At 52.7% G+C, this 56,638-nt stretch carries 57 protein-coding genes and 3 tRNA genes (2 of these 60 running past the window's edge); 30 read left to right on the top strand and 30 right to left on the bottom strand.

Annotated elements, in window-relative coordinates; translation table 11 throughout:
* Nucleotides 1–365, bottom strand: partial view of a TfuA-related McrA-glycine thioamidation protein gene (locus tag McpCs1_RS08255; RefSeq protein ID WP_338096781.1) — the 5' portion only. Its footprint begins 274 nt before the window's first position; only the first 365 of its 639 coding nucleotides appear in the window; its start codon is at nt 363–365; its stop codon lies off the left edge, out of view.
* Complete coding sequence (locus McpCs1_RS08260; RefSeq protein WP_338096782.1) at nt 322–1,539, bottom strand: YcaO-related McrA-glycine thioamidation protein; 1,218 nt, start codon at nt 1,537–1,539, stop codon at nt 322–324. Before McpCs1_RS08260 ends, McpCs1_RS08255 begins: the two co-directional genes overlap by 44 nt.
* A gap of 120 nt (nt 1,540–1,659) precedes the next feature.
* On the opposite strand from McpCs1_RS08260, the gene fdhD reads away from it, so the two are divergent.
* Nucleotides 1,660–3,129: a formate dehydrogenase accessory sulfurtransferase FdhD gene (fdhD, locus tag McpCs1_RS08265; protein WP_338096783.1), complete on the top strand. Its 1,470-nt coding sequence runs from the start codon at nt 1,660–1,662 to the stop codon at nt 3,127–3,129.
* Between the two features lie 10 nt (nt 3,130–3,139).
* Here the strand turns inward: fdhD and McpCs1_RS08270 are convergent, their stop codons facing one another.
* The gene (locus tag McpCs1_RS08270) at nt 3,140–3,484 is read right to left on the bottom strand and encodes a DUF5611 family protein (protein ID WP_338096784.1); all 345 of its coding nucleotides are present in this window, start codon (nt 3,482–3,484) and stop codon (nt 3,140–3,142) included.
* 99 nt (nt 3,485–3,583) lie between these two features.
* On the opposite strand from McpCs1_RS08270, the gene McpCs1_RS08275 reads away from it, so the two are divergent.
* From McpCs1_RS08275 to McpCs1_RS08290, 4 genes are all read left to right on the top strand, one after another.
* Entirely contained in the window at nt 3,584–4,321 is a 738-nt protein-coding gene (locus McpCs1_RS08275; RefSeq protein ID WP_338096785.1) for a proteasome assembly chaperone family protein, read from the top strand.
* Nucleotides 4,322–4,326: 5 nt separating this feature from the next.
* Nucleotides 4,327–4,719, top strand: coding sequence for a DUF473 family protein (locus McpCs1_RS08280; protein WP_338096786.1), 393 nt, complete (start codon nt 4,327–4,329; stop codon nt 4,717–4,719).
* Nucleotides 4,720–4,799: 80 nt separating this feature from the next.
* Nucleotides 4,800–4,874, top strand: a tRNA-Arg gene (locus McpCs1_RS08285).
* Nucleotides 4,875–5,099: 225 nt separating this feature from the next.
* Nucleotides 5,100–5,990 carry a hypothetical protein gene (locus tag McpCs1_RS08290; RefSeq protein WP_338096787.1) on the top strand — a complete coding sequence of 297 codons (891 nt, stop codon included), beginning with the start codon at nt 5,100–5,102 and terminating at the stop codon, nt 5,988–5,990.
* Nucleotides 5,991–6,008: 18 nt separating this feature from the next.
* Here McpCs1_RS08290 and McpCs1_RS08295 read toward each other — a convergent pair whose 3' ends face one another.
* On the bottom strand, nt 6,009–7,121 hold the full coding sequence (locus McpCs1_RS08295; RefSeq protein ID WP_338096788.1) for an OBG GTPase family GTP-binding protein: 1,113 nt from the start codon (nt 7,119–7,121) through the stop codon (nt 6,009–6,011).
* A gap of 109 nt (nt 7,122–7,230) precedes the next feature.
* Here McpCs1_RS08295 and McpCs1_RS08300 point away from each other — a divergent pair.
* The 5 genes from McpCs1_RS08300 (at nt 7,231) to cbiQ (ending at nt 11,288) form a co-directional block, all read left to right on the top strand.
* Nucleotides 7,231–7,303: transfer RNA gene (locus McpCs1_RS08300), tRNA-Glu, on the top strand.
* 34 nt (nt 7,304–7,337) lie between these two features.
* Nucleotides 7,338–8,504 (top strand): NAD(P)/FAD-dependent oxidoreductase, encoded by a 1,167-nt coding sequence (locus tag McpCs1_RS08305; RefSeq protein WP_338096789.1) that lies wholly within the window; start codon nt 7,338–7,340, stop codon nt 8,502–8,504.
* A gap of 55 nt (nt 8,505–8,559) precedes the next feature.
* Entirely contained in the window at nt 8,560–9,534 is a 975-nt protein-coding gene (cbiM, locus tag McpCs1_RS08310; protein ID WP_338096790.1) for a cobalt transporter CbiM, read from the top strand.
* 102 nt (nt 9,535–9,636) lie between these two features.
* On the top strand, nt 9,637–10,470 hold the full coding sequence (locus McpCs1_RS08315) for an ATP-binding cassette domain-containing protein (RefSeq protein WP_338096791.1): 834 nt from the start codon (nt 9,637–9,639) through the stop codon (nt 10,468–10,470).
* Nucleotides 10,467–11,288 carry a cobalt ECF transporter T component CbiQ gene (gene cbiQ, locus McpCs1_RS08320; protein WP_338096792.1) on the top strand — a complete coding sequence of 274 codons (822 nt, stop codon included), beginning with the start codon at nt 10,467–10,469 and terminating at the stop codon, nt 11,286–11,288. The genes McpCs1_RS08315 and cbiQ overlap by 4 nt, the downstream gene beginning before the upstream one ends.
* A 170-nt stretch (nt 11,289–11,458) precedes the next feature.
* On the opposite strand, the gene McpCs1_RS08325 is transcribed toward cbiQ, so the two are convergent.
* Nucleotides 11,459–11,848: a HEAT repeat domain-containing protein gene (locus McpCs1_RS08325; protein WP_338096793.1), complete on the bottom strand. Its 390-nt coding sequence runs from the start codon at nt 11,846–11,848 to the stop codon at nt 11,459–11,461.
* A gap of 115 nt (nt 11,849–11,963) precedes the next feature.
* Here McpCs1_RS08325 and McpCs1_RS08330 point away from each other — a divergent pair, with 115 nt between their 5' ends.
* From McpCs1_RS08330 to cobA, 6 genes are read left to right on the top strand one after another with little or no spacing between them, the layout of a single operon-like run.
* Complete coding sequence (locus McpCs1_RS08330; RefSeq protein WP_338096794.1) at nt 11,964–12,566, top strand: precorrin-2 dehydrogenase/sirohydrochlorin ferrochelatase family protein; 603 nt, start codon at nt 11,964–11,966, stop codon at nt 12,564–12,566.
* Nucleotides 12,563–13,843 (top strand): glutamyl-tRNA reductase, encoded by a 1,281-nt coding sequence (gene hemA, locus McpCs1_RS08335; RefSeq protein ID WP_338096795.1) that lies wholly within the window; start codon nt 12,563–12,565, stop codon nt 13,841–13,843. Before McpCs1_RS08330 ends, hemA begins: the two co-directional genes overlap by 4 nt.
* Nucleotides 13,822–14,805 (top strand): porphobilinogen synthase, encoded by a 984-nt coding sequence (hemB, locus tag McpCs1_RS08340; RefSeq protein ID WP_338096796.1) that lies wholly within the window; start codon nt 13,822–13,824, stop codon nt 14,803–14,805. The genes hemA and hemB overlap by 22 nt, the downstream gene beginning before the upstream one ends.
* A complete protein-coding gene (hemL, locus tag McpCs1_RS08345; protein WP_338096797.1) occupies nt 14,792–16,027 on the top strand; it encodes a glutamate-1-semialdehyde 2,1-aminomutase in 1,236 nt (411 codons plus the stop codon). The genes hemB and hemL overlap by 14 nt, the downstream gene beginning before the upstream one ends.
* Entirely contained in the window at nt 16,027–16,923 is an 897-nt protein-coding gene (gene hemC / locus McpCs1_RS08350) for a hydroxymethylbilane synthase (protein ID WP_338096798.1), read from the top strand. Before hemL ends, hemC begins: the two co-directional genes overlap by 1 nt.
* Entirely contained in the window at nt 16,920–17,675 is a 756-nt protein-coding gene (gene cobA, locus McpCs1_RS08355; protein WP_338096799.1) for a uroporphyrinogen-III C-methyltransferase, read from the top strand. The genes hemC and cobA overlap by 4 nt, the downstream gene beginning before the upstream one ends.
* Nucleotides 17,676–17,715: 40 nt before the next feature.
* Here the strand turns inward: cobA and McpCs1_RS08360 are convergent, their stop codons facing one another.
* The 3 genes from McpCs1_RS08360 to McpCs1_RS08370 form a co-directional block, all read right to left on the bottom strand.
* The gene (locus tag McpCs1_RS08360; protein ID WP_338096865.1) at nt 17,716–18,363 is read right to left on the bottom strand and encodes a CDP-alcohol phosphatidyltransferase family protein; all 648 of its coding nucleotides are present in this window, start codon (nt 18,361–18,363) and stop codon (nt 17,716–17,718) included.
* Between the two features lie 169 nt (nt 18,364–18,532).
* Entirely contained in the window at nt 18,533–18,826 is a 294-nt protein-coding gene (locus McpCs1_RS08365; RefSeq protein ID WP_338096800.1) for a hypothetical protein, read from the bottom strand.
* Between the two features lie 4 nt (nt 18,827–18,830).
* The gene (locus McpCs1_RS08370; RefSeq protein WP_338096801.1) at nt 18,831–19,310 is read right to left on the bottom strand and encodes a hypothetical protein; all 480 of its coding nucleotides are present in this window, start codon (nt 19,308–19,310) and stop codon (nt 18,831–18,833) included.
* A 169-nt stretch (nt 19,311–19,479) separates the two neighbouring features.
* Here McpCs1_RS08370 and McpCs1_RS08375 point away from each other — a divergent pair, with 169 nt between their 5' ends.
* Nucleotides 19,480–20,169, top strand: a complete 690-nt coding sequence (locus McpCs1_RS08375) for a RibD family protein (protein WP_338096802.1) — start codon at nt 19,480–19,482, stop codon at nt 20,167–20,169.
* 435 nt (nt 20,170–20,604) lie between these two features.
* Here McpCs1_RS08375 and leuS read toward each other — a convergent pair whose 3' ends face one another.
* Genes leuS through hisI form a run of 3 tightly spaced genes read right to left on the bottom strand, consistent with a single transcriptional unit; the run spans nt 20,605 to nt 25,888 of the window.
* On the bottom strand, nt 20,605–23,385 hold the full coding sequence (gene leuS / locus McpCs1_RS08380) for a leucine--tRNA ligase (RefSeq protein WP_338096803.1): 2,781 nt from the start codon (nt 23,383–23,385) through the stop codon (nt 20,605–20,607).
* Between the two features lie 44 nt (nt 23,386–23,429).
* Nucleotides 23,430–25,466, bottom strand: a complete 2,037-nt coding sequence (locus McpCs1_RS08385) for a PINc/VapC family ATPase (protein ID WP_338096804.1) — start codon at nt 25,464–25,466, stop codon at nt 23,430–23,432.
* Nucleotides 25,467–25,513: 47 nt separating this feature from the next.
* Nucleotides 25,514–25,888 carry a phosphoribosyl-AMP cyclohydrolase gene (hisI, locus tag McpCs1_RS08390; RefSeq protein WP_338096805.1) on the bottom strand — a complete coding sequence of 125 codons (375 nt, stop codon included), beginning with the start codon at nt 25,886–25,888 and terminating at the stop codon, nt 25,514–25,516.
* A 182-nt stretch (nt 25,889–26,070) separates the two neighbouring features.
* On the opposite strand from hisI, the gene cfbA reads away from it, so the two are divergent.
* Genes cfbA through cfbB form a run of 4 tightly spaced genes read left to right on the top strand, consistent with a single transcriptional unit; the run spans nt 26,071 to nt 30,088 of the window.
* Nucleotides 26,071–26,478, top strand: coding sequence for a sirohydrochlorin nickelochelatase (cfbA, locus tag McpCs1_RS08395; RefSeq protein WP_338096806.1), 408 nt, complete (start codon nt 26,071–26,073; stop codon nt 26,476–26,478).
* 6 nt (nt 26,479–26,484) lie between these two features.
* Nucleotides 26,485–27,660, top strand: a complete 1,176-nt coding sequence (gene cfbE, locus McpCs1_RS08400; protein ID WP_338096807.1) for a coenzyme F430 synthase — start codon at nt 26,485–26,487, stop codon at nt 27,658–27,660.
* A 5-nt stretch (nt 27,661–27,665) separates the two neighbouring features.
* Nucleotides 27,666–28,730, top strand: a complete 1,065-nt coding sequence (gene cfbD, locus McpCs1_RS08405) for a Ni-sirohydrochlorin a,c-diamide reductive cyclase catalytic subunit (RefSeq protein ID WP_338096808.1) — start codon at nt 27,666–27,668, stop codon at nt 28,728–28,730.
* Nucleotides 28,727–30,088 (top strand): Ni-sirohydrochlorin a,c-diamide synthase, encoded by a 1,362-nt coding sequence (gene cfbB / locus McpCs1_RS08410; RefSeq protein ID WP_338096809.1) that lies wholly within the window; start codon nt 28,727–28,729, stop codon nt 30,086–30,088. Before cfbD ends, cfbB begins: the two co-directional genes overlap by 4 nt.
* 77 nt (nt 30,089–30,165) lie before the next feature.
* On the opposite strand, the gene McpCs1_RS08415 is transcribed toward cfbB, so the two are convergent.
* From McpCs1_RS08415 to McpCs1_RS08430, 4 genes are all read right to left on the bottom strand, one after another.
* Entirely contained in the window at nt 30,166–30,363 is a 198-nt protein-coding gene (locus tag McpCs1_RS08415; RefSeq protein WP_338096810.1) for a hypothetical protein, read from the bottom strand.
* Nucleotides 30,350–30,835: a hypothetical protein gene (locus McpCs1_RS08420; protein WP_338096811.1), complete on the bottom strand. Its 486-nt coding sequence runs from the start codon at nt 30,833–30,835 to the stop codon at nt 30,350–30,352. Before McpCs1_RS08420 ends, McpCs1_RS08415 begins: the two co-directional genes overlap by 14 nt.
* An 82-nt stretch (nt 30,836–30,917) precedes the next feature.
* The gene (locus tag McpCs1_RS08425) at nt 30,918–31,193 is read right to left on the bottom strand and encodes an FmdB family zinc ribbon protein (RefSeq protein ID WP_338096812.1); all 276 of its coding nucleotides are present in this window, start codon (nt 31,191–31,193) and stop codon (nt 30,918–30,920) included.
* Entirely contained in the window at nt 31,186–31,701 is a 516-nt protein-coding gene (locus McpCs1_RS08430) for a hypothetical protein (protein ID WP_338096813.1), read from the bottom strand. Before McpCs1_RS08430 ends, McpCs1_RS08425 begins: the two co-directional genes overlap by 8 nt.
* Nucleotides 31,702–32,689: 988 nt before the next feature.
* Here McpCs1_RS08430 and McpCs1_RS08435 point away from each other — a divergent pair.
* From McpCs1_RS08435 to McpCs1_RS08445, 3 genes are all read left to right on the top strand, one after another.
* Nucleotides 32,690–37,336, top strand: a complete 4,647-nt coding sequence (locus McpCs1_RS08435) for a PGF-pre-PGF domain-containing protein (protein WP_338096814.1) — start codon at nt 32,690–32,692, stop codon at nt 37,334–37,336.
* Between the two features lie 991 nt (nt 37,337–38,327).
* Entirely contained in the window at nt 38,328–38,843 is a 516-nt protein-coding gene (locus McpCs1_RS08440; protein WP_338096815.1) for a hypothetical protein, read from the top strand.
* Between the two features lie 185 nt (nt 38,844–39,028).
* The gene (locus McpCs1_RS08445) at nt 39,029–39,178 is read left to right on the top strand and encodes a hypothetical protein (RefSeq protein ID WP_338096816.1); all 150 of its coding nucleotides are present in this window, start codon (nt 39,029–39,031) and stop codon (nt 39,176–39,178) included.
* Between the two features lie 157 nt (nt 39,179–39,335).
* Here McpCs1_RS08445 and metG read toward each other — a convergent pair whose 3' ends face one another.
* Nucleotides 39,336–41,375 carry a methionine--tRNA ligase gene (gene metG, locus McpCs1_RS08450; protein ID WP_338096817.1) on the bottom strand — a complete coding sequence of 680 codons (2,040 nt, stop codon included), beginning with the start codon at nt 41,373–41,375 and terminating at the stop codon, nt 39,336–39,338.
* Nucleotides 41,376–41,509: 134 nt separating this feature from the next.
* On the opposite strand from metG, the gene McpCs1_RS08455 reads away from it, so the two are divergent.
* Nucleotides 41,510–42,301, top strand: a complete 792-nt coding sequence (locus tag McpCs1_RS08455; protein ID WP_338096818.1) for a hypothetical protein — start codon at nt 41,510–41,512, stop codon at nt 42,299–42,301.
* Between the two features lie 197 nt (nt 42,302–42,498).
* On the opposite strand, the gene McpCs1_RS08460 is transcribed toward McpCs1_RS08455, so the two are convergent.
* From McpCs1_RS08460 to McpCs1_RS08520, 13 genes are all read right to left on the bottom strand, one after another.
* Nucleotides 42,499–43,050 (bottom strand): FumA C-terminus/TtdB family hydratase beta subunit, encoded by a 552-nt coding sequence (locus McpCs1_RS08460; protein ID WP_338096866.1) that lies wholly within the window; start codon nt 43,048–43,050, stop codon nt 42,499–42,501.
* A complete protein-coding gene (locus McpCs1_RS08465) occupies nt 43,047–43,871 on the bottom strand; it encodes a fumarate hydratase (protein WP_338096819.1) in 825 nt (274 codons plus the stop codon). The genes McpCs1_RS08460 and McpCs1_RS08465 overlap by 4 nt, the downstream gene beginning before the upstream one ends.
* A 129-nt stretch (nt 43,872–44,000) precedes the next feature.
* Entirely contained in the window at nt 44,001–44,501 is a 501-nt protein-coding gene (locus McpCs1_RS08470) for a 50S ribosomal protein L16 (protein WP_338096820.1), read from the bottom strand.
* A 54-nt stretch (nt 44,502–44,555) separates the two neighbouring features.
* Nucleotides 44,556–45,338, bottom strand: coding sequence for an ABC transporter ATP-binding protein (locus McpCs1_RS08475; RefSeq protein WP_338096821.1), 783 nt, complete (start codon nt 45,336–45,338; stop codon nt 44,556–44,558).
* Nucleotides 45,335–46,096: an ABC transporter permease gene (locus McpCs1_RS08480; RefSeq protein WP_338096822.1), complete on the bottom strand. Its 762-nt coding sequence runs from the start codon at nt 46,094–46,096 to the stop codon at nt 45,335–45,337. Before McpCs1_RS08480 ends, McpCs1_RS08475 begins: the two co-directional genes overlap by 4 nt.
* Before the next feature lie 85 nt (nt 46,097–46,181).
* The gene (locus McpCs1_RS08485) at nt 46,182–46,931 is read right to left on the bottom strand and encodes an MIP/aquaporin family protein (RefSeq protein WP_338096823.1); all 750 of its coding nucleotides are present in this window, start codon (nt 46,929–46,931) and stop codon (nt 46,182–46,184) included.
* Nucleotides 46,932–46,938: 7 nt separating this feature from the next.
* On the bottom strand, nt 46,939–47,145 hold the full coding sequence (locus tag McpCs1_RS08490; RefSeq protein WP_338094690.1) for a DUF2180 family protein: 207 nt from the start codon (nt 47,143–47,145) through the stop codon (nt 46,939–46,941).
* 4 nt (nt 47,146–47,149) lie between these two features.
* The gene (locus McpCs1_RS08495; RefSeq protein ID WP_338096824.1) at nt 47,150–48,649 is read right to left on the bottom strand and encodes a DUF2193 domain-containing protein; all 1,500 of its coding nucleotides are present in this window, start codon (nt 48,647–48,649) and stop codon (nt 47,150–47,152) included.
* Nucleotides 48,650–48,781: 132 nt separating this feature from the next.
* Nucleotides 48,782–49,351, bottom strand: a complete 570-nt coding sequence (locus McpCs1_RS08500; protein WP_338096825.1) for a DUF357 domain-containing protein — start codon at nt 49,349–49,351, stop codon at nt 48,782–48,784.
* Nucleotides 49,345–50,103 (bottom strand): diphthine synthase, encoded by a 759-nt coding sequence (dph5, locus tag McpCs1_RS08505; RefSeq protein ID WP_338096826.1) that lies wholly within the window; start codon nt 50,101–50,103, stop codon nt 49,345–49,347. Before dph5 ends, McpCs1_RS08500 begins: the two co-directional genes overlap by 7 nt.
* A gap of 166 nt (nt 50,104–50,269) precedes the next feature.
* On the bottom strand, nt 50,270–52,141 hold the full coding sequence (gene feoB / locus McpCs1_RS08510; RefSeq protein WP_338096827.1) for a ferrous iron transport protein B: 1,872 nt from the start codon (nt 52,139–52,141) through the stop codon (nt 50,270–50,272).
* Nucleotides 52,138–52,791, bottom strand: a complete 654-nt coding sequence (locus McpCs1_RS08515) for a metal-dependent transcriptional regulator (RefSeq protein ID WP_338096828.1) — start codon at nt 52,789–52,791, stop codon at nt 52,138–52,140. The genes feoB and McpCs1_RS08515 overlap by 4 nt, the downstream gene beginning before the upstream one ends.
* Nucleotides 52,792–52,853: 62 nt before the next feature.
* Nucleotides 52,854–53,540: a CRISPR-associated protein Cas4 gene (locus McpCs1_RS08520; protein ID WP_338096829.1), complete on the bottom strand. Its 687-nt coding sequence runs from the start codon at nt 53,538–53,540 to the stop codon at nt 52,854–52,856.
* 46 nt (nt 53,541–53,586) lie between these two features.
* On the opposite strand from McpCs1_RS08520, the gene McpCs1_RS08525 reads away from it, so the two are divergent.
* From McpCs1_RS08525 to McpCs1_RS08535, 3 genes are all read left to right on the top strand, one after another.
* A complete protein-coding gene (locus tag McpCs1_RS08525) occupies nt 53,587–53,883 on the top strand; it encodes a DUF3467 domain-containing protein (RefSeq protein WP_338096830.1) in 297 nt (98 codons plus the stop codon).
* 86 nt (nt 53,884–53,969) lie between these two features.
* Nucleotides 53,970–54,041 (top strand) — tRNA-Thr (locus McpCs1_RS08530).
* A 77-nt stretch (nt 54,042–54,118) separates the two neighbouring features.
* Nucleotides 54,119–54,583 carry a peroxiredoxin gene (locus McpCs1_RS08535; RefSeq protein WP_338096831.1) on the top strand — a complete coding sequence of 155 codons (465 nt, stop codon included), beginning with the start codon at nt 54,119–54,121 and terminating at the stop codon, nt 54,581–54,583.
* Between the two features lie 5 nt (nt 54,584–54,588).
* Here the strand turns inward: McpCs1_RS08535 and McpCs1_RS08540 are convergent, their stop codons facing one another.
* Nucleotides 54,589–55,080 carry a TspO/MBR family protein gene (locus tag McpCs1_RS08540; protein WP_338096832.1) on the bottom strand — a complete coding sequence of 164 codons (492 nt, stop codon included), beginning with the start codon at nt 55,078–55,080 and terminating at the stop codon, nt 54,589–54,591.
* A gap of 184 nt (nt 55,081–55,264) precedes the next feature.
* Between McpCs1_RS08540 and McpCs1_RS08545 the strand changes: the two genes are divergently transcribed.
* Nucleotides 55,265–56,437 (top strand): redox-regulated ATPase YchF, encoded by a 1,173-nt coding sequence (locus McpCs1_RS08545; protein WP_338096833.1) that lies wholly within the window; start codon nt 55,265–55,267, stop codon nt 56,435–56,437.
* Between the two features lie 41 nt (nt 56,438–56,478).
* Nucleotides 56,479–56,638: the 5' portion of a hypothetical protein gene (locus McpCs1_RS08550; RefSeq protein ID WP_338096834.1), read on the top strand. 158 nt of this gene lie beyond the right edge of the window; only the first 160 of its 318 coding nucleotides appear in the window; its start codon is at nt 56,479–56,481; its stop codon lies beyond the right edge, outside the window.

Raw genomic sequence — 56,638 nt, forward strand, 5'->3', positions numbered from 1 at the left:
GTTTCCGGATCATAGACGAGCCCCACTTCATCGTCGGCATTGATTTTTCCATCCTTATACCACCGATAAATCTCGCCGATGCCGATCATTCCAAGCGTGTCCATCTCCGACGCCCGCAGAGCTCCCATCGAGGACGAGCCGACCACTTTGATGCCGGAACGAATCGCCGAAAGAATTTCGCGGTGGCCTACCGCTCGGTCCTGAAAGAACACGCCGTCGATTAAGACGATTACTTTTGCACCTGACGCTGCGGCTGCGGTCAGGTCACCGCGCTTTGCCGGAGGCAGATACTCTGCGTCCGAAAGAATTGTCCGCGCCTCTTCAGGCGGTAGACTTGGGCCGATGAATACGACGGCGCTCGGCATCAATGCACCTCTTACCTCTGCGTTCATTATCAATCGTAAAGCACTCAAGCCCCGGAACAATCACGCGGACGACCGGAATTTCAAGGCCAGGGTCGGTGAGGTCGCACACAATCACCCGTTCGAGACCCGCGGCCTTCAGCCGTTCAATGATTGCGAGAATGTCGGTCTTGAAGTCCGGTGTCGCGCAACCCGCGATCTCAGAGAACGATTTTGTCGACTCGGTCTTGAACCAGTAGGCATTCATCCTCTTCACGCGATCATAGCCCATCATCTCGCGGAACGATGCGATGGTTGCATCCTCGCGTGCTCCGTGAATCTGCGTTGCCCGGCTTTGCGCTACTTCGGAGAGTGCCCGAATCACCGCAATCTCAGGATTTGTGTGGGTCCCCATTCCAATTGTCAGAAGCCTCGGGTCTTTGAGGGTGACGTCGTCAGCAACCGCTGCAATCGTCGGGACGCCGAGGTCAGAGGTGATGTCCTTCAGCGTGACTTCGACCCCTGCCTCCGTAAACTTTGCAAGCATCTCGGCGGCATGGCCGGTGAGGTCGGTGATTGCCGGTCCTGTCTCCCGCGTTGCTTCGACCAGCGACCATGAGTCACGCTCGATGACCTCGGTCAGGGCATAGAAGACTGCCTCTTCGATTGTGTTGCCGGATGCAATCCCGTTGGAGCTGGAGCGGAAGAGTCCGGGAAGGTAGTGGGGGTTTGGATGAATCACGGTGCAGAGGGGGACTTTTACCGGGCAGTTGTTCGTAAGGTCCCATGCATCCATCCAGGGAAGTTCCATGCGGGCATCGGTTGTTTTCGGAAGGATGAGATCTTCAGGGTGAATACAGTCCTCGGTGAGGGAGAGCATCTCATACGAAGTCGCCGCAAGATCGCGCGGCATGGCTTCTGCTGAGTAGCGTTCAATTCCTTCCATGATTCCTGCGACCCGTGCCTCGGCTTCGGTTCCTCCTTTTCCGTTATAGACGGAGATCGCACCGTCCGCTGCGGTCGGGCGGATACAGGAGTAGACCGGTATTCCGATCCGGTCAAGGTTTGTTATATCTGCAACACGGGTGATGCCGACAATCTGGACCAGCGGTTCGATGGATGCAAGCGTCTCCTCAGGAGTTTTGCTGCGTTCGGTCTGGCCGCAGTAGACTTTCGGAGACGGTTGAAGCTCTATCATTGTATTCATAATCGTTCGGGAACGCTATTGAGGATTTCGCTCAGAGCGTTCGCATGATTTTATATGTTGTCCCCGCGAACATATGAACATTCACACTGTGAAATTCTGTTGGAGATGGATATGAGTACAAGCCTCCTTACGTCCTGCAAAGGCTACCGGTACGAGAACGGAACTGTTGCCGAGATCGATGATGTCGTGGTCAGTGAAGAGGTCATCACCCTCCATCTCAATGGATCAGAGTATCTGAAAATTGTTGCGAGCAACGAGTATCTCACCGAGTTTGGCGCAGGTTTTTTCATCGCATCGGGAGTTGCGGAAAAAATTCTTTCAGTGTGTGTTGACGGGACTGATATTTTTGTGGACGCAGTAGTTCGGGATGCGCCTTCTGCGAAAACAGAGAGATGCGTGAGCAGTGACGGAACAATAACGCCGGATGAGATCTTTTCCCTTCGCGAATCTCTGAATGCCGAGGCATGGCAGCAGTCCGGCGGTCTGCACTGCGCAGCACTCTGGCACAATCACTCCTGTGCGTTTGTGGCGTCTGATATCGGCAGGCACAATGCGGTTGACAAGGTGATCGGATGGATGGTGCTTCAGGGGCTGGCCCCCTCCCTCTGCGCGATCGGCTGCACCGGCAGGCAACCGGCAGGCATGGTTGCAAAAGCGGTGAATGCTGGCATCCCAATTATCGTATCCCGTGCTGCGGCAACGCTTCAAGGAGCAGCGCTTGCAGAGTCGTCTGGCGTTACGCTGGTTGGGTTTGCCCGCGAAGGCAGGTTCACCGTCTACTCCCGTCCCAACCGTATAACTGATCTGAATCCAACATCCGGCGAGCCAAAACCTGCGCAGAACTGCGGAGCTCTTGCCTCCCCGCTTCGCGGTCTTCGCTACCGCGACGGTACTGTAGTGCCTGTTGAGGATGCCGCGGTTGCCGAGGATGTGGTAACTCTGTATCTGAACGGCAGTGAGTTCATCAAAACCGTCGCAAGCCTTGAGCATCTGTCTGAGTTTGCGGTAGGATTTTTTGTGGATGCAGGGCTTGTCTGCTCTGCATCAGATATCAGATCCGTGAAGGTCGAAGGGGCCTCTGTGTATGTGGACGCGGTCTGCACTGTCTGTGTTGCAGGCGAGATGGAGTCTTCCGGAGGATTTGCCCCGCACAAACCCCGCGGTCATGCCGAGGCCGGCGGCAGCATTACGCCTGATGAAATATTCATCATCCGTGAAGCAATCAACGCCGAGGTCTGGGACGCAACCGGCGGTCTGCACTGTGCGGTGCTGTTCCATAACCATCAGGTGGTGTTCCTTGCGTCAGACATCGGCAGGCACAACGCGGTCGACAAGGTGATCGGGTACATGATCCTGAACAATATTCCCCCAACCGAGTGTGCGATCGGCAGCACCGGCAGACAGCCTGCCGGAATGGTGACAAAAGCCGCGAATGCTGGCATTCCTATTATTGTATCCCGTGCCGCATCAACCGAGAAAGGGATCAAAACCGCGCAAACCTCGCACGTGACCCTCATCTGCTTTGCCCGCCCGCCGCGGTTTACGATCTATACGCATCCGGAACGTGTCGATATGAAATAAAAAAAGATATTTAGTTTTCAGCGTCAGCGGCCTTCTTCGCCCGCTTTACCCGCTCTTTTGTGGTAAAACCGGTGATGTGATCCAGATACTGGCGGAATCTTTTGTTGGTGTCAAGAATAATCTTGTCTGCCTGTTCGTCAGGCATTGCAAGGACTTCTTTATTGGTCTCGGTGTCAACGATGACGGTTTTGTTTTTCTCTCCGGCCCAGACCTCAAGACGCGACATGCTCCCGTACGAGATCTTGTAGTGTCCATCCTTTTCTGCTGGTGTTGCCTCAAAGATGTCAGTGAATCCTGCGGCAATGCGGTCAGGCAGATCCTTGGTCATTCCACGCTTAACTTCATATTCCTGCATTGTACTGTATCTCTATTTGACGCGGGAATTTAAGTATTTGTCAATTGGAAATATTTGCACGATGAGAACCTTTATTCAAATCCAGGAGTATGTATCCACATGGATGTAACCGAAGCCGTCCGCGTGGAGTCCCCTGCGCCGACAGCAAAAGAGATTATACTTCTGACCGGTTTCCCGGGTGCAGGTCTTGTGGGGAGTATTGCCCTGCAGTACCTTGTGGAAACCGCAGGTTTTGTTCACCTCGGCAATGTCACGAGCAGATTTCTGCCGCAGATCTCTCTTGCCACTAACGGCCTTGCCCAGGCACCGGTCAGGCTGTATGAAAAGGACAACTACGTCGCAATTCTTGCCGACGTACCAGTTCCACCGCAGGTATCCTACGAGTTCTCTGCTGCCATGATTGCATGGTTCTCCAAGAAAACCACCATAACTGATATTGTGGTTGTTGGAGGAGTCAGTTCCAGCGGCGAAACAGAAAGGGTGTTTGGTGTTGCAACAACTCCTGAAGCGCTGGAAAAGATCAAGGATACCACAATCATTCTTCCCGCACTCAGCATCACCGGAGTTTCCGGCAGCCTCATCATCGAAGCACAGCTTCGCGGCATTCCCGCAACCGGATTTCTGGTGGAGACCAACTTCAATGTCGATCCGCGTGCGGCAATTGAAGCGCTGAAAGCTCTCAACAGCCGGTACGGATTCAATGTCGATACCGCTCCATTAATGGAGCAGGCCGATCAGGTGGAGGCCATGATGCACCAGCTGGCAAATGATGTACTGGATCAGGAGCAGTCCGAGGAAAAACCGATCTCTGCCGGTGAGCAGATGATGTACGGGTGAGTGTGATGCAGCTGATAGGTCTTGCCGGAATCTCTCCCGAAGTTATTGTCGAACTGAAGAAAGGTCGTCCGAGAACCGTGGAGTTTGTCAGTGCCCAGAATGTGGTGTCAGCATCTGCTGTAAAAGTGGGCGATCCGGTGTTCATCTCCTCTGTTCCGCAGGACGATCTGACGGCTGGCGATCCAGGAATCATTGCAACGGTCACTGCTTCTGCAGTTACGATGCAGCGAATTTCAAGCGCGGTTCCTGGCGTCTACCATGAAGAGCGTGAGCGTCTGTCTGTTCGTCTGCAGCTGAAGATTGCCTGCACCTCTCACATCAAACGGGTTTTGGACCGCGGATGCTGCAAAGTCCTCCTTGTAGATGTGGTGGAGTGCAGCTGTCCGCGGGCAAAATAACTCTCATATCCTATTTTTGCGATTTTATTTGAGGAGAATTTATTATCTGGAAACTCCTATAGATTAGAGCATTCATCCGCGGGCTTGTGGCTTAGCCAGGATATAGCGTCGGGCTTCTAACCCGAATGTCGGGGGTTCGAATCCCTCCAGGCCCGTTTTTTCGTCATTTTTCTTTCATCTTTACCGACACCTTTATTAATTCTGAGGTAGATTTATGTTTGTAAGCAGTTTACGGAGGTGAACTGCGAAAATATGTGATTAAGCTGCAAGGGTTGTACAGGACTTATCACTTGATGATGAAGTCGGAATTGTCTGCTGAATAAATGTGTTTTCTTGTGTCTCTTTTATCTGATTGCTGAATCAATACTGTATAGTATCCAATGCCAGATGACACTCCTGCTGATATTCTGATCTCTTCTGCCGAATCCCTGCTTAACGCTGCCTCTGATGAGGTTTCCTCAGGCAATCCGGAAGCTGCCGCAGAACTTTTGGAAAAAGCCGTAACCGATCTGTTGACTGCTGGCTCCTGCATGGTTTCTGGCATCCCATCAGAAGATATTACCGCACTCGAAAGCAGTCTGGCACGCATTCTTCGCGCACTTGCGGAGAGGTTTGGCATCCTGCCCGAAGATCATCAGCCGATCTTTGCCCTGCTCCCTGATGCCAGACTCGTTCTGGATGAGGGGACAGCCCAGGCCGCGCAGACGCATCAACCGGTTTCCGGCGTCCGTGATGTGGTGCTGGCAGTGTATGAATCTGACGATGGGGAAACCCTGCACTCTGACGAGGAGACGGACCGTTATATCTCGATTGGAAAAATGCTTCTTGAGCTTCTTGAAGGACAGCGGACACTTCAGGACGCGGTGTTTGCCGAGGACGGGGCATATGATGCGTTTCTGGGCGTCGCGTCTCCCTATCTGATGGCAGGCGCTGCCTACCTTAGCGGAGAGGATGCATCTGAGTCCTATGATGAGAAAATTCCAAAAATGCTTGACGGTCCGGTTAAACGACTGCTCAGACTGCTGGTGTCCCTTTTGACATCCGCATTCATGTCAGGACTTTTACTGCTGGTGATCCGCAGACTGCTTGCCGCACGAAAGATCCGTCCGGGCATTATGGACAATGTTATCTTTGCAGGATCTGTTGCGTCCCTAGTTGCTGCAAACCTGCCGATGCTTATTGACGGCGCACTGCAGACGGCAGCAGAGCTGCGCGAGCTGCATCATATCATCGTTCAATCGAACGACGGATTTGATATCCCAGTTGAGTAACAACCAAAAAAAGTATTTTTAGAGTTTTGTTACGATGGTGACAATGTCACCGTCGGCAACTTTGTGCTGCAGACCCACTTTTGCCGCATCATGCTTGACCGAGGTTCCCCAGATCTTTGCATATCTGAACTGGTCCACGAAGTCGCGGTGAAGTCTGCGGCAGACATCTTCGATGGTACTGCCTCTTCGCATGATCATCGGCTCTTCCATGTCAGCCTCTTCGCCGTAGGGCTTCATGTAGATGCGGATGAATCCGAGATAGTCATAGATTGCATCCTGCAGTTTTTCAAGATTGTAGCCTGAGTGCGCAGAGATCATAATCGGATCAACGCCGTACTTTTCCCGCATTCCGTCCTCCACTTCTTTTCGCTCGTCTTCTGAGATGAGGTCCACTTTGTTGATGGAGATGAATGCAGGGATATACATACGGTTGCCCATCATTGCGTCAATGACATCGTCCTGCGTCACATTGTTGCCGCGGATAAGAACATCTGCGTTCATGACCTTGCTTTCTGCAAGGATTGCACGAACCTCTTCAATATCCATGTCAACCGCACCGACGGTGTTTAAGCGTATACCGCCGTATCCGGTCCGTTTGATGGTGATATCAGGCTTTGGTTTATTGATTCTGATACCTGCGTCGTAGAGCTCATGCATCAGCACATCCACGTGGACACCGTTGAACACGTCTCCGAGGATGACAATCAGATCTGCCGTTCTGACGACCGCGATTACTTCCTTTCCGCGGCCTTTGCCCATTGCTGCTCCCGCAATAAGACCTGGAATATCCAGAATCTGAATCTTTGCACCCTTATACTCCATCAGTCCCGGGACTACCGTCAGGGTTGTGAATGCATATGCTGCGGTCTCGCTTTCTGCTCCGGTCAGTTTATTCAGGAGCGTGGACTTACCAACCGACGGGAAACCCACAAGAACGATCGTTCCGTCGCCGGATTTTTTCACCGAGTATCCTTCGCCACCTCCGGCAGACTTCATTGCGCGGCTGACGGCATCATCCTTAATCTTGGCGAGTTTGGCTTTGAGCCGGCCGATATGCTGCGAAGTTGCCTTGTTATATCTGGTATTTCTGATCTCATCCTCTAAGGATTTGATCTCTTCGTCAAGGCCCATTGTCTTAGCATATTCGTTCTGTTATTAGATGAACATATGGAATCACTTCTGCGGTGTATCGGTATCTATAAATATCGCTTACGATAACATTAGTTACGCAAGTTCTCTTGCTGATATAGTGTAGTGGCCAATCATGTCGGCCTCTCACGCCGACGACTGGGGTTCGAATCCCCATATCAGCACTCCTTTTCTTTATCATCTCTTACAGACAACATTGTGTACTTTTCCATGTATGATGTCATCGTAGTCGGTGCAGGACCGACCGGTTCCACCGCCGCCCGCCTTTGCGCTCGTGCCGGGCTTTCGACGCTTGTTGTCGAGGAGCATGCGGCAGTCGGCTATCCGGTGCAGTGTGCCGGACTTCTGTCCAACTCAGCGTTTGCCGAGTGCGAGGTGTCGGGAGCGAGTGTTTTCAACATGGTCAGCGGCGCAAAAATCTGCGGCTCACCCGGGCATGAGCTTTCCTTTGACGCAAAAACGCCAAAGGCATATGTCGTGGACCGCGGACGGCTGGATCATGAGATGGCAGAACGCGCCGCAGAAAGCGGTGCGGAATTTCTTCTGAAAACCTATGTCACAAGCATCAACCCGGAAAAACGAGTGATCACTACAACAGGTGTGCGGGGAAAAGAAGAGATTCCCTATAAAATTCTCATCGCAGCCGACGGGCCGCGGAGCGTTGTTGCCAGAGGCCTTGGCATCGCCCCTTCGCGCTTCATCTACTCAGGCATTCAGGCTGAGATACGGTGGGACGGCAGTCCCAACCTTGTTGAGCTGCATCCCAATGCCTCGCCGGATTTTTTTGCCTGGGTGATTCCGCTCTCAGCATCCCGCGCACGAATCGGACTCTGCGGTCTGAAGGATGTTCCCGCTCGGTTTGCTGCGTTCGCCGCGAAATTTTCGCCGTCCAACATCCATGAGGTCACCGGCACCATTCCCTTAGGCATCAGAAGCCGCACCTACGGTTCAGGCTGTATGATTGCCGGCGACGCTGCCGGTTTTCCAAAACCCACCTCAGGCGGCGGGGTCTACACCGGTGCCAGGTCAGCCCGTCACGCGGCCTCCGTCACCGTTGATGCCTGCGAGAGCGGGGACTTTTCTGACAAAATGCTTTCAGGGTATGAAAAGCTGTGGCATGCGGACTTCGGCAGGGAGCTGGAGCTTGGCATGAAGGCGCTGAATCTCCGCCGCACGCTATCTCCTGATGAGATAGACAGAGCGATTGATGCCCTCAATACACCTGAAACTCTCGATCTCATCCTGAACTCAGGCGACATGGATAAGCCCTCGGCACTTCTGAGAAAACTGATGTTCAGACCTGAACTCATCCGCACCTTTGGCGTTCTCGGCATAAAATCCATGATACGAAGTATGATGGATTGAGTGACTGAAATCAGTTCGTAATACTTATTAGTGAATACGTGTTATTGTAACTGAGATGCATATTCCTGATTTTCTGTTCGGTTACAGCAGTGTGGGTGTTCCGGTTGGTATTATCTTCTGGATCATCGCCCTGGTGTTTATCGCGCTTTCCATCAAATGGGCGCGAAACAATCTTGATGAGTCCAAAATCCCGATTCTTGCTGTAATCGCCGCAGGAATTTTTGCACTGCAGGCATTCAACCTCCCGACCGGTTTTGGGGTAAGCGGCCACCTTGTCGGAGGAGCACTCGCAGCAATTGTGCTCGGCTCTCCGTTTGCAGCCGTTTTTATCCTCACGATCGTTCTCGTGATTCAGGCGCTGGTGTTTGGGGACGGCGGCGTTCTGGCGCTTGGTGCAAACATCATCAATATGGGTGTCATCGCAGGATTTGTGGGCTTCTACTCGTTCAAAGCCTTGAAGGAAAGAGTCGGTGTTCCAGCGTCCGCAGCAGTTGCCGGCTGGCTCGCCTGCGTGATTGCGGCATGTGCCTGCGCAGTTGAAATTGCCATTCTCGGCGCTGTTCCTCTTGCGGTCGGCCTTCCAACCATGTTTATCTATCATGCAATCATCGGTGTCATCGAAGCGGCAATCACGGCAATAGTGGTTGTTCTCATCTTCAATGTCAGGCCGGAACTTGCCGGAAACACCGAGAAAAAAGCAATGCCGATCAACAAGTTCCTCGCTATCGGTCTTGTAATTGCGCTTGTTATCGGAGGAGCTGCGGTCTTCTTTGCATCAGGCGACCCAGACGGACTTGACAGCACGCTTCTTGTGGGCGGCGGTGCAAAAGATATCTTCGCTCCGGCGCACGGAGAGATCGAAGAAGCTGACGATCCCATCGGCTGGGTATCCCCGATGCCGGATTATGTTCTCGGCGGTGAGGACTCAGGGGCTCTTGGCGGACTGATAGCGCTCGTGATAGGAATTGCTGCGGCTCTGATAATTATTCTTGTTGCGGCGAGAATCGTCTACAAAAAATCTGAAACATAACGCTGTTAGGATGCAGAGGTATCCTTCCTTTTCTTTTTTCTCACATTCTGGTATGACGAATCAGCATGTCTTTATGCTCTTTTAGCATAGAATAGATTAACAATGCACCTCATTGAAACCCGGGATCTCTGCCATGCCTACAGCACGTCTGTTCGCGACGTGCTGCATAATGTCAACTTCGTCGCAGACGCTCAGCAGCGCATTGCAGTCCTCGGGCCAAACGGCGCAGGAAAAAGTACGCTGTTCCGGCATTTTAACGGAATTATCCAGCCGAAATCAGGTTCGATTCTGGTTCGCGGGGAACCTATCACCAAAGCAAATCTCCATGAGGTGCGGAAGTTTGTGGGTCTGGTGTTCCAAAATCCGGACGACCAGGTGTTTTCAACAACCGTGGAACAGGATGTCGCGTTCGGCCCGTACAATCTTGGTCTGGATGCAGAAACAGTCGCATCCCGCGTGGACCGCGTGATTTCCATGCTGGGACTGGAGGATCTGCGGAGCCGCGCCCCGCATCATCTTTCAGGCGGCGAGAAAAAGCGGGTCGCAATTGCTGGCGTCCTTGCCATGGAGCCGCAGGTGATGGTGCTGGATGAGCCGACCGCAGGCCTTGATCCGCAGGGAGTAAAGGAACTGTTTGGTTTCTTAAATGATCTGCCGGCCCAGTGCGGTGTCACAGTTATCTACTCGACGCATCAGGTGGAGCTGGTGCCTGAGATGGCGGATGTGGTGTATGTGATGGAGAAGGGCGAGATAACTGGTGTTGGAACCCCAGAAGAGATCTTTTTACAGGAGGATCTCTTGTCCCGGGCGCATCTTGAACTGCCCGCCCTTCCCCGTCTGATCAAGTCGATGCAGGATCATGGTATCGCAATTGAGTCGGCGTACACCTACCGCGATGCTGAGGCTGCGTTTTTAAAGGCGTTTGGCAAAACATGAGTCTGATCGACGAGCTGTTTGATATTGAGCGGGAGGCGTACCGCAAGAGCCCGATTCATTCGCTTGATGCGAGGATCAAGCTGATTTTATGTCTGCTCGGTCTACTGGTGACCGTTCTGCTTCCCTACGGAACTGCGGAGCTGTTTGCGTTTGTTGTTGTCTATATGCTGTTTTGGGGTCTCTATATCCTGTCAGGATCGTCATTTCGGTATTATCTGATCCGCCTGATGCTGATTATGCCGTTTGGGCTGTTTTTTATTATTTTGCAGCCGTTTTTCCCGAATCCGTACTATGATGTCTACCATGTTGCCGTCGCGTTGCCGTTTGGGATTAATATGTACTGGGAGTCGATTGTTTTCGGGCTGTCGCTGTTTGCAAAATTCGTTATCTCGCTTTCGTTTATTATTTTACTCTCGGCAACGACGACGATGCAGGCGATGCTCGAAGGAGCCGCACGGCTGCATGTGCCCAGGCTTTTTGTGGTGGTGATGGGGCTTACGATCCGGTATCTCTACGTGTTTGGTCTGGTGTATCAAAAGATCCAGAGCGCGTTTGCGGCACGGTGCTTTCACGGATTTGACCGCAAACTGCCGCTGAAGTACCGGCTGACGGTTATCGGCAATGCGGCAGGCTCGCTGTTTGTCCGTGCGCTGGAGCAGGGCGAGCGGACCTACATTTCCATGTGCTGCCGCGGCTACTCTGCCGCATCCTCAGTGTTTTATGCAAAAAAGCCCCTGCATGCAGCTGAGTGGGTGTTTCTTGTGTTTGGGGTCGGGTATTTGATTGTGTTTCCGGTGCTGGTCTACTGGATGCTGTGATACATGATGAGATTTTGAAACGCGAATAAAAATCGCCAATGGCGATTTTTCAAAAAAAATAGTCCGTACTTTTCTGAATGGATGAATTTGTCTAAAAATATGTAACTATAATAATTCTTAAAAATCGCCATTGGCGATTTTTATTCGCGTTATTCGCGTTTCAAAAATATTTAGGCAGAACCGGAAAGTTCCCCGGCGACTTTTCCTGCAATTCTTCGCACGAACGGATTTTCATCCTGCTGCATCCGCACAACCTCAGGTAGTGCCCGCACATCACCAAGAAGACCGAGGCCTTTAACCGCCATGTACCGGACATGATCGCGGGGATCCTGCAGTATCTGAAGAAGCACCGGATATGCTTCCGGCACCTTCGTCATCCCGATTATCTCACAGGCACGGTAACGGACAACCCATGACTCATCCTCAAGCAGAGGAAGCGCTGCCAAAAACCCGTCATGTCCGCGGCTTCCAAGCTCGATTGCAGCAGCATTACGCACACTCTTATCAGGATTATGCAGCATTGCCGCAAGCTCTAGAATAGTTTTCGCTGAATCACTCATAATAGAACATACGAATTCAAATATATTTCACACTATGGATTTGCAGCAGAGGCCGAGTATGAAAAACATCACCTTAAAGTAACACGCAAACCCAATTTATATCATGATTCCGCTGATGCTTGATCTCTCCGCAAAGCGTGTGCTTCTCTTTGGTGCGGGAGCAGTCGGCGTCCGGAAAGCCCGTCATTTCTCAGGCTGCAAAATGACAATCGTCTCCCGCGACATCTCTCCAGAGATATTTTCCCTGCCGCAGGTCTCAGTCAAACAGATGGATATTTCAGCGATCGAGGATGAAGACCTTCAGAAACTGATTGAGCGTCATGATTTTGTAATTGCCGCACTATCCGATGCCGGAGAAAATGAACGCATCATAAAAATCGCAAACGCCTGCGGCAGATGGTATAACTCAGCCACCGGCGGCGGTTCAACATTTCTTATCCCTTCGACCCTCTCCGGCGATGAGTATACTATCGCTGTATCCACCTCAGGCCTTGCACCTGCAGTCCCCAAATTTATTCGCGAAGACCTTGAAGAGCGGTACAAAGGCCTTGACAATATGATCCGCCTGATGCATGATTTGCGCGAACAGCTCAAAACAACAACAGAGAATCAGGAAGAACGTGCCGAAGTCCTCCGCGCCATTCTCTGCGATGAACGAATATGGCAGGCATGCCGCGAAAACACAGACTATGCGGATCTTGTTTTGGAATATCTATGACGCAGGACACTGAGCTTCTCACCCAGATTGCCGTTGCCGGCATCGATTACCTGACACTGGACCAGACCCAGCTTGCCGAGTACCGGTTCTCCGACGAGTCCGCATTTCTTGCAGAAGCCCGCGAACACTTCAAAGGTGTTGTGCTCCTGCAAACCTGCAATCGTGTCGAAATCCTCGTGCACGGAACAGGCACTGCACTCACAGACTACCTGCACAGCATTGGAAGGTCAGGATTTGTGCTGTATGAAGGACAATCCGCACTTCTGCATCTGCTTGCCCTTGCCTCAGGCGTGAAATCCATGATCATCGGCGAAGATCAGATTCTCGGTCAGCTCAAACGTGCCCTTCTCCTCTCAGCAGAGTGCGGCACCGCAGACCCAATCACCGACATCTGCATCAACACCGCAATCCATGCAGGAGTTGACATCCGCTCAACAACCCGCATCAACCGCGGTGCGGTCTCGATCGGCTCTGTCGCTGTGCAGCTTGCCGAGGAACTTCTCGGAAGCCTTGACGACCGGAACATTCTCGTGGTTGGCGGCGGCGAGATGGGCAAACTTGTCACCCAGGCACTCGCGGAAAAAAATCTGCGGGCAATTTACGTCACCAACCGCACCTACAACCATGCGGTCGAGCTCGCGCAGGAGGTTGGCGGCCGGGCGATGCGCATGGACCAGCTCTATCCCTGCATCGCACTTTCCGACGTCGTCATCTCCTGCACCGCAGCCCCGCATGCGATCATCAATGCCGAACCTCTTGCGATCGCCATGAACGAGCGGTTCTGGCCGCTTGACCCTGAACCCAGAAAACTGATTCTCATCGACATTGCCCAGCCTCGCGACACCGACGACTCATGCCGCAGAATTCCGGGTGTGCACCTCTTCACCATCGACGATCTCAGATCGGTCTCGGAAAAGAACATGGAGCACCGAAAAGATGAAGCAACCCATGCCAACGAAATGATAGATGCCTACCTGCCCGAGTTCGTCAGACTCTACAACCGGACCGCTGCAGGCGACCTGATAGCAGGACTTTATACTTGGGCAGAGTCAATTCGTGTACGCGAACGTGACAAAGCGATCGGCAAGCTGGGGCCTGCCGACCCAAGAACGATCGCGATCATGGATGACCTGACCAGAGTCCTCACAAAAAAACTCCTTGCCGACGCGACCATGTCGATACGTGCAAGCGCAGAGTGTACTGACATCACAACAGCCCGGAAACTGGTTGATGCAATTACCCGTGGAGAACAAGTATGTTTCCTCAAACACGATTAAGAAGGCTACGAAGACCAATTCTTCGTCCGCTCTTTACCGAAAATACCGTAACGACCAATGACCTCATTATGCCGCTTTTCTTTGAGGAGGGCTCAACAGAAAAAGTTCAGATCGCATCCATGCCAGGTCAGTACCGCTGGCCGCTTGCAGATGCTGCGGCAGTTGCCAGAGATCTTGCCGCGGACGGCATCAAAGCTGTGCTTCTGTTTGGCATTCCAAAAACCAAAGACGATGTAGGCTCCTCGGCATTTGCCGAGGATGGAGTTGTTCAGCAGGCGGTTCGTGCAATCAAAGCAGCAGTTCCTTCAATGGTGGTCATCACCGACCTCTGCGCCTGCGAGTACACCAGCCATGGCCACTGCGGCATCATTCACGAATCCTGCGACGGCCCGGACCTTGACAATGATGCATCTCTTGAACTGATGCAGAAGATTGCTGTCAGTCAGGCTGCTGCCGGTGCTGACATCATTGCGCCGTCCTGCATGCTGGACGGCATGGTTATTGCAATCCGCGATGCTCTGGATATGGAAGGTTTTGAGTCGATGCCGATCATGTCCTACTCAACCAAGTTTGCCTCAGCCCTCTACGGCCCGTTCCGTGAAGCGGCAGACTCAGGCTTCTCGTTTGGGGACCGGTCAACCTACCAGATGAATCCGGCAAACGGCCGCGAGGCGGTGCGGGAGTCGGTTCTTGACGCGGACGAATGCGCAGATATCCTGATGGTCAAACCTGCGGGATTTTATCTGGATATTTTATGGCAGGTCAAAGAGCTTGGCCTGCCGACCGCGGCCTATCAGGTGTCAGGGGAGTACTCAATGATTAAAGCAGCAGCACAGAACGGATGGATCGATGAAAAGAGGATTGTGATGGAGTCACTTATAGGAATCAAACGTGCGGGGGCTGATCTCATCATCACCTACTATGCGCAGGATGTTGCGAGGTGGCTGCATGGTCAACAGTAAGGAACTGTTCGCGGAAGCCCAGACCCTGCTTCCGGGCGGCGTTTCAAGTCCGGTCAGGGCAATTAAACCGTATCCGTTTTACGTGAAGTCAGCAAAAGGCGCGATTCTGACCACGGTTGAAGGAACGCAGCTGATCGACTGCTGTCTTGGCTACGGTCCGCTGCTTCTTGGTCATGCCCATCCGGTGATTAAAGCGGCAATCACCTCCCAGCTGGAAAACGGCTGGCTGTTCGGGACCCCGACCGAGCTTGAGATCGATCTTGCGAAGAGGGTTACAGGCGACCACCCGTCGATGGATATGCTCAGATTTGTCTCGACCGGTGCCGAGGCAACCATGGCGGCCATCCGTCTTGCCCGCGGGTTCACCGGTAAATCTGATATTGTGAAGGTGGAAGGCGGATTCCATGGTGCGCATGATGCGGTTCTGATTGCGGCTGGCTCTGGTGCCACAACGCACGGAACCCCAGACTCTGCCGGAGTTCTTCCAGACTTTGCAGCGCACACCCGTCAGGTTGCATTCAACGATCCGGAAGGTCTTGAAACCCTGCTTTCGAAAAACGACAACATCGCGGCTTTCATCATCGAGCCGGTGATGGGAAACATCGGCCCGATTCTGCCGGACGACGGATACCTTGCGGCCGTCCGCGAGATCACTGCGGCGCATGATGTTTTACTGATCTTTGATGAGGTCATCACCGGCTACCGGCTTGGTATCGGCGGTGCGCAGGTAAAGTATGACATCAACCCTGACTTGACAACGCTCGGCAAAATCACTGCCGGCGGTCTTCCGATCGGTGTGTTCGGCGGCAGACGCGAGATTATGGAGATGATCTCCCCTGCTGGACCGGTCTACAATGCCGGAACCTTCAACGGTAACCCACTGACGATGGCAGCAGGTATTGCGATGAACAAGTATCTGCATCAGCATCCGGAGATTTATCCAAAGCTTGACGAGAGAACTCGAACCCTTGAAGAGAGCATTCACTCATCAACTTCGGGAACATTCGTGCGGCTCGGCTCAATGTTCAAGTACTTCTGCCGATCCGAAGCTCCGAGAAACTATGCCGAGGCAAAAGAATGCGACACGGTGTTATATCGAAAATTGTGGGAGAGAGCTTTTGCCGCAGGCGTGTTCATGCCTCCATCGCAGTTTGAGACCAACTTCCTGTCAAATGCGCACGGCGATGGCGAGATGGTGAAACTTTCCGGGGTATATGCATAATGCCGACGGTGAGAATCGGCACCCGCGGTAGCAAGCTTGCCCTTGCCCAGACCAACAACGTGCTCGGCCTTTTGAACAAAAACGGTGTTGCAGCAGAGTCTGAGATTATTACAACAGTCGGGGACGCCGTGCTTGACCGCGGTCTGCATCAGATAGGCGGTCAGGGTGTGTTTGTCCGCGAGCTTGACAACGCAATTCTGCGGGGCGAGATCGATGCTGCGGTTCACAGCATGAAGGATATTCCTGCGGAGAGACCCGACGGTCTTGTCACCGCGGCAATTCTTCCCCGCGATCCGCCATGGGACTTTTTTGTGTTCAACCGACCGGTGGATGAGATCTACTCGGTGGGAACCTCAAGCACCCGCAGGCGTGCGCAGCTTCTGCGGTATTATCAGTGCATGCCGCAGGTGCGGGTTGAACCGTTGCGCGGCAATGTAGACACCAGACTCTCCAAACTGAACGACGGTCTCTATGATGCGATTGTGCTTGCCGAGGCAGGTCTTGTGCGGCTCGGCTACCATGTGAACGGGGTCCGACTGCCGCTTGATATGTTTGTGCCGTCCCCGAATCAGGGAACGGTCGCGGTTGTCTGCCGTGACACTCCTGAGCTTTTGGAAGCGTTTGCTCCGCTGAACGATTTCCGGACCGCTCTTGACACTGGTATTGAACGCGCGGTGATGGAACAGGTTGGTGGCGGCTGTTTTACGCCGCAGGGTATTTTCTGCCAGAACGGGCATCTTATTGCCGAGGTGCTGTCGCTTGACGGCACACGCGGTGAGCGGATTACCGGGACTGTCGGAAGTATTGAGGAGGCACGAGAGATCGGTGTGCAGTTCAAAGAGATTGCAGCTGATCTGATTGAGGAGGCGAGGGCTTTCCTCGGACTAAAGGTATGACTGGAAAAGTGTTTTTAGTGGGGTCCGGACCCGGAGGTCTCGGACTTCTTACGGCAAAGGCGCGTGAGGTTATCGACTCTGCGGACGTTGTTCTGTATGATCAGCTGCCGGGCGAGGATGTCCTTGCGACGCTTCCATCGCGCGCTGAAAAGATTGATGTCGGCAAGTACGGCGGGCATCATACGATGAAGCAGGCAGAGATTGAGGAGCTGCTTGTGCAGAAGGCCAAGGCTGGAGGCAATGTTGTCAGACTGAAAGGCGGCGACCCGTTTATGTTTGGCCGCGGTGGCGAGGAGATGGAGACGCTGCGTGAACACGGCATTGCAGTCGAGATTGTGCCGGGCGTAACGAGCGGCATTGCGGTTCCTGAGTGCGTGGGCATTCCGGTAACGCACCGGTCCTGGGCGAGTCAGGTGACGTTTGTAACCGGTCATGAGGATCCTGATAAAGAGGTCTCCTCAATCGACTGGAAGTGGCTTGCCGGCAGCCCGGGGACGATTGTTATTTTTATGGGCGTGAAGAATCTGCCGCTGATTTCAGAACTCCTGATTGAGAACGGCAAATCCCCTGAGACGAAGATTGCGGTGATTGAAAACGGGTTCCGCAAAAATCAACGGGTAACATGTGCGACGCTTGCAGACATCGGCGTTGTTGCGGCTAAGGTCGGGGTGAAGCCTCCGGCGATTATTGTGATCGGCGAGGTCGTGAGTCTCTATCGCGACGGATCCGAAGGTGCCTGGGCACAACAATAATCTTTTTTTTATTGATTTCAAAAAACAGATTGCGGAGTGGCTACTCCTGTTTGTAGCCGCCGTACCGGCGTGCAAGGTAGATGATTCTCTGAAGGGCTGAGAGGTTCGTGCAGACCGCAATCAGAATCACTGCAATCCATATCTGGCTGATGAGGCCAAACACTATCAGGCAGAGAATGGTCTCCGGTCTTCCAAAAAATCCCACTCCTTCAAGGGGATCGCTGATTTTTCCATCCTCTTTTTTCGTGTACCCGATCTCGGCATAGGTCACTGGTTTGATGAAGGTGTTCATCAGAGAGCCGATGATGGCGAGACCCACGATCGCAATATCCGTGTATGCGGGGACAGCCACAAACTGGGAGATGATTGCCGTTCCTGAGAGCCCAATTCCGAGCAGCACAAGTCCGTCCACATATTTGTCGATGATCCAGTCCAGCACCGCGCCGAAGTCACTTTTGCGGTTGGTCTTTCGTGCGACGTTTCCATCCACCAAATCCAGCACTGCAGAGATCAAAAGAAGGATGCTGCCCAGAAGAAACATCTGCTTCATGTAGCAGACTGCGCAGGCAATGCCGAATATGAGCGACAGAATCGTTATCTGATTCGGCTTCATTCCAATTTTGACGAATATATTTCCAATTGGATCAATGCAGCCAATCAGTCGTGGACGAAGAGCGGTAATATTCATAGTGAACCTGACTGCATTATGCAGGGCTGTTGCTGCTGCATGATGCACTGCGGGACGGGTTTTTCCATACCAAATATTCTTTAGCTTTTACTTATATTAGAATCCGCCGACTGATAGGTGATGATCCTCGTTTTTTGGGCGTTTTATCAGCGTCTTGGTAAAATAGATATTAGTCTTTTGGAAGGATGCCCAGAGCAGCATAACGGGCGAGAAGTTCGTCATGTCCGATTTCGCAGGAGATCATTTCTGCAAACTCTGTTTTTGAGAGATGGAGCTGCTCAACCATACAGGACTGCAGTTCATTTCCGATTTCCTGGCCATTGCGGCTCATATATGTTTTCACTTTGATTGGATACCCGTCAGCATAGAAGATGAAGCGGCAGTGATCTGTCCTGCCGGGTTGGATTACAAACCCCTTCTTTTTCAGGGCTTTACTCACTTTATCTGCTTTCAGAACTGTCACCAGCTCACATCCAGATGCTATTTTTTAACAGTTTTCCATAAGCAGCGGCGGAAGGATGTACCTGATTTTCCGGATCGGTGTACAAGTCGTAGTCATCAGCAAACATCAATCTTGCCGTTTCCATACCTTCGGCGAGATTTCTGCAGGTTATCAGAAACGAGTATTCATCATTGCTGAGAATTAGTGAGTTATCTTCCTGAATGGTGATTTTTAATGGGATCGGGCGCTTCAGTTTCTTTAAATCGTCACGGACATAGACCGTATTCAAAAAAACAACACCTCCCTCTTCTCCTTTCTCGCCGATTTCGACTGCAGTCAGCATCTGCTCAAGAACGTCATCATATGTTTGGTTTCCACGTTTTAGCGAACAAACACGCTTTTTGATATGAGGGGAAACGGTAATGCTCGTTTTTTGAGATTTTGACCCTGCCGCCTGCATGATATCAGATAATGGGAAGGGTGAGATGATAGGTTTTGTTGTCATGGTATCAGACTTCCTGATGTTTTCGCAAGTCACCAGAAAATGCGGTTACACATGCCTCACGAAAGGTAATCCATGACGAAAAATACTATTGCTCTCGGACACAACACATCTACTATAATTCAGACAGCGTGGACTGTTCTCGCTGTCATGAATCAAGAGGAAATATTTCATGGACACAATACTGCAAAAACCCCATGTCCTTATGATCTCCGAGATTACCACGGACGGCAAACTCACCCTGCGACGCGGCGTTTCCAGCAAAATTCTGATGGAACACATGTCGCCCGAGGCAAAAATTCTTCTGCATGAGACCCGCGCCTCCTATGACGCCATCATGGTCGGCTCGTCCACAATAAAAATTGACAACTCAATCCTTACCGTTCGTCTGGTTGAAGGAAAAAATCCTCTTCGGGTGATACCGTCAAGCATGGCTGACATTCCTCTCACGGCAAATATTCTGAATACGTCCATTGCACCAACGGTTGTCGCCGTCTCAAAAGCAGCCCCCGCCGACCGTGTGGAGGTGCTGAAGGCAAAAGGTGTGCATGTGGTTGCTGCGGGCGATGACAAAGTGGACCTGCCGCTGCTGATGGATGCCTTGTACCGGGAGTTTGGGGTACGCAAACTGATCATCGAAGGAGGGCCAACCCTCAACTGGCATATGCTGCATTACCGGCTGGTGGATGAGATCCGGCTGATTCATCTGCCGTTCATCGTCGGCGGCGACGACACTCCCTCCCTTGTCGGCGGCATGCACATCGATTCAGAGGATCAGATGATTCGGCTTGACCTGAAAGGATCGAAAATGGTCGGGACGAATCTGGTTACTGAGTACGATGTCCGGTATCCGGTCGCCTGACTCTGATATTTTTTTTAGTTAGGACTTACGCGGTATGAAATAGTATAAGGAAAAAGGGATTTCTGTCCTTGGTTTTGTTTGGGGCAACCACGGAACACACTGAACACACGAAATTCCACGGAAAAAACACAGAATACCGCTTCGCTTACGGAAAACACGGAACGCATGCCTTCGGCCTGCTTACCGCTTCGCGGGAAAGCCTATGGAAGTTGGCATCTCAAAACGGTGACATATACCAATACCCGTACACTTAGATTTTCCGTGTTTTCCGTAAGCGAAGCGGTATTCTGTGTTTTTTCCGTGGAATTCTGTGTGTTCCGTGTGTTCCGTGGTTATTCCAAGCGAGACCACCTGCAGAAAAATCTTAAACGATGAAACTCATCATCGCGGCTCTTATTCAAAAAAAGATGAAGCGGTTTTTTAGCAAAACCAACTTCATTCGACAACAATTGCCGGTTTGAACGGCAGTGCCATCTTGCCTTTCGGGTGTGTAGTCGTGTCAGCAGCGATGATCTCAACCGCGAGACCTGACTCCTTCTCAAGGAACGCCTTTGCCGCAGTAAAGATTGCCGTCTCATCAACGCCTGCTGCAATGGATGACACCAGCTCAGGCGGCAGACTGTGAATCAGCTTCACCGTCTGAACTGCCGCATCGGTTGCATCCTTGCCCTTCGCTCTGAGATCAGCATCAGCCATCACCGTCTTCACCACATTGCGCTTGTCCTCAGCAGACGCAACAATGCTGAATACCGCATGCTTCCATGCCGGAGCCGTGAAGAGCGTCACCTTCTTTGCCTCGATCTGGACCAGCTTTAAAATCGACTGAATATCCTCAATCGTTCTCTGGAGCAGCTCCTCAGACACCTCAACCGACTCATTGACCTTTGCAGGGTCACTAACCGGCCATGCCGCAAACGACACCAGACCCTCGTGACCGGTCTCCTGCCACATCTTTTCAGCGGTATAGGGGATAACCGGAGCCATCAGGCGAATCCAGACCGACATAACCTCAGTGAGGGCTGCCGTTCCGCTTGAGCCTTCCGGAAGCCGGCGGCGGTACCAGGCAAGGTCCGACACAATACCGTTGTATGCCTCCTGAAGAGCCTGGCGGGTCTGGAACGCTGCAAGGGCCTTAGTTGCCGCCTCGACTCTGTGCTGCAGACGCGACAGCAGCCATGCATCAATCGCCGCAGTGCCGGTCGCACTGCTTGCGTCCAAGACCATCTGCCACATCCGCTCGATCTGCCTCTTCACCGACAGCACCAGCTCGTTTCTCCAGTCAAAGTCCTGCCACGGCTCGGCACTGCCCACAAGGAACATCCGCACCGTATCAGCACCGAACTCGTTTGCCGCATCCTCCAACAGGAACACATTGCCCTTTGAAGACGACATCTTCATGCCGTTCAAGAGGCCCATGCCGAACACGACCATGCCTTTGGGCTGGAGTTCGTCAGGGAAGATTGCCCGGTGATGGAACAGCTGGAAGGTCAGGTGGTTGGAGATGAGGTCCTTTGCACTGAACCGGTAATCGTAGGGATACCAGTACAGGAACTCGGACCGCAGTTCTGCAAGCGTCGCTGCATCAACCGGCAGCCCACTGCCATTTCCTTTGCCAAGGAAGATGTAGTCAAATACCGCAGGCGTCAGATTCTCTGCCGGAATCTTTGTTATCTTGTGTGCGATCGTGTAGTAGGACATGTAGACAGTTGAGTCCGACAGCGGCTCAAACAGCCACTTCGGGTCCCACGGCACACGGGTTCCAAGACCGACACGGCGGGTGCAGGGCCAGACCTTCAGCCAGTCTACGGTTCGCTCAAACTCGGCACGAACCTCCGGCGGCACAAGCTCAATCTTTGGCATCTGCTCGTGAACCTCTGCCTTCCACTCAGGATCAGCATAGTTTAAGAACCACTGGTCGTCGAGAATTTTTACATAGACGCGGTTGCCGCACCGGCAGATAACGCGTTTCTCGCTCATCTCATGGAAGATGATGCTGCCGCGGGTGTCTACAAACTCGTTTGTTACATCCTCACGTGCCTGACGAACGGATTTTCCTGCATGGCTTCCGCAGTTCTCATTGAGTTTTCCTTTTGAGAACTCTGCATTGTAGAGCTCCTGCGTCAGCTCGTCCATCCGGGGATCGTCCTGATTTGGAATCCGGTTCTTTTCGACAATCTCCTGTGCAGGAACTTTGCCGTAGTCAGGAACGGTTACAAGAGTGATCGGCGAAATCGTCTGATACTTGCCCTGCTGCTGGAGGTCGCGCAGTGCAATGTAGTCAAACGGTGCGTGGGCCGGAACACTCATCACAAGACCTGAACCCATGTCAGGGTCCACGAACGATGCCGGAAGAATCGGCACCGGTGCGCCTGTCAGCGGATGCTGTGCGGCCTTGTCAATAAGGTCGGTGCCGGGGATTGTGCCGAGTTCAGTTACCGTGTGCTTCTGCATCCGCAGTTTTTCTGCGGCTTCGGCACTGATAATCCACTTCTCGCCGTCAACGTCTGCCTTCAGATACGTGACCTCAGGATTTGCCCAGAGGTTCGTTACGCCGAAGATGGTCTCCGGTCTGAGGGTTGCGGTCGGGATGAAGAACTCATCGAACTGGTACTTCACGAACACGAAGTGCTTGACCTCTGCTGAGTCGCCTTCAAGCAGGTCATGGTCGCCCACCGGCTGGTCGCAGGCAGGGCAGTATCTGACCGGATACTCGCCTTTCTGGACCTTGCCCTGACCGTAAATATGGGTGTACTGCCACTCGATGAACTTGCTGTACTGGGGGATGATCGTGGTGAACCGTCTGCGCCAGTCGATCGAAAGACCGAGCTGTTTCATGACGCGCTCGTACTCGTCAGCAAAGTAGTTGACGATCACGATCGGGTCGGTGAAGGAGTCAAGCGTCTGCTGCGGAACCCGGTAGAGACCGCCGTAGAGCTGCATCGTTTTTTCGTCCTTCTTTGCAATGCGTTTTGCAATGCCGAGCACCGGTGCTCCGGTGACGTGGAACGCCATCGGGAACAGCACCTGCTTTCCTCTCATTCTCCAGAACCGTGCTACGATATCGGGCACGATGTAGGTCCTGCCGTGACCAACATGCATTGCGCCGCTCGGGTAGGGGAATGCTACGTTGATGTAGAATTTTTCTTTGTCCTCAGACGGGTTTGACTCAAAGGCGGGAATCCAAGTGGAACGGATCTCCTGCTCAATGTCATTCATAACCAACTCTTTTGCCAAATTAATCACCTATGTTGTATGGTATTTTAGTCCACCGGACGAATTTTCAGCTCCTCACCTGCTCCATAACGGCGGATCATTTCCATGGCGATGCTGCTGTTTCTTGCGAGGTGGATCTCGCCGCGTGCATCAACCGTTGCGGTGAACAGGTACTCTTTGCCTGAGAAGAGGTCGACAATTTTGCCGCTGTACTCGGGGCATATGAGAGCGAGCTGTTTTTTCTCACTGCGAATCTTAAACGCACCCGTCTGGTTTACAGTGGATGCGGCCGGGGTAGAGACTTCCCGTCCCGGCAGGTCGCTTAGTGGACGAACATCGATGCCGACACCGACTTTACTGACAACAGCTGCAATGTTTTTGCCTGCTTTGCCGATTGCTGCGGGAACGTCGGTGTCTTCGATGTAGACTGCGGCTTTGGTGTCGTTGATCATCCGAACGATGATCTCGCCTTCGGTGAAGCGTGCGATCTCTTTCTGAATCTCTTTTTCGAGGACGAGCCATGCAGGGTTGTCTTCGGTTACTTCATAGGTCGGCATTGAGTGGACCGGCGGCGGTGTGTGATGTCCGTTGCCTTCGCTCTCGTCCTCGTCGTAGTCGTCATACTCGTCGTCAGAGATCTCCTTTACAGGAGTTGGTGGCGCTGCGGCTGTCTTCGTCTGCTGTTTTGCAGATGATGCCGTTGTCGGCACGGCTTCTGCCGGGTGGACGCCTCCGCCTGAGGTGACGGTTACTTCGCCTTCGTAGCGGAAGGCTTCTGCGGCAATTACGCCGGTGATGATGTTGGTGAACCGAACGATCGGTCTGACCTGCGGGTCGCCGATTCTTTCGAGTGCTGCCGGGACACCGAAAACGGTGCTGACGCTGTAGAGGTCGGTGATGTCGCCTTCTTTGACGAAGACGACTGTTGCAACGATCTGCGGGATGAGGTTGAGGTCAACGAGGCTTGCGAGCCTGATGAGTGCGTCGGGTGCGCTTCGTGCGTGCAGTCCGCCGATTACGCGGATGCCGGAGAGTCTGAGGTCGGCAAAGACTGCAAGCTCTTCGGATCTGCGCATTTCGTCAAAGATGACGTAGTCGGGTCTGAGGAGGGTGAGCACTTCGCCGGTTGCGGCGATGCTGCCGTCCAGAGCTGCATACTGGGTGATCTTGTCCGGCACCATGAGGTCGCGGGGCGACTCGATGGTCTTGACGATGTAGTTTTCGCCGGAGAGGTAGGTTGCGATGTTCTGCTCAAGCGTGGATTTTCCTGACCCCGGTGTTCCGACGATGAGCATTCCGCCGTTGCCGATATTCAGCCGTTCTTTGAGTGCTGCGGCATAGTTGTAGGAGTCAAAGGAGACTTCGCGGGTGGGTCTGACGATGGTTATTTCGATGCCGTCGGAGAACGGCGGGCGGGTGGTGGTGATCCGCATGGAGCCGATCTGTGACACGGTGACGCCCGGGAGTTCGGCTTCGACGAATCCATCAGGATGGCGTTTGGCGCGTTCGAGACATTCCTGAGCGATTGCCCGCAGTTCGTGTTCGCTTGACGGGGTTTCGCGGATGGTGACGAGTCTTGATTCGCGGATGGTGCCTTTGCGTGCGTAGGGTGCGACGCGTTCTTTGAGATATACGGCGAAGGTGTTTTCGTCGAAGAACTCGTCGATTAAGAGCGGTGCAAAGTTGTTGGTGACTTCGGGCCGCAGGAAGATGACGTTGATGCCTTTTGCACGGGCGACTTCTGCCTGGACGTAGTCGCTGGTGATGAAGGTTGCTTTGTGGACGATTGCAACATCCCGGATCATGCTGTCAATCTCTCCCCCGCCGGCGAGTTTGACCTGATCGAGTCTCGGGCGCTGCCCGACATATTCCAGATTGATGAGTCCTTCTTCTTTGAGTTTGCAGAGTCTCTGTAGTTCTGCGAGACCTGAGAACCCTATTTCTCTTCCCTGATTGGCCTGTGCTTCGAGTTCGGCGAAGACGGCTTCGGGTATAATTATCGTTGCGCCACGATATTCGCCCTGTTCTATCAGGGCGGTGACGCGTCCGTCGATGACGACGCTTGTATCCGGTACGAGTATCATAAAAAATCTACCATTATTTATGGGTATCCAATAGAATATTAGGACTACTATCTCTGGCTGTAGATCTGTTCAGGGTTTTTGAGTTTTGGAAGGAGAATGCTGCCGTTGATATTGCGGAAAAAACAGCTGAAGTACCCTTCGTGACACGCACAGCCGGTCTGTTCGACGAGGTAGAGGAGACAGTCTGCATCGCAGTCCACGCGGATTTCGATGATCTTTTGCAGGTGGCCGGACTCTTCGCCTTTCTTCCAGAGTCTGTTTCTGGAACGGCTGTAGTAGTGGGCAAAGCCGGTGCTCTGAGTGAGACTGACTGCTTCTTCGTTTGCATAGGCAAACATGAGGACGGTTTTGGTTGCTGCGTCTTGGACGATTACCGGTATGAGGCCGTCGGTGTAGGTGAGGGTAGGCAGAGGTTCTGGCATGTTCTGTTGATTATATATTGGGGGTGAAGGGGATTAAGGGATTTCCTGAGATTTTGTGTGTGGTTACTCTAAACAAAACTAAAAATAAAAATCTCTCCTCCTTCACGTATCCCATACATCAGTATTACGAACCTCCTCCATTTTTCACACTTTTTTTAACCTCTCGCCGCCAATACACTATCATGAGCAAAAATGGTCTCCTGCTTGTCGGCCACGGAAGCAGACTGCAGTACAATAAAGAACTCATCACCACGACCGCGCAGATGATGGCGGATAAAACTGACAAATATCTGATAAAATCCTGTTTTATGGAAAACAGCGTCCCGACCGTTCCGGAAGGACTTGACGCAATGAGAAAAGAAGACCTTGACCTCTTAGTCGTTGTTCCCCTGTTCCTTGCCAAAGGAATCCATGTTCTCCGCGACATCCCGGGCCTTCTCGGTCTTGAGAGCGGCTCAAACCGTGGTGTCTTCACACTCGACAGCGGCAAAGAGATTCCGGTCGTTTATGCAGAGCCCATCGGCATTGACCCGCTGCTTGCAGAGCTCATGCTGAAGAATGCCGAGAACGCCGTAGCAGCGCATCTCTAAACATCTATGCGGGTACTGGTCCTTGACACAATTCACGGCGGATCTGACATTGCCAAAGCCTTGCGGCTGCGCGGCGATGAAGTTGATGCGGTGGATGTGTATCGGGGAACAGGTTTTCCCGCCGACGCTGCGGCTGAGAAAACCTATGATCTGGTAACAGCTCCCGTGCATCTGAACCCTGCATATCCTCTTCTTGCAAAAGCAAAATGCCTCACGCATCATGAGATGGTGCAGGGTCTCGTGACTGCACCCGCAGTTTCCGTTGAGATCACCGGAGCCCGCGGCAAGACCACGACCGCGTTCGCTCTCGCCTCGTTGATGAAGGGTCGCGGTATTCTACATACAAGCAGCGGCACATTTGCATACCCTGAGAAAAAATTTCTCTGGAAAAAAAGCATCACGCCTGCGTCAGTCATTGATGCCTGCACTGCTGCAGAGAAGTGCGGTGCCGAGTGGCTGATTGCTGAGGAGTCAGCAGGCGTTGCAGGCTTTGGAAGGCTTGGAATTCTGACATCTGCGGACGACTATAAAATCGCCGCAGGGACGAAAAGTGCAGTCGCCGAAAAATGCAAAAGCCTTGAACGGTGCAAAACCGTCCTTGTGCCTGAAGGTGTTCCAACGATGCCTGAGTGGCATGTCACTGAGGAACTCGTCACCGTGTCTGCCGACACGCTTTCATGGGATGGCGGCGAGCTAATAAACCCGCTTCTCAGCCTTGCCGGATACCGCGCCGCACTCTCTGCCGCCGCCGCCGCCGGGCTTTTGCTCGGCCTGCCGGTGGAAAAACTCGCAGACTTCACCGCGCTTCCCGGCCGCATGTGTCTTCTTGAAGAGAAAGGGGTTGCTGTGCTTGACAATGCAAACAGCGGCACCAATGCCGACAACACCATTGAAGCAGCAGCATATCTGCGGAAAATGCGCCCCGGCCTTCCGGTGACTCTTGTGATCGGCATGGAGCATCATGCGGTCTGCGAAGGATTTCCGGCATCTGAGATCGCTCGTGCAGTTGCGGGAGTTGCTCCCGCCCACACACTGCTGATTGCTGAGTCCGGCAGCGGCTCCGCCGCTGCTGCAACTGCTGATGCCGTCTTCACAACGCTTGACGCCGCAAAATCCGCAGCGCTTGAGTTCGCCGAACAAACCGGAGGCTGTGTCCTCCTTGCCGCAAAAACATGGAGATAAAAGAAATGAGATATGTTCAGCCCCGCCCGAGTTCGATTGTCGCAGCCCTCTACACGCTGCGGGACCTGGATGTTGACCTTGCCATTCTGCACGGTCCGTCCGGCTGTTCCTTCAAGCATGCACGCCTGCTGGAAGAGGACGGCATCCGCGTTCTGACGACCTCCCTTGGAGACGAGGAGTTCATCTTCGGCGGCCAGAGACTGCTTGAGGATGTGCTTCGATACGCCGAAGAGGAGTTTGCACCAAAGAAGATAGCCGTCGTCGGCACCTGCGTATCCATGATCATCGGCGAGGATATGGAGGCGGCAATCGAAGCGTCCGGCATTGCAACGCCCGCAGTCGCGGTGGATATCCATGCAGGATTTCGCGAAAACATCGACGGAGTGATCGCAGCACTTGAACCGGCGGCTGCGGCAGGCTGGATCACTGCCGAAGAGCTTGACCGGCAGAGAACCGTTCTCGCTGCGGCAAACGCAACTGAGCGGGCACGCGGCGCTGCCTGCAAGACGTACATCGCACCCTCGCGGGGCGACTTAAAGCATGTCGCAGCAAAGGAACTCATCGCGCTTGCTAAGTCCGGCAAACGCGGCATGGCGATCATGAATGCCAAAAAGGAGACCGCATACATGTTTGCCGACGAGCTGCTTGCGCTGCATGACGCGGTTCCTGACGCAGACATTCTCTACATTGCAAACCTTGAGGAACGCGGTCTGCCAAAAGTGCGGGGCGACGCATCCGCGATTCTTGCGCAGATGCGTGAGCGCGGGGTTGACCCTGAGCTGATCGGAGCACTTGATGAGTACGGGGCAAACGGTCCTGCGATTGCCGCACGGATTGCCGAGGTCAAACCTGACTTTGTTTTACTTGTCGGCGTTCCACACGCGCTTACCCCTGAGTCTCTTTCCGGAATTACGGTGTTCTCGGTGACCAACGGCCCGCGACAGGTGGGGCCGCTGAAGGATCAGGGGCATGCACATGTGATGGTCGAGATCGACCTGCACCCGAAGACGCTTGGTGTGCATGAGATTGTGGAGAGCGAGTTCGGGGCGGTGCTGCGGAGTCTGGTATGAAGTCGCTGCTGATCTCAGGTGACCGATCGGGTGCTGGAAAGACGAGCGTGACGCTCGCAATCGCAGGACTGCTTGCAAAGGAGTCTTCTGTGCAGACCTATAAGGTTGCGATGGATTACATCGATACTTCTTATCTTGCAGGAGTTACGGGGCGTCCCTGCTATAATCTTGACACGTTTGTGCAGACTCCGGAAGAAACCGCAGGGCTTTTTGCCTACGGTGCAAAAGGGGCAGAGTACGGGATTGTTGAAGGGGTCCGGGGTCTGTATGAGGGCGTTGATGCGCTGACTGATGTCGGGAGTACTGCATCGGTTGCGAAGCTGTTTGATCTGCCGGTTGTTCTGGTGGTGAATGCACGGAGTATTACGCGGAGCGCGGCTGCTCTCGTGAAGGGGTTTGCGGCGTTTGATCCTGATGTGCGGATTTCAGGAGTGATTTTGAATAATGTGATGGGCGACCGCCATATCAGCAAGGCGAAGCAGGCGATTGAGCATTACTGTGGTATTCCTGTTCTGGGCGCGGTGCCGCGCCGGCCTGAGATGGAGCTTGCGATGCGGCATCTGGGTCTTGTTCCGTTTCGCGAAGGGTCTGATAACTCTGAATTTTTCGAGCGGATCGATTTTATTACGGATGTTATCGGGGAGTATGTGGATATGGACGCGGTCAGGTCGGTTGCAAAGGAGAGGTCCTTCCCTGAGAATGATGTCAGCCGGATGCTTTCTTCGGAGCCGGCGTCTGAGACGCGGATTGCGGTTGCGTATGATGAGGCGTTTAATTTCTATTACGGGGAGCTTGCGGCGGTTTTACGCAGTCTTGGTGCGGATGTTGTGTATTTTAGTCCGATGCATGACCGGCTGCCGGACGCTGACGGATATATTTTCGGCGGCGGGTATCCTGAGCTGTTTTCAAAAGAGCTTGAGGCGAATGATTCGATGCGTGAGGCTGTGTTGGAGACTGCGGCAAATGATGTGCCGATGTACGCTGAGTGCGGGGGGTTGATGTATCTGACGCGGTCGCTTACGCTTGAACGCGGATGGCAGGGGCGGGAGAGCGAGCTTGCTGCTGAGATGTGCGGGGTGTTTGCGGGCGACACAAGGATGCCGGTTAAGAAGGCGCTTGGGTATGTGGTCGGGACGGCAAACGTTGCGGGCAGAAGTTTTCCTATCCGGGGCCATGAGTTCCATTACAGCGGTGTTGTGATGGATGACTGCGTGAAATATGCATACCGGCTTGACCGGGGTGTAGGTATTGCCAGCGGACGTGATGGTGCGATTGTGCATAAAACGCTTGGGTCATATGCGCATCTGATGCCGGTATCTTCTCGCGAGCTGCTTGGGAGTTTCTTTGATCTTGTGTGATCTGCATTTTAGAGTCTCATCACATTCATTCACCACTTCAACAGTACACTTACGCCACAGCCACAACAAAAAAAAGTTTAGAGCCGGAGCCTCTCCCGCTCCTTCTCCGGCATCCGCACCAGCGGCCTGCGCAGCCGGTGGTGATGCATCGCGGCCCTCACCGTTGCACGCGTGCACCCATTTCTTAAAGCGATCTCTTCGACCGTCATGCCATAAAACAACTGCCTCTTCAAAATTTTCCGGTCACACAGCCCCGGATGCTCACGCCATACCATGCTCTTTCGCCTCCGCCGCCGTGATGATCTCAGGCCCCGCCACGCGTTCGCGTGCAACAACATACGGCCCTATCTCTTCAGGTGTCAAAACCTTTCGAAGATCCGCAAGGTTCACGCGCTCATACTCTGTCACGCGGTCACCTGCGGCACTCTTTGCACACGCATACAGATATCCGCGTCCGAGGAACTTCTCGACATCACAGCTGCGCAGATGCACAACCTTCTGATGAATCTCAGGCAGTGCGTCACGCAGCTTTGCAACATTTACTTCGTAGACCGTCTTCGTCGGATGGAAGATCCGGTACTCGGCGCTCTCGACATTTTCCGCACGAATAGTCTCGATATCCAGATGATACTGTTCGAGAAATCCGAAGTGGAAGCCTTCAAACGCGTATGCAAGGTCGCGGCTGTGCAGTGCTGCCTCAAACGCGTCGTTTGGACGCGGGTGCAGTTGGGGTAACGTTGTTTTCAAAAAATGTTCGGTGTTAAAAGGGGTGTAGGTCATGGGGAGTCCTGATTTTTGGGGAATTCTTTTCTGATTTCGGTACGTTCGGTCATATGCATCCCTCCGCAGACTTTCTCTTCTCCTGCATGCGGAGACGAATCAGCTGTTTTGCTTCAGCTCTGCTGAGAACATACGTCGTGATCGTCCTCATCTCAGCCTGACTGACACGGATTGCCGTATCAGCACGGCACGAAGGGCAGCGGAGCACAGGGGCATCAGCGTCAAGAGTGCCGGTGCCGGTGATCTCGCGAAGGATGAGTGAGAAGGAAGTGCCGCATGCGGGGCAACAGTAGGTATTTCCGAAATACCCATTGGATTCAGTCATCTGCTTCCTCCGGCTCAGGCATTTCATCCCGACTGAGGCACTCAACCTCCTGCCGCAATTCGCGGTTCAGTTCTGCGCGGTGCTCGGCAAGCTGATCCGCATACGTCGTCTCATACGCCTGTATCCAGACCCGCATTTGTTCAATGGTAGGAATCCGGCCGAGGCGTTCGGTCATAGCACTCTGAAGTTCGGAAAAGAGCAGTTCGTACGCGGTCTGCGCGCCGCGGGAAGCGATCACCGGAAAGGCAAGCTCGCTTAGGATGTCAAAGTAGGTCTGCCACATCAAATCATGCGCGAGGGCTGCAGATCGTCTGGCTGCTATCCACTGAATGGTTGGAGGATCAAGGTCTCCGGTGATGTGGTGTTTGGCTGCATGGCAGCCGTAGAGAGTAACACGGGATACCGCAGTGTAGTAGGCACTTCGGCTCTGATATCCCATGTTTTTGACGAGTTTTCCCAGATTCTGGTACTCCTCGTCGGTGAGATTGGTGTAGGCATGGCGTTTCATGGCAAGGTTTTCCCTGAGGGGCGAGGAGCGAGGAGCTGTTCGGCTCCTGATGAAATGAAAGAGAGGTTCGCAGAAGCTTTCTGTCTCTCTTTCTCTCTCGCACAACTACAACCATCGAAGTATATATTTATACTATAAATGACATATATGTTACACAAGAGTATTCAGCGGGGCACATGCATTGGGATAAGAAAGAGTGTGCGGGGTCGTGGCCCGTGTGTTCTTTTTCCCTGATACATGCAACAGCTCTTAGCTCCTCGCTCCTGTTGTGCAGGAGTTGGTTCCTGGTAGACTGAACTACCATTGATGAGTGATCCGGTGTTTTGTGTAAAGCTGCAAAATGGATCAGTCATCATCAGTTTTCAAAAATTGTGTGATGTTTTGCGATACCTCCCATCGTCCGCAAGTCGGCACGACAGTATTTTGATCGGTATTTTTGGTATTTATTTTTTTGTGATTGGTTGTTCTTTTCGACAAAAGATAGTTTTATTATGGATGATTTTGGGATTTTCACTCGAAAACATCGATATTATGTCTTTCGCAAATCAGGGAGTGGGTTACTTAAACATATTTTTTGCGGCAAATTTTTGCGAAAAGAGCAGGCGCATACATCTCAGGATGAATTTGACGATTACATCCTCTCAGGATAGTATATTATCTCCTCCTTCATATTAAATCTGCCCCCTCCGCGTCTGAAATTTGGAATTCTTCTGAAATACTCGGTAGAATCACCCCGCCGCATTCGGGCTCCCTACTGGTTTTGAACAGTTTGTGAGATATTGTTTTCTTATTATGTCATTTTATTCCTCATTTTTCGATGTTTATCGCAATTTTTATTGTGTGTTTTCCGACTTTGTACGTCCTATCCTGATAGGAAATAATCGGCCGCAACTTCCTTCCGAAGAAGTGTCCGCACAATGTTTCCGGCTAAATGAATGTGGTATGTATGAATGTGGTATGTATGTGTGTGTCATTGAATGACGATTCCGTGAAAAAAATTTCGTGCAGATCATGGATGCAGTATGCCCTGCTGCTGTGTGCAGTACTGTTGTGTGCGTGTGTACTGTTTACAGCTCCGGTTGCGGCATCGCCGGATGATGCCTTTGTATTTAATGGAGGAACCTTCGCCACCGCCCAGGCTCTTGCAGTTGCCCTCGGTTCTGCTGCCACCGCCGCCGACGATACTCTCACGCTCAACCAAGATCTCCTCCTCACCGGACCGGTGAATATCACTGGAAGCATGACGATCATTGGTAACGGTCACACCATATGGCGCGGCGGCAATAACTTCTTCCTCATCAACGTCAGTGTTGGAATACTCACGCTTGGCGGACCATCAGATATATTGATCATTAATGCATCGACGGATGAATTCTACAGCAACTGCGGCTTGATTCAGGTTACCGGCTCTGGCAGTGAACTTATCATGAACGACGGTGTCACCATAACTGGTGACTCCGAAAATAACTTTTATGAGGGGGGCAGCGTCTGTATTGTCTCCGGTGGTAATTTCACTATGCATGGCGGCAACATCACCGATAACTGGGCTGGAACTGGTGGTGGCGTTTACGTCTCCGGCGGTAGCAGTTTCACTATGTACGGCGGCAACATCACCGACAACAGAGGTTCTGATGGTGGTGGCGTCTACGTCACCTCCGGTAGCAGTTTCACTATGCATGGCGGCAACATCACTGGCAACCGTGCTAGTGGTAGTGGTGGCGGTGTCCGTGTCTCCGACCCTTACCCCTACACCGGCTCTTTCTTCACTATGGACGGCGGTAAAATCTTCGGCAACCGTGCTGGTGATGGCGGCGGTGTCTATGTTGGTGTTGTCGGCAATTTCACTATGAACGGCGGTGAAATTTTCGACAACATTGTGACTCAGTATGGCGGTGGCGTCAGGGTTTATGGCCTTAACGCTGTGTTCACTATGAATAACGGCAAGATATTCAATAATACTGCACAGTATGGCGGTGGCGTCGATCTCGAGGGGTACGGCGGTGGCAGTTTCACTATGGGCGGCGGCGAAATCTCCGGTAACACTGCGACTAATAAGGGTGGTGGTATCAGGTCAAGTGGCGATGTCACTATTGACGACGGCGAAATTTCCGGTAATACTGCACAGAATGGCGGTGGTGCCTTCCTTTACGGCAACAGTTTCACGATGCATGCCGGCAAAATCTCCGGCAACACCGGATCTACATATGCTGCTATCGGATTCGAGAAATTAGAATTCGCCACAACATCATTTCTCATGACCGGCGGCGAGATCTCTCACAACATCGCGAAAGAATCCGACGGTGCTGCCATTGGATTCAATAGCTCAAATCCTATTGTTGTGATCGTTACCATCACCGACGGCAGCATCATACACAATCAGGGTCACGCTATCAGTCAGAGCGGCGGCTTAAATACCCAAGGCACCTACAACATCGGGGGGACCACTCTCTTTCTCAACAACACCGGCAGCCATTTCTACATGAAGTCAGGCGATGCAACCCTCAACCTCACCGGCGGCGAATACAAAAAAGGAGAAAATACTGTCAACCTGCTCGACACGTCAGGCAAGACTGCTGTTTATCTCTCAGGCCCGGTCACCTTCGACGCTGACCTTCCGTTCACTCTCAACAGCAAGGACTCCACGGTAACCGTCAACGGAGAGTTCACCGGTATGATTCACAGCTTCAATCCGATCGCAGAAGATCTCGACAACGTAGCACTCATCACAGTTGACAACACAAAGACAACTCAGAAACCATCCGAACTTCTCAGCAGATTTGCCCTTCTTGACACCAAAAAGTGGACACTTGTCGCTGACGACAACACAGACACCATCAAAACCGTTATTAACAAACCGATTGCCCTCGCGGGTTCGGGCAACGTCACCGTCACCTGGATCAACGCAACTGTTGCCAACGTCAGCATCCGGCTCGACCCGAACGCCAACGACGCAACCGACGTCTATGTCAGACTCGGCAGCAGTGAGTCGCAGAAACTCTCCGGCGGCACCTTCGTCAAAGGCTCCACCATCAGTGACCTTCAGGTCACCGGCCTTACCGCAGGGACCTCCTACTCTGTTGCCGCCGTCCTCAAAAACACCGGCATCAGCTCAAGTGAGTTCACCTCTTCGAACCTTCTGGACACAACCTCCCCGACACCTCACACAGTCACCATCACCGGAACAGGAGGCGCACCTCTGCCTGACGGCGGTGCCAATCTTGGACAGGGCAAGAGCATGACCTTCGGCGTCCTCGTCTATGATGCAAGCGACAAACTCCTCAAAGACGAACCGGTCACCTGGAGTAAAACCGGAGCCTTCACAATCGAAGGAACGAAAACCGCCACCACCATCACCCTGACCGGCGGCAGCAGTGACGGAACTGACACCCTCACTGCAACCGCCGGCGGCGCTACCGGAACTGCATCCATCAGTGTAACCACAGACACACCGACCAAACTTACCGTTAATGCTGACAAACAGACAATCGCTCTCGGCGACAGTGTATCTCTCACCCCGATAGCGACAGATAACGGCGGCAAACAGTTCGCCGGATACGACGTCGAGTGGACTGTCAGTCCGTCCGGCACCATTGCAGACAGCAAAACAGGCGCAGCCGCAGCATTCACCCCGACAGTCGCAGGCAGTTACACCATCACAGCATCCGTCAGCGATCCGTCTCTTACCGCACAGACCACCATCACCGTCGTTGCCAAACCAACAATCACCACCCAGCCGCAGAGCGCAACCTACATCAAAGGCCAGACCGCAGCCCAACTCACCGTAACCGCGTCCGGTGCCGCACTCGGCTACCAGTGGCAGAAATCCACTGACCCGAGCTTTAATGCAGACGTCAGTACTGTCGGAACCAATAGTAGAACCTACCCTCCTGACATCAGCACTGCAGGCACCACCTACTACCGCGTAAACGTCACCAACACTCAGAACGACTTTGTCACCCACACCTACAGCAGTGCGGCAATGATCACCGTCCTCGAACCAACCGCAGACAAGATCGAACTCAATAAAACATCCGTCACCATCCAGAAAGAGGGTGCCGCCGCCCAAATCACTGCAACTGCAAAAAACACTACCCTTGACACAAATCTTGACACTGCCGTGATCACCTGGTCAATCGAAACCGGCGGCGAATACGTATCCATCACTCAGGCTGGAAACACTGTCACCATCACCGGCAAACAGGCAGGAACCGCTGTCATCAGCGCATCATCCGGCAGCGCTGCGGCAAAGGCAACCGTCATCGTCACCGACCAGACCGTAACAACCCATACCATCACTGCCAGTGCAGGCACCGGTGGCAGCATCAACCCGAATGGTGAAATTCCTGTCGTCGAAGGAAGTAGTCAGGGTTTCACCATCACCCCTGACACCGGCTACGAAATTACAAACGTCATAGTTGACGGAACATCCGTCGACGCTGTCAACTACTACAAGTTCGACTCTGTAATGGAATCCCACACCATCGCTGCAACGTTCACCGCAACCTCCTACACCATCACCGCAAGTGCAGGCCCAGGCGGCAGCATCAGCCCGAGCGGAGCAGTCACCGCCGCCCCGGGAGATGACAAATCCTTCACCATCACTGCGGCAACCGGCTACAAAATTGCAGACGTCAAAGTTGACGGAACATCCGTCGGTGCTGCCAGCAGCCACACCATCGAAAACATTCAGGCAGCTTGCACCATCCGTGCAGAGTTTTCAGAGCTCCCTCCCTCCACTGTTACCATCACCGCGACAGCAGGTCCCGGCGGCAGCATCAGCCCGAGCGGAGCTGTCTCTGTCACTTCGGGAGATGACAAATCCTTCAGCATCAATCCCGCAGACGGCTACAAAATTGCAGATGTCAAAGTTGATGGAAGATCTGTTGGTGCGGTCTCCAGCTACACTATCCAAAACATTGTGGCAGACCATACCATCGCTGCAACCTTCACCGGTGTACCGACCCCTGTCCCGACGGGTGGAGGTTCCTCTGACGGTGGATACAGCGGCTCAACCAGTGCAGGCATCAGCCTGACCGGTAGTGTATCCTTCGGCAGCTCGGTCGGATTCACCAGTGTAGACTTCCCTCAGGGAACCACAGGAACCGTGGTCCTGAACACCAAACCCTCAGGAATTCCGGAGCCACAGAACAGTTACCTTGTCAGTGACATCTCGGCCCCCTCATTCCAGGGCTCAGCCCAGGTTGAGTTCAGTGTCCCTGCAGCACTCATCAGAGATCAGGGACTTGGTGTGAACGACGTCGTCCTCCGTCACTACGTAAACGGCGAATGGGTAAACCTCCCGACGTTCTTCATCGGCGAAGAGCGTGGTGCAGCACACTACGTTGCAACAACGTCCAGCTTCTCACCCTTTGCCATCGTCTATGAAAAAGGCGGGGCATCAACCGTTGAGAAGTCCACGCCGCAGCCGACCGTTGCCGCAGGCACTGCCGCTGCAACGTCAGCAGCAACAGCCTCTGCAACAAATGCTCAGGCATCTGCGGCCACCCCTGTTCCAACGAACCCCGCAGGCAGCGCTGCAACCGCAGCACCCACGCTCACCCAGGCCCCCGTACCGGTTGCCGGAGCACTCTTCGGACTGCTTGCAGCCTGTGTAATGCTAAGGAGAAGGAACTAATCCTTCTTTTTTATTTTTTCCATCTCGTAAAAGTGACCACTTCATCGTCTGGCAACATTTCATCTCAATTCCAATCAGCGAATGCTGCACCGGCGGCACATGGCAATCATCCGATACCCACCAATGATGAACCGGGCAATAATTCCGGCCCGCTAAAAAAAAATCGTAAAAGCAGATGTGGTTGGTGTTTTGCACCATGCTTCACTAAAGATCAATATTGTTCATCACAAACAGCACACACGTCGGATGATGCCGGCCGTAACCGGTGAATCCACCGGTCGGGATCGACTTGTCGGAAAATTTTAGCTGCAGATTTCATACAAGTCTCCACACCCAAATCCCGTCCATTCCTTCCGATCTCCCAATCTTTCCAGAAATCAGCCACTGCTGCACCGGCGGCACATGGCATCATCCGATAACCCAACCATGATGAACCGGGCCATAATTCCGGGCCCGTAAAAAAAATCGTAAAAGCCAATGTTGCAGTTTTTGTACTGCAACACATCACCTAAAATGTTCCCGCGATAGAGACGCGGAAACATTTTGTTCATCACAAACAGCACACATATCGGATGATGTCGGCCGTTACCGGTGAAACACCGGTCGGGATACCTGACTTGTCACAAGAGTTTGCTACAGGCTCCATGCAAGTCCCCACACCCATATCCCGCAATAGACAAGTGATAATCCATGAACATTACCAGAGCTTTCTTCGCTATAATAGTTCTCTTTGGCATGTGTACCGGCTTCATGATAATCATCTATCTGATGATGAAATAAATCCGTGAACAAAAACACATCCTATTTTTCCAGAAATTTTATGCGCTCTCCCTCTTCGCCACACCAAATTCTCACCAAATCACTCCGTTCTTTTACATCAAGAACAACCAAAAACACACATTAATGCATCAATAAGTTCAATATAATATACAGAGGCAGGGCATCACCACCCAACGAAAAACACCCGCACCCTGCCTCGGGAACAGAAGAAATGCCCCTCGATTTCACCCCCACCTCTATTGTGAAAGCAGCAAAACGCAGCTTCACCGTACCGATCACAACCGCGACCGCGTTTGACGCAAACATCGCCGCACTCAAAGCAGCCGACAACCCTCTTGGTGCAACCGCGTATCAGACTGCGGGCGCGTCCGTTGACGGCGTCACCATCGCAAACGAGTACTACAAGGCGACCATCGCCTACCTCAGTCCGCTTGGCGAGGTGATCGGCAGCGTCGTCATCGACGCACCCACCCGCAGCAGCTACGATGTGATCGTTGCCCACATCCTTGCAGACACTGCTCTCACCGCGAAGTTTGCCGCAGACGCAGTCGCCGACCGCGACAACACCAAAGATTCCTGGAACGTCCGGCTCAAGATTCACGACCCGACCGGCGAGATCTACTTCCTCAACTTCACCAGAAAGGATCTTCGGATCAGCTCTTATGAGAATGATGCGATTCTTGCCAAGGTCGATGCGTGGGCAGACGGGGTTAACTCCCTGAATTGAAACGGCCCGGAATCAGTCGCAAACCTACGGTTTGCTTCTCTCCCCTGCAAGCAGGATCGCTCTCGTAATCGCATGCCGCTCTGCGGCCTGCTTTACAACTCCTTTCAGGAGTCGCCCCATCGGGACTCGGTCTCACGGTTGATTGAGATTATTTGAACAATAAACAAGAAAAAAGGAGAAACATCATGGACACAATCACCACCATCCTCATTATCGGTATTGCAGCACAGGGCATTACCGGCGCCGTCCTCATCCTCGCTGGCCCCATCTATGCGTGGAACGACAGATGGCTTGATCGTACTCATCGAACAACTGCCGATGAAGACCGGGAGTAAGAAAACTCCCGAACTATTTTTTCGCAAAACTCATTTTTCCCATTCAACCGTGAGACCGAGTCCCAAAGGGACGAGAGATGCCGAGCCGATATATTTGTGTGGGGGTGCCCCGCCCGACGGGCGGGTCCAACCCCACATTACGAATGTGTCGGGGCGGTTAATGGACCTTCGTCCCCGGAGCCACATCGAGAAGCGGAACAAGCAGAGATGCCGATTCACCCGCGGCGAACAGCATACCATTGCTCTCCTCTCCCCGGAACTTCGCCGGTTTCAGGTTCACCACCACGATGATCTTCTTACCAACCATCTCCTCAGGCGTATAACTCAGAGCAATGCCAGAAACAATCTGGCGGACCTCGGTTCCCACATCCACCTGCAACCTCAGCAGCTTCTCCGTCTTTGGCACCTTCTCAGCCTTCACCACCAGACCCACACGGAGGTCCAGCTTTGCCACATCATCGATACTGATAATTTCCTCTGAAAACGGCTCAATCTCAACTTTCACTTCTTCACTCATAGTATTCTTACCTGCTGCCTTATTCTGTGCCTCAATCGCACGCTTTGCAAGCGTAGCCTCAAGGTCCTCACGCTGCTTGTCCTCAATTCTCGCAAACAACGGGTAAATCTCCCCCAGTGTTCTGTTCTCAAACGGCACCAGAGCATCCGCAATTGGATGGCTCTCGATATCATCCGCATAACCGAGCATTGCCCACAGTCTCTGTGCCGAATCCGGCATCACCGGCTGAATCAGCAGCGCACATGCCTTCACAATCTGTAAACAGTTCTTCAGCACTGCCGCTGCCGCCGCCGGATCCTCCTTAATCAGTTTCCACGGAGCAGCGTTCGAGATGTAACTGTTGCCGTAACCTGCAAGCAGAAGGATACCGTCAACCGCAGCCTTAAACTCATATGCCCGCACTGCCTCTTCAACAGACGCAAGCGTCTTTGCAATCTCATCAAAGATCTCCTGCGCAACAGGAACATCCGGCACATCGCCGAACTTCGTTTTAACAAGCGTCATACTGCGGTTTGCAAAGTTACCGAAGGTATTGACCAGCTCATTATTGATCCGTGCCTGAAACTCCTTCCAGGAGAAGTCCAGCTCGCGGGTGTGGCTCGTATAGGCAAGCAGATAATATCTGAGATAATCTGCCGGAAGACCCTTCTCCAGATAATCCTCCTTCGTCCAGACCACATATCCGCGTGACTTGGAGAACTTCTGGCCGTCAATCGTCACCATGCCGCTCGCAACAACCGCAGACGGCGGCTGATATCCTGCGCCGTGCAGCATTGCAGGCCAGAACACGCAGTGGTGGTAGATGATATCTGAGCCGATGAAGTGCACGCGGTCGCCCTCGCACCAGTACTTCTGCCAGCTGCCGCCGGTGGCAGCTGCCCACTCCTCGGTAAAGGAGATGTAGCCGATCGGAGCGTCCACCCACACATAACAGACGAGGCCCTCGGCGTCCGGTGACGGGAACTTTACGCCCCAGTCCATCATCCGGGTGATGCACCAGTCAGTCAGCTCGTTTTCAACCCAGCCGATCGCATAGTTGCGGGCATTGATGGTTCCTTTAAGGGTTGGAAGATACTCCAGCAGATAGTCTCTGAACTCGCTGAGTTTGAAGTAAAAGTGCTTCTGTTCGCGAAGTTCTGCTTTTGTTCCGCAGGTGGCGCAGACGGGATCAAGGATCTCTCCCGGTTCAAGGTGTCTGCCGCAGCCCTGGTCGCACTCGTCGCCGCGGGCATGTTTGCCGCAGTAGGGGCAGGTGCCTTCCACATACCGGTCAGGCAGGAACCGCTTGCAGTTTGGGCAGTAGCTCTGCTGAATGGTCTTTTCATAGACGTATCCTTTCTCAATCAGGGTTTTGAGAATTGAGGTGGTTCGGTTGTGGTTGGTCGAATCATCGGTCATGCCGAACCGGTCGAACCGGATTCCCATGGATTTGAATACTTCGTCGAAGTGTGCATGGTAGTGTTCGGAGACGGCTCTGGGAGTGGTGTGTTCCGTTTCCGCGGTGACGACGATCGGGGTTCCGTGGTTGTCGGAACCACAGATGAAGACGATGTCGTCGCCAAGCCGCCGAAGGTAACGGACGTAAAAGTCGCCGGGTATGTAGGTCCTCAGGTGGCCAAGGTGGCAGAGACCGTTGGTATAGGGAAGACCACAGGTGACGACTGTCGGCTTATTGGTCATAGTGGTTACTAATTTGGCGCGGAGATGGTATTAGGGTTGTTACCTTTCCGTTGCCGATTCAAAAATACCACTGTATCGGCATTTGGAGCATGATTAAATACTTCAGTGACTTATCTGCTCATAAGTGAATAGAATTGCGTGAACGCTCGTTTCCGGTACGAAGTCTCGGGTCTGCAAAGCCTTCCCCTCCCGCGGCTGAAGAGCTGGGGAAATGGATTCTGGATCATGCGGGCAAGACCGTTGATCTGACCACTTGGGAGATAGAAACCTCTCTTCACGCCCAGCTGCCGGCGGTCACCCATCCTGCCTGCGGCGGAATGTTCTATCAGACGAGAGTTGCAGCGGCATTTTCCAATATTTCCGATCATACCATTACGGCAGAGTTTGATCTGATTCCTGACGATATCCTTGCCGACTGTTCTGCGGCAGAAAAGATCTCCCGCAGATGCTGGTGGGCGGTTCCTTCTCCTCAGGCACTGCATTATACAGATGCCTACTTCGGCGATGCCGATGATGCGTCAGCCGAGCTCGCAGACGCTGTGACTGATCTCTGCCGTCTGATGCGGGATGCCGGCACCGCAGGCCATGTGCTCATCTATGATGATGCGCCGGACGCGGTTGATCTGGAGCATTTCTCAGGCAGACGCTATCTCCGGTATGTGCCCGACGCCTACCTTGCTGATGTCCTTGAGGTGCAGCGGGACCTTATTCTTTCCAAGGATGCCGTGCCCAAACTTGCAGGCCTTGCCGACTGCTACACCATCCGGCAGGTCTGTGTGACCGACCCTGATGCCGAGGCCCTTACTGCGGTCTGCCGGTTGTTTGATCCTGAGGATGTCTCTATCGCCGGAACCGCGCCTGAGGACGGTCAGAACGAGTACTGGAAAAATCTTGCAGACCTGCGGATACGGTTCGCGGATCTGTGAAGTTGGGATGCCGCCTCCTTAGGATTTTCCGTGGAGCAGAGAGCAGACCAAAAGCATGCGATTCATGTTTACTCCAAATAAAATCAAGGATAAAAATCCCAAAAACGAAAAAGTATCCATACAAAAAATTGAATTGAGCGAAAACAAATGCGGCAGACGGCTCATCAAACGCCTGCCGCAGTATAAAAACCAGACCTTTATTTTTCCCAGTGCAGCTGCTGGTATCGCTCAGCGACACCCTTTGCCACATCGGCAAACAGATCGCCGCCGTGCGCATCGATGCCCACTACAAGCGGCATATCCTTTATCCGAATCTCCCAGACCGCCTCTGCCATACCAAGCTCTGGATAGTGGCAGGCAGCAAGCTCCATACAGGATGCTGCAAGTGCGGCGCAGCCTCCCGTGAACGCGAAGTAGACCGCTCTGCCGGACAGAGCCTCGCGGGCTTCTGCTGACATCCCGCCCTTTCCGATCAGTGCCCGCACCCCTGCATCGATCATCGGTTTTGTGAGCGAGTTCATCCGGGCAGACGTTGTCGGGCCTGCCGCAACAATCACGCCCTTCTCCGTGTCCACCACCGGACCGCAGTGGTAAATAACCGCTCCCTTCGGATCGAACGGAAAACCCTCTTCGCGGATCTTCAGATGCGCCTCATCGCGTGCTGTATAGATGGTGCCCGACAGCAGTACGCGGTCTCCTGCCTTCAGATCCAGCACCTCAGCGCCCAGCGGCGTCGTCAGGCGGATCACAATTCCACCTCCCGGATACCGCGCCGGCAGCACCAGCACTGGATGTTCACCGCGACCGGCAGCGATGCCGTGTGGCAGAATCCGCGCTTTACCTTCACCGCAAGCGCAGTCGTATCTCCGCCAAGCCCCATCGGCCCGATACCGAGCGTATTGATCGCATCGCAGAGCTCCTGCTCATACGCATCCATCACATCGATTCGTTCGAGCAGTGCCTCTTTGGCAAGCGCTGCCGCACCGTCGAATGTTCCGCCGATACCAACGCCTACCACAATCGGCGGACAGGGTCTGGCACCTGCCGCCATTACCACATCCACCACGAACTTGGGAATATCCGCGGTCTGCGACGGCAGCATCATTTTAATCTGCGACATATTTTCTGAGCCTGCCCCTTTCGGCAGCACCGTCACTCGCAGTGTGTCCCCGGGAAGTATATGCACCGGCTGCAGTCCTTGGCCTGTATTGTCCCCGCTGTTGTGCCGCGAGATCGGGTCCACCGCATTTGGCCGGAGCGGCACCGATGCCGTTGCTCTTCGGATCCCTTCGCTAATTGCATCATACAGCTCCTTTGTTACGGGAACCGTTGGCGGCACCGTCAGATATACCACAGGAATTCCCGTGTCCTGACAGATCGGGACCGAGAGACTCTTTGCCTTATCGAGATTCTCCAGAATGTTCGCAAGCTCGCCGCGTGCAACCGGATTCGTTTCCGCAGCTGCTGCATGCATCAGGGCAGCCTCGACGTCAGGGGGAAGAAAAATCTCCGCATCGCGTGTAGCCTCCGCAACTGCTGAGGCAAGGCGTTCAAACAACAGAGAACTCATGTGATGAGTATATTGCAAAAGAAACAGATTAAGACTGTCGCTTGGGATAGCTTCGCATCCACAATAAAAAACAACAAAAAAACTCAGAGAAAATTGAAAATATGGTATTGATTGAGAGCCAGGATTGGCTTAATTCTCAACAATAATACGTGTTGGCGTGGGCAGCTTGTATCCGCTGTGCAGAAGTGCGTCCTTTGCCTGGTCAATGTACTGCGGGCTGGTCCAGACGGTAAAGATACGCTGTCTTGGTGCCACACGTGCTGCAGTTCCGACTGCCTTGCCGAATGCAAGACGCATACCCTCAGACACACGGTCTGCACCTGCGCCGGTTGCCTGCTTGTGTTCGCGGAGAACGTGGTGCGGGTAGGGGCGGATCTTGAGGTGGAAGTTGCTTCTTCCGACATCCTTCATCAGGCGTCTGTTCATGTTGATACGTGCCGCTTCCATTGCTGTGTGGCGGATCTGGCATGCCTCAAGTGCTTCAAGGTGAATTGCAACCGGGAATTCGGCTGAAAGGTTACCCATATCAAACTGTACAACCTTTACGCCTGGCACACCACCCATGTATTCACGGCGGCAGTATGCCTTCTTGGCAAGGTTGCGGTACATTCTTGCTGGTTTTCTTACCATGTCAAATAACTCCTCGCTCTCTAAATGTGCTAATCATGTTTGGTTGAAATCCTATTAAATGTTCTGATTGCCGGTTTCCAGTTCCTCAATCATATGCAGGACTTTTTTACGGTACTGGGCAAACTCAACGCTCGTTCTTTCTCTTGGACGCTGGAGGGAAATCGTATCAATTTCATGTACGCGGCCCGGTCGCGGTGTAAGAATCACAATCCTGTCCGCGAGATAGACCGCCTCATCAACGCTGTGCGTCACAAAGAGGATCGTCTTTTTGGTCTTCTGCCAGATGTTCAGAAGCTCACGCTGCATCTTGTTTCTTGTCTGGGCATCAAGAGCGCCAAACGGCTCGTCCATCAGCATAACCGCAGGATCGGTTGCAAGAGCGCGCGCAACCGCTGCACGCTGGCGCATTCCGCCCGACAGCTCATATGGATAACTGTCGGCAAACGCCTCAAGCCCCACCAGCTTCAGCTGCTTCTCCACCTCGATCTTTCGCTGCTCAGCAGGAACGCCGGTCATCTCAAGACCGAACCCGACGTTCTCGGCAACAGTTCTCCAAGGGTAGAGTGAATACTCCTGAAACACCATCGTCATCTTCGGCGAAGGACCGTTCACGACTTTTCCGTCGATTGTGATCTCGCCTGACGTCGGGATGTCAAGACCGCTGATCATGCGAAGCAGCGTTGTCTTGCCGCAACCGGACGGGCCTAAGAGGCAGACGAACTCTCCGTCATGAATCTCAAGATTCACATCTTCAAGAGCAGTAACCGTTCCTTTCCGTGTCTCAAACTTTTTTGTTGCGTGGTTGACCCGCACCCAGACTTTGTCATAGTCGCTCATTTGTCAAGCGCCTCCCAGCCGAACTTTTTCTTCTGCACATACTGGAAAAACTGGTCCATCACAATACCGATGATACCAATCGCAATCATACCGGCAATCACGATCTGAACCTGACCCCAGTTGTAGGTGTACATGATCATATAACCAAGACCAGATACCGTTCCGGGCAGCATCTCGGCTGCAACCACGCTCATCCAGGCAATGCCAAAGCCAACCCGAAGACCGCTCCAGATGGCAGGCCCTGCTGCAGGTACGATAACTTTGGTTAAAACCTGTGTTTCACTTGCCTGGTAAATACGTGCGGTTTCAACCCAGCTCTTTCTGACGCGTTTAACGCCGTCAATGGTATTGACCAGAATCGGAAATATGCATCCGATAACGATGATAAATTCAATGGATCCAAGACCGATGCCAAACCATGCAAGGGAAAGCGGCACCCATGCCATTGGCGGGATTGGCCGGAGAATTTGAATCATTCCATCAGAAAACTCTTCCAGCAGTTTATAGCGTCCGAGAAGGATTCCCAACGGAACTGCAATAATGCATGCAATGATGAATCCTAACGATACCCGGTAAATACTAATCAACGAATTATCTACAAGACTGCCGGAGCCGAAAAGATCAGCAAACGGTGTGGCAAAAACTGCCAGAACGTTTTCCACTCGCGGCAAAATATAGGCATTATTTATCAGAATTGCCGCGATCTCCCAACCCAGAACGAATAATGCAGGGAGTATCAGCTTAAAGTACCATTTCATGGATTGTCTATCACCACCCGGTTTTCTGGTAGTAGTATGAAACCTGACCGGTTATCAATACTGCGGGAATGACAAAAAAAGGAGTTTAGTTGTTGTCGAGTCCTGCGACGTACTTGTAGAAGAATGCCGCAAGGACTGCACCGACGATGGGACCTACAACATAGATCGGGAACGTCGTGACGAGTGCAGTTGATCCGCCCATAATCGTTGCGATAAGGTCGGGGCCAAACGTACGGGCCGGGTTGAGTGAGCCGCCGGAGATATTTCCGATTGCGATGATAACACCGGCAACCGCCATACCAATTACGAGTCCTGCAAATCCTGGGGTCGCACGCTGGTCAACAGCGACGCCCATGATTGTCAGCATCAGAACAAATGTTCCGATAATTTCCGCAACCAGTACCTGCCAGATGCTGATTCCCGGGAACGGTGCGGTTGCACCAAGTCCGCCGATAGCAAGAGCATCAGGTCCTGCGATAAACAGGAACAGGGCAGAGCCGATTGCTGCACCAATACACTGGGCAATGATGTAGGCAACCGTGTCCTTGGCCGGGAACTTCTTGATCGACCAGAGGGCAATACTGACTGCCGGGTTGATGTGGGCACCAGATACTCTGCCGAGCGTGTAGATAACAACCGCTACCGCAATACCAAATGCTACACCGACCGCAAGCCAGTCTCCAAGACCGCCAAGCGCACCGATACCGATGTCAAACGGCGTAGCCGTCGGTGTTCCTGCTGCAAGCATCAGCAGGACCGAGACCGCACCACAGCCGATAAAGACAAGGAGCATCGTCCCCACCAGTTCGGCAATACTTCTTTTTACCAGTTCCATAACATCATCACCCGTTCAGAGCATTGTGGCATTCCGGACAGAGAATCCGTGGGATCGGCTTCTTCAGTTTCTTTGCCGGGAAGGGGTATCCCCCCTCCCATACAGAGACATCGGCACGGATCATGTGCTCGGTGCAGAGTCCCATTCCACATACGATACAGATGCCGGTCGCTTCGCGATCGACACCCAGTTGTTCACACACGTAGCATTTCATTTTTTTATACCGCCTCGCGATACTGGCAGTACTGGTGGCGGGAGCCGATCAGACATGCCGTTGCGCAGCTCTTACAAGCACGTGCAGGAGCTGCCGGGGTTCCTTTGTCAAGGGCAATGATGTTGGTCATCATAGTTGCCGTAATCGGCTCGCTTGTCAGCAGACATGGATAGTCTGCAATCCGCATCAGTGCCGATGCACGCACCGTGATGGCGCATGCAGGGTATGCATAGCGCTGCGGATTCATCAGGACCTCGTTCTCATGGATCGGAGACAGGTCGACAAGCATACCACCCGAACGTGCGGCAAGCGGTTTTCCTGAACCGTTCTTTACGCGCTGTGCTTTGTCGAGAATCTTCCATCCGCGATAGATCATGTCCATGAAGTCGCAGTTGTGCAGCTCTGCTGCTGCCCCTCTGGTCGGGCGGATCATCACCAGATTGTGGTAGCGTTTGGTCAGGAGGTCAACGATCATAGGAGCGTTGAATCCGTCCATCTCCAACAGATACTCTGCTGCTACTGCTGATGCACCGGTCGCAACATCAAGCAGCTGGTAGCCGCTCTTAATGTTGGGCAGTGCCGCATGCAGGGTCTTGTCAATCACACCGGTAACCGCTTCAATTGTTGCCATCACAACATCGTCTTTACACATGTTGTAGGTGGACTGCGAGATATGGTGTGAAATGTCGCCGACACAGTATGCGGGGATTGTGGCGATGTTTCCATAATGGACTCCGTCGTCGATTGCGGCCTTGACATAGGCCTCCATTCCCTTACGGTAGTTGTCCATATATTTCTTTGGGTCAAAGGAGGTCATTCCTGAACTGTTCATCAGATCAACCTGTGCTTTGACCGGATGCTGGTAGAGTGCCTGCAGCTGTTTTACCTCTTTGTCCGAGGCTTCGGCAAGGGTGTCGCCTGCTTCGATCCGCTTTGCAAACAGGTCGCCGATACCGTAAGAGGTGTTCATACCCCAGGATTTTGCGGCGAGGATTGCCTGTTTGTGATCAGTCGGGATGTCGGTCTTTTGCAGGATCTGGTTGACCACATTGCTGGTGGATCCGGGCATCAAGGCAAAGTCAACGACACAGGTGGGTCCGTAGAATCCTGCGTAGCCGCGTGCTGCCTCACGACCGACGATGTTTTCATTTTTCTTGATACATTCTGCGAAGGTATCCATGCTCTTTGCGAATTTTTTGTCTTCATCGCAGAGAATCTCAAGAATCACCGGCGTCTGGTAGTGCTCGACGAACGGATCGTCTTCTGGTCTGACATAACCGGTAAGACTTGATAAGACCTCGAAGTGGGTTTTCACTGATGCCTTGTGGAGGTTGATGACTGCCGCACTCTGGCCGTCAGCGACGGTCATCTTGCTGACTGCATCGACATACGGTTTTGCGTCAGTGAGGGAGAACTTCGTCCCTCTCTTCTGCTTGAGGACATTGACGTCTGCATACTGCGCAGCAAGCGCTTCTTCGACCATTTTTTTGTAGATATCAGACATTCTGGTATTCACCTCTTTTAGTACATTTGAATCATTATGCTCAGAGGTTAAATAGTTGCCGATTGCAGCAAAAAATCTCTCGCAAATATTTGAAATTATTCAAAAAAACGTAATATTTTTTCAAAAATGAACTCATATGGTAAATAGGTGTCTGTCGCCGGTGATGCCAAACAGGCCTGAACGTACTCCGCAGTCCAGCCATCCGTATCCGTAGGAAAAGTGAGCGAGGGCATTCATTTCGTCGCCGGTGGAAAAAATGTCGTTTGCGCGGTTGAATTCCGCTGTTACGATTGCCTGAACTTTCACCGCAGCCCGGTACATCGGGGTTTCAGTATCCGGGAGGATCACTACACAGCCTGCGGCTTCGGTGAGCATGCGTTTGTAGCGGCGCGTTTTTTCTGCGAGATGTTCATGCAGAGCTTCTGGTATTTTTTCGGTGATTTCACTCGGTCCTGTGGATGTTGTTCCGTTCAGAAAACCGAGCATGCATCCGGCATCAAGCCATCCGTATCCGTAGGCGAAGGAGGCTGAGGCGTTGACCAGATCTCCTTTGCGGTAGAAAACCATGCCGTCGTATGCATAGCAGGACACCATTTCGAGTATCTCTGCGGCGGTTGAGCCGACTGCGGTGTCTGCGGGAGCTGTTGCGGTGGCGGCTGAGGCAGCAGTCTGATATTTTTCGCCATAGGTCTGTATCAGCACAGGCCTGCAAACCTCCTGAGGTATTCGAGTTCGATGTCATGCAGGGTCCCTGGGACGATCAGGATATGCAGCGGGGTGCCGAAGTCAAAGTTCCGCATTTCGTCTGCGTCTCCTGCATGAACCGCCGGGTCTTCTGATCCGGCTCTGGCAACTCCTACATAGAGCGGAATTTTTGCACCGGTTCGCGATGCCTGCTCTTCGAGAAGGTCAACCGCTTCGGAGATTTTCATGTACCGTTCTTTATCCTTCTGAATGTCCAGAAACACGAGGGTGTGAAGGTTGTGGGAGAGGTTTTCGGTGATGACCTCAATCGGCGTCATGGGAAACCATTTACCGTGCGGGAACGGGACCGATACCGATTTGCCGAATCGGTAGTTTTGTAGGCCTGAGAGACCGCAGACCGCGGTGGTGATGGAGGCGCCGTGAATGATTCGCGTGGCAATTCCCCGCTCGGCAGCACGGATGCGGATATCAGCATGAGTGGTTGCAACCATGGAGTCTCCTGCGGTGAGAAAGACCGCTTCGCCTGCGGCGGCTGCGTCAAGAATTGGTTCAGGATGAAGTTCGACATCCTCGCGGTAGAGGGGCGTGATCTTTTTTCCGTAATACTCTTCCAGCCGCTCAAAGGTGGTGCCGGTTAAAACCGAGGTGTAGACTTCCAGAAATACTGCGTCAGCCCTGTGGATTGCTTCCAGTCCCCGTACGGAGACGTCATATTCGTCGCAGAGTCCGAGTCCGATGAATGTCAGCATTGCATATTTGTTGGGTTGCTGAAGTTATGAGGTATTCCTCTCCTGATGCTTTCTTCATTTGGCAGGGTGAGATTCTGAAACATAATGAAACGCGAATAGCGCGAATCGCATGCCTTCGGCCTGCGATTCGCGTTATTCGTGTTCTTCGCGTTTTATCTCTCCACTCTCACCCAATCAGAATCAGTTTCGCCAGAGCACCGACCCCGAGTCCGAGACAGAGCGTAAAGACCGTGATCATCAGGGCACGGCGAGTGCCTATCTCCCGCATGAGGACTGCGATCGTTGAGATGCAGGGGATGAACAGGGCGCAGACCAGAGCAAAGATGTAGAGCTGGCTGCTGGAAAGAATGGAGGCCAGATCCGTTGTTCCTCCCATGACCGCCAGCGTCTCAAATGCCATCTCTTTGCGGAGAATACCAAACATCAGTGCGGTGAACGCAAATCCCGGCAGTCCGAGGACTGCGGTTGAGAAGGGGTTGATGAACTGCTCAAACATCTGCACAAGGCCGTAATACTCAAACAGTCCGAGGAAGATACTGCTCACCAGTAAGAGCGGCATTGCGATGTAGATGAACTCGCGGACCCGCATCCATGATTTGCGGAGCACGTGCGAAGCGACCGGTTTTCGCAGCTGTGCCATCTCCAGAATCATGCCGAACTGCTCTCCGGGAGTGATTCTGGACAGAATGCATCCGACGATGAACACCAGGACAAACACAATGGCGTAAATTGAAAACGCCGCTCCAAACCCGATGAAGGAGGCAACAATTCCAGAGATGACCACGGTTCGCGCTGAGCACGGCAGCATGGTCACAAGGACGGACGCGATGAACTGCTCACGCTTTGTCGGTAGCAGACGTGTGCTCATGATTGCTGGAACACTGCATCCGAACGAGAGCACCATCGGAATAAGGCCCTGACCATGCAGACCGAGTTTGTGCATCGAGCGGTCGGCAAGAAATGCCGCACGCGTCAGGTATCCGGTATCCTCCAGCACGGAAATGAACAGATAGAAGAGAAAGACGTAGGGAAACGCAATGCCGAGACCTGACATGAGTGCGAGGATAACTGCGCCGCCAACGGTGTCTACGAGCGGATCCAGATTCAGCGCATGGAATGGATCGGCGATGTAGGTTGTCATCAGCGTGACGATGATCTCTTCCAGAACGCCTCCGAGGGTGAAGACGATCAGCAGGATCGAGACCATAATGATAATTAAAATCGGCAGTCCCGGAAATCCGCGGGTCAGCAGCTCGTCGAGGTCACGGCGTCTTCGCGGCGGAGCATCCTTTGTAACAGACGTTGCGATCTGTTTTGCGAGATTATGACGGTTTGCCGCAACTATCTGTTCCGGCGACATCATGTGCCGGCGTTCGATCTCTCCGGCAATGATGAGTGCATTTTCATGAATCTCCGGCGTGATCGTGTGGATATTGAGGTTTTCCAGTGCCCACAGTGCCTCAGGCTGGCTGACCCCGTAATATTTTTGCAGACTGTGAACCGCAGCCTCGATATGATGATCATAAGGAATGGCAACTGACGGTGCAGGGACTTCGCCTTTCAGAACAGCTTTTGCAATCTCGTCGAGATTTTTTCCATTGGTTGCGACGGATGGGATGACCGGCACGCCAAGTTTTTGCCCCAGAGATTCGGTATCGATAATTTTACCGGCGGCCTCAGCATCATCCATCATGTTGAGGATGACCAGCAGCGGTTTTTTCATCTCTGCTACCTGAAGCAGGAGATAGAGATTCCGCTCAAGATGTTTTGCGTCAAGGACGGCAATTAAGAGACTGATGTCTTCAGTGAGAAGGTACTCGCGCACCATCTCCTCCTCGACCGAGTTGCCGGCGAGTGAGTAGATGCCGGGAAGATCAACGAGGTTGAACTCGGCGTCTTCGTAGTGGACGACTCCCTGCATAACGCCGACGGTCGTTCCCGGATAGTTGCTGACCTCAACGCCGAGACCGGTGAGATGGTTGAAGATGAGGGATTTTCCCACACTCGGGTTGCCGATCAGCACAGCGCGTGGGATCATGGATTTTCGCACCGTTCTACCATGATGTTGGCGGATACTTCGGGGCTGAGTGCGATGTCGCAGCCTTTGACGGTGATGACCACTGCGTTGTTGACGAGTTTTCTCCGGAGGGTGATAAGCTCGCCAGGAATTACGCCGAGATCAACAAGCCTGCTGTGTTTGGCAAAACAGCGGATCATTGCCACGTGCAGGAGAGATCCCTCCGGGCATTCTGCGAGAGGAACAATCGGATTTTTCCGAGTGAGGTTGTTGTGGTTGGTGTACTCGGCGATTTTTGCCGGGGCTGCCGGTTCTGGTTTTCTCTGGTCAAGGAAGCTGTCGAGCCGCTCAATTGTTTCTGAGGAGATGTTGTGTTCAAGGATGCAGGCTTCACGGGATGCTTCCTGCGGTTGTTTTCCCAGAACATCGGTCAGAAATGTTTCGAGGACCGCATGTTTGCGGGCGACCTGTGCTGCTTTTTCTGCTCCTTTCTCCGTGAGGCTGACTGATGTTTCGTTGAGATGTATGAGGTTTTGGTCGCGGAGGGTCTGCAGGGCTTTGGCGATCTCGGTTTTTGAGTAATTAGCTGGTTTCAGTGCCTGAAGCTGCACTTCCTTCTGGTTGGTATTGAGTATTTCTTCAAGAATGTCTTCAGAGAGTACCGAGGTCATGGTGTGCGTCCTTCGCAAAATTATCTCTTATGTTGTCTGTTGTGACGGGTTATGTAGATATCTCAGCGTCTGTGGTAGAGTTTTTCGAAGAGGGATTTTGGATGTTCGGTTTCTTTGCACCGTTCATGATACCGGCAGGAGAGGCAGCTCCTGCCGCGTAGAGGTTGTGGAATTTTTCCCTGAAAAATAGTTTCGGCTGTTCTGAGTGCGGCAAGAAATGCCCGCCGGTCCGAAGGCGTTGCTGGCCCCTGGTGGCGGACTGTTCCTGATCCGAGGTACTCAACCGTTCCAATAAACGGTCTATCATACTCCTCTTCAAGGCAGAGTGCGTAGGCGGTTACCCGCAGCCGGTCGTTTGCATAGATGCCGGTTGTTGGTGCTTCACTGCTTTTTACGACAGCAAAACCGTCATCAAAAAGTCGGTCAACGCGGCCGGTGATTCCGTATTTTTTCGAGGAAACAATAACATCAGCCCGCAACGCGGTTTGCCAGTCAGTTTTTTCGCAGGCTTCAATCATTGAGAACAGCTGACTGTACTCAGCGTCCCCTGCGTCCGGTCGGACCGTTTTCAGTTCATCCCAGATCTCTTCGAGGATTAACTGACCTCCGAGGTGTGCTGCGATCTGTTTTGCAATGCTGTAGCTGTGCGGTTCAATGAATTCGGCGGGGTCGGATCTGGCAAGGTAGAGCTGAAGCGGGCACACACTGCATCTGACCAGCTCGCTTACCGTGATTTGCGGTGCGGTCATACCCAAGTCTATAAGATGACATCGATTCCTATAGTATTATAGTTTTATGACGGGCAATGAGATAAATGTCCAGATTCCCCAGAATCTTGATCCGGTTTACAGCAATATGATTCAGATTGCGTTCAAAGATGATGAGTTTACGATGATGTTTCTTCACCAGATTCCAGCGGTGAATCAGGCAAAGGCAAAGGCGATTGTGTCCATCAGTCCGGGACACGCAAAGAAGCTGCTGATGGCTCTTCAGAAAAGTGTGAATGATTATGAGGAGAAGTTCGGATCAATTGCACCCGCAACTCCTCAGGACCCAGCTTCAGACGGTTTTACTCTGCGCGGATACTCGTAAGACCGGTCTCGCTCTGCCTCTCATTTAAGAGAAGCAGATAACTTATTTATTGTTTTACACTCAATTTGTTAAAGCACATTCTCTGTGCCGTTGTGGCTTAGCGGTATAGCGGCTGATTCGTAATCAGCAGGTCGAGGGTTCAAGTCCCTCCAACGGCTCTTCTTTTACAGTGTTTTATTCATCTGACTCAGCCGGAAACCAACGGTTTATCCTTTCTCTCCCCCAACAGAGAAACATGTCACTTGGCGTAAACGATACGATCCCTCCCTTCTGCATTCAGGACTCCTTAGAGAACAAGGTCTGCCTTCCTGACGGGTCTGCACTCACCGTCCTCTATTTTTATCCCAAAGACAACACCTCAGGCTGCACTCTTGAAGCAAAAGAGTTCTCAGACCTTCTGCCGAAATTTACCGCACTCGGCGTCAAAGTTTACGGCATCAGTCAGGACAGCGTGAAAAGTCATCAGAAGTTCATCGAAAAGCAGGAGCTTACCGTGCCCCTCCTTTCTGACCCTGATCATGCTGCCATCGAAGGACTCGGCGTCTGGATTTCCAAAAAACTCTATGGCCGCGAGTACATGGGCGTTGACCGGAGCACGTTTATCATCGACGGGTCGGGAAAAATTCTTGCCGCATGGAACAAAGTCAAAGCCCGCGGTCATGCAGCAGAGGTTTTGAAAAAAGTGCAGGAACTGAACTGATATTTTCAGTTCAGCATCCAGATAACTACTGTGAGATAAGTGGCAAACGTCACCCATGCCAGATACGGGATCAGTAGATATGCGGCGAACGGTCTGATTTTGTAGAAGAGCCACATCGTTGCTGCAATCAGTATCCAGAGGACAACGATCTCTGCCGCTGCTGCACCAAGAAGATGCCAGCCAAAAAACAGGTATGACCACAAAACATTCAGAACAAGCTGTACCAGAAACACTACAGTCGCAATCTGCACATCCCGCCGTTTCATTCCTTCTGCAAGAACAAATGCCAGGGCAATTCCCATCAGGAAGTACAAAACCGTCCAGACCGGACCGAACAGATAGTTCGGGGGCTGCCATTCGGGCTTTATCAGCTCGGTCATAAACCATGACCCGTCTCCGGTAACGGTCACGAGCGACCCGATCACTGCCGCCGCAAACGACAGAACAACCGCTCCAAATACTAACGGAAGCGAAGGCATTCGATACTTGACATTCATACTCATCTCATATGCGCCTGATGGATAAATGACAGGGGATATTACCAAAAATTCCGTGCCTCATCAACCATTACAAGTACAAAAGATACATCTGCCTGCGTGACCTACACATATCTCAAAGATACCGGCAGAAAAAATACCAGCTAAGGATTCTGCCGAAAAATACTTCAGGTGAATTTAAAAAATGCTTCTTCTTGCCCTTGCCGGAAAACCAAACTGCGGGAAATCGACCTTCTTCAAGTCGCTCACCCTTGCAAATGTAGAGATTGCCAACTATCCTTTCACCACGATTGATGCAAACAAAGGCGTTGCCTACGTGCGTTCCCCCTGCCCCTGCAAAGAGCTCGGTCTTGACAACTGCACCTCCTGCGTTGACGGTGTCCGGTTTATTCCGGTCGAACTCCTTGACGTTGCAGGGCTTGTTCCCGATGCCCACCTTGGCCGTGGTCTCGGCAACCAGTTCCTTGACAACCTCCGTGAGGCCGACGGCATCATTCAGGTCGTTGACGCCTCAGGCAGTACTGATGCTGAAGGAAACCCGGTTGACATCGGAACACGCGACCCGCGAGAGGATGTCGCGTTCCTGAAGTACGAGTTTGCCATGTGGATGGCAGGTATCGTTGACAAGCATCTCGCAAAACTTGTCCGGCAGGCACAGGGCAAAGACCAGGTTTTAATCGACCTTCTTGCAGGAGCACTTGCCGGTCTTCGCATCAATGCAATCCAGATCCGTGAAGCGGTTGACGAAACCGGCATCAACCTTGCAAAGGCATCGCCTGAGGACATTGAAAAGATGTGCGAAGTCCTTCTCTATGTTTCTAAGCCCATGATTCTTGCCGCAAACAAGGCAGATCAGGCACCTGAAGCAAACCTTGCTTCTCTGGCAGAGCTTGGTGCTGTTCCGACCATTGCCGCAGGAGAGCTTGCGCTCAAGTCTGCCGCGCAGGCAAAACTTCTCCGCTATCTCCCGGGCGACAAAACCTTTGCCCCAATCGAAGGTGCAAAACTTTCCGCAAATCAGGTGAAGGCACTCACCATGATTGCGGAGAACATGAAAAAGCTCGGCAGTACCGGAGTTCAGGAAACACTCAACAAACTTGTCTTCGATGAGATCGGCATGATTGTCGTCTATCCTGTGGAAGATGACGGCAAATGCTGCAATGCAAAAGGCGTCGTACTGCCCGACGCGTTCCTGATGCCGAAAGGATCCACGCCCAAAGACCTTGCATACAAAGTCCACACCGACATCGGCAACGGCTTCCTGTATGCGGTCGATGCCCGCACCAAAATGCGGATTAAAGACAGTACCGAACTCAAGACTGGTGATGTTATCCGGATCGTCAGCACGGCAAAATAAGGTAACTTATATTATCTTTTAGATGCAAAGGTAGTGTAACTATGGGCAGTGAGGTGTATCAGGCACAGGTGCTTCGGGCATTCTTCGATACCATTACCGGTACCGACAGGAATCTCACCCGCATTTACATGTGCGTCATGTCGCTTGCCAAACTCAGAGGAGAAAGCCCTGAAAAGATGCGCTTTTTGATGGAGCAGATGC

The sequence above is a fragment of the Methanorbis rubei genome, from assembly GCF_032714495.1.
GTDB classification, from domain to species: domain Archaea; phylum Halobacteriota; class Methanomicrobia; order Methanomicrobiales; family Methanocorpusculaceae; genus Methanocorpusculum; species Methanocorpusculum rubei.

Coding starts and splice junctions, on each gene's coding strand:
- McpCs1_RS08520 (WP_338096829.1), bottom strand. CDS start 53,540: ATGACCGCACCGCAAATCACGGTAAGCGAGCTGGTCAGATGCAGTGTG.
- hemA (WP_338096795.1), top strand. CDS start 12,563: ATGACGCAGGACACTGAGCTTCTCACCCAGATTGCCGTTGCCGGCATC.
- McpCs1_RS08490 (WP_338094690.1), bottom strand. CDS start 47,145: ATGAAATGCTACGTGTGTGAACAACTGGGTGTCGATCGCGAAGCGACC.
- McpCs1_RS08385 (WP_338096804.1), bottom strand. CDS start 25,466: ATGATACTCGTACCGGATACAAGCGTCGTCATCGACGGACGCGTCACC.
- McpCs1_RS08425 (WP_338096812.1), bottom strand. CDS start 31,193: ATGACTGAATCCAATGGGTATTTCGGAAATACCTACTGTTGCCCCGCA.
- leuS (WP_338096803.1), bottom strand. CDS start 23,385: ATGAATGACATTGAGCAGGAGATCCGTTCCACTTGGATTCCCGCCTTT.
- McpCs1_RS08535 (WP_338096831.1), top strand. CDS start 54,119: ATGTCACTTGGCGTAAACGATACGATCCCTCCCTTCTGCATTCAGGAC.
- McpCs1_RS08470 (WP_338096820.1), bottom strand. CDS start 44,501: ATGGTAAGAAAACCAGCAAGAATGTACCGCAACCTTGCCAAGAAGGCA.
- hemB (WP_338096796.1), top strand. CDS start 13,822: ATGTTTCCTCAAACACGATTAAGAAGGCTACGAAGACCAATTCTTCGT.
- McpCs1_RS08330 (WP_338096794.1), top strand. CDS start 11,964: ATGCTTGATCTCTCCGCAAAGCGTGTGCTTCTCTTTGGTGCGGGAGCA.
- McpCs1_RS08475 (WP_338096821.1), bottom strand. CDS start 45,338: ATGAGCGACTATGACAAAGTCTGGGTGCGGGTCAACCACGCAACAAAA.
- McpCs1_RS08545 (WP_338096833.1), top strand. CDS start 55,265: ATGCTTCTTCTTGCCCTTGCCGGAAAACCAAACTGCGGGAAATCGACC.
- McpCs1_RS08440 (WP_338096815.1), top strand. CDS start 38,328: ATGCCCCTCGATTTCACCCCCACCTCTATTGTGAAAGCAGCAAAACGC.
- hemC (WP_338096798.1), top strand. CDS start 16,027: ATGCCGACGGTGAGAATCGGCACCCGCGGTAGCAAGCTTGCCCTTGCC.
- McpCs1_RS08270 (WP_338096784.1), bottom strand. CDS start 3,484: ATGCAGGAATATGAAGTTAAGCGTGGAATGACCAAGGATCTGCCTGAC.
- McpCs1_RS08540 (WP_338096832.1), bottom strand. CDS start 55,080: ATGAATGTCAAGTATCGAATGCCTTCGCTTCCGTTAGTATTTGGAGCG.
- cbiQ (WP_338096792.1), top strand. CDS start 10,467: ATGAGTCTGATCGACGAGCTGTTTGATATTGAGCGGGAGGCGTACCGC.
- hemL (WP_338096797.1), top strand. CDS start 14,792: ATGGTCAACAGTAAGGAACTGTTCGCGGAAGCCCAGACCCTGCTTCCG.
- McpCs1_RS08260 (WP_338096782.1), bottom strand. CDS start 1,539: ATGATAGAGCTTCAACCGTCTCCGAAAGTCTACTGCGGCCAGACCGAA.
- McpCs1_RS08375 (WP_338096802.1), top strand. CDS start 19,480: ATGGACACAATACTGCAAAAACCCCATGTCCTTATGATCTCCGAGATT.
- McpCs1_RS08315 (WP_338096791.1), top strand. CDS start 9,637: ATGCACCTCATTGAAACCCGGGATCTCTGCCATGCCTACAGCACGTCT.
- McpCs1_RS08495 (WP_338096824.1), bottom strand. CDS start 48,649: ATGTCTGATATCTACAAAAAAATGGTCGAAGAAGCGCTTGCTGCGCAG.
- cfbB (WP_338096809.1), top strand. CDS start 28,727: ATGAAGTCGCTGCTGATCTCAGGTGACCGATCGGGTGCTGGAAAGACG.
- McpCs1_RS08325 (WP_338096793.1), bottom strand. CDS start 11,848: ATGAGTGATTCAGCGAAAACTATTCTAGAGCTTGCGGCAATGCTGCAT.
- cbiM (WP_338096790.1), top strand. CDS start 8,560: ATGCATATTCCTGATTTTCTGTTCGGTTACAGCAGTGTGGGTGTTCCG.
- cfbE (WP_338096807.1), top strand. CDS start 26,485: ATGCGGGTACTGGTCCTTGACACAATTCACGGCGGATCTGACATTGCC.
- McpCs1_RS08485 (WP_338096823.1), bottom strand. CDS start 46,931: ATGGAACTGGTAAAAAGAAGTATTGCCGAACTGGTGGGGACGATGCTC.
- McpCs1_RS08290 (WP_338096787.1), top strand. CDS start 5,100: ATGCCAGATGACACTCCTGCTGATATTCTGATCTCTTCTGCCGAATCC.
- McpCs1_RS08430 (WP_338096813.1), bottom strand. CDS start 31,701: ATGAAACGCCATGCCTACACCAATCTCACCGACGAGGAGTACCAGAAT.
- hisI (WP_338096805.1), bottom strand. CDS start 25,888: ATGCCAGAACCTCTGCCTACCCTCACCTACACCGACGGCCTCATACCG.
- McpCs1_RS08275 (WP_338096785.1), top strand. CDS start 3,584: ATGGATGTAACCGAAGCCGTCCGCGTGGAGTCCCCTGCGCCGACAGCA.
- McpCs1_RS08465 (WP_338096819.1), bottom strand. CDS start 43,871: ATGAGTTCTCTGTTGTTTGAACGCCTTGCCTCAGCAGTTGCGGAGGCT.
- McpCs1_RS08515 (WP_338096828.1), bottom strand. CDS start 52,791: ATGACCTCGGTACTCTCTGAAGACATTCTTGAAGAAATACTCAATACC.
- fdhD (WP_338096783.1), top strand. CDS start 1,660: ATGAGTACAAGCCTCCTTACGTCCTGCAAAGGCTACCGGTACGAGAAC.
- McpCs1_RS08295 (WP_338096788.1), bottom strand. CDS start 7,121: ATGGGCCTTGACGAAGAGATCAAATCCTTAGAGGATGAGATCAGAAAT.
- McpCs1_RS08360 (WP_338096865.1), bottom strand. CDS start 18,363: ATGAATATTACCGCTCTTCGTCCACGACTGATTGGCTGCATTGATCCA.
- McpCs1_RS08525 (WP_338096830.1), top strand. CDS start 53,587: ATGACGGGCAATGAGATAAATGTCCAGATTCCCCAGAATCTTGATCCG.
- dph5 (WP_338096826.1), bottom strand. CDS start 50,103: ATGCTGACATTCATCGGACTCGGACTCTGCGACGAATATGACGTCTCC.
- cobA (WP_338096799.1), top strand. CDS start 16,920: ATGACTGGAAAAGTGTTTTTAGTGGGGTCCGGACCCGGAGGTCTCGGA.
- cfbD (WP_338096808.1), top strand. CDS start 27,666: ATGAGATATGTTCAGCCCCGCCCGAGTTCGATTGTCGCAGCCCTCTAC.
- feoB (WP_338096827.1), bottom strand. CDS start 52,141: ATGATCCCACGCGCTGTGCTGATCGGCAACCCGAGTGTGGGAAAATCC.
- McpCs1_RS08415 (WP_338096810.1), bottom strand. CDS start 30,363: ATGGTATGGCGTGAGCATCCGGGGCTGTGTGACCGGAAAATTTTGAAG.
- McpCs1_RS08445 (WP_338096816.1), top strand. CDS start 39,029: ATGGACACAATCACCACCATCCTCATTATCGGTATTGCAGCACAGGGC.
- cfbA (WP_338096806.1), top strand. CDS start 26,071: ATGAGCAAAAATGGTCTCCTGCTTGTCGGCCACGGAAGCAGACTGCAG.
- metG (WP_338096817.1), bottom strand. CDS start 41,375: ATGACCAATAAGCCGACAGTCGTCACCTGTGGTCTTCCCTATACCAAC.
- McpCs1_RS08480 (WP_338096822.1), bottom strand. CDS start 46,096: ATGAAATGGTACTTTAAGCTGATACTCCCTGCATTATTCGTTCTGGGT.
- McpCs1_RS08280 (WP_338096786.1), top strand. CDS start 4,327: ATGCAGCTGATAGGTCTTGCCGGAATCTCTCCCGAAGTTATTGTCGAA.
- McpCs1_RS08370 (WP_338096801.1), bottom strand. CDS start 19,310: ATGACAACAAAACCTATCATCTCACCCTTCCCATTATCTGATATCATG.